General features: G+C 69.2%; 60 protein-coding genes, 1 tRNA gene and 1 pseudogene (2 of these 62 running past the window's edge). 28 read left to right on the forward strand and 34 right to left on the reverse strand.

Annotation, left to right across the window (positions count from 1 at the left end; translation table 11 throughout):
- Window positions 1–121, reverse strand: the beginning of a protein-coding gene (locus tag RAN62_RS30890) for a PQQ-dependent sugar dehydrogenase (RefSeq protein WP_305788338.1). Its footprint begins 1,082 nt before the window's first position; the window shows 121 of its 1,203 coding nt (coding positions 1–121); it begins with the start codon at window positions 119–121; its stop codon lies beyond the left edge, outside the window.
- 367 nt (window positions 122–488) lie between these two features.
- Here RAN62_RS30890 and RAN62_RS30895 point away from each other — a divergent pair, with 367 nt between their 5' ends.
- The 3 genes from RAN62_RS30895 to RAN62_RS30905 all read left to right on the forward strand — a co-directional run bounded on the left by RAN62_RS30895 (window position 489) and on the right by RAN62_RS30905 (window position 2,847).
- Entirely contained in the window at window positions 489–986 is a 498-nt protein-coding gene (locus tag RAN62_RS30895; RefSeq protein ID WP_305788339.1) for a hypothetical protein, read from the forward strand.
- Window positions 987–1,082: 96 nt separating this feature from the next.
- Entirely contained in the window at window positions 1,083–1,619 is a 537-nt protein-coding gene (locus RAN62_RS30900) for a hypothetical protein (protein WP_305788340.1), read from the forward strand.
- 70 nt (window positions 1,620–1,689) lie between these two features.
- Window positions 1,690–2,847 (forward strand): hypothetical protein, encoded by a 1,158-nt coding sequence (locus tag RAN62_RS30905; protein ID WP_305788341.1) that lies wholly within the window; start codon window positions 1,690–1,692, stop codon window positions 2,845–2,847.
- A gap of 90 nt (window positions 2,848–2,937) precedes the next feature.
- Here RAN62_RS30905 and RAN62_RS30910 read toward each other — a convergent pair whose 3' ends face one another.
- From RAN62_RS30910 to RAN62_RS30955, 10 genes are all read right to left on the reverse strand, one after another.
- The gene (locus RAN62_RS30910) at window positions 2,938–4,494 is read right to left on the reverse strand and encodes an acyl-CoA dehydrogenase family protein (protein ID WP_305788342.1); all 1,557 of its coding nucleotides are present in this window, start codon (window positions 4,492–4,494) and stop codon (window positions 2,938–2,940) included.
- A 237-nt stretch (window positions 4,495–4,731) separates the two neighbouring features.
- Entirely contained in the window at window positions 4,732–5,301 is a 570-nt protein-coding gene (locus RAN62_RS30915; protein WP_305788343.1) for a GAF domain-containing protein, read from the reverse strand.
- Window positions 5,298–5,873, reverse strand: coding sequence for a GTP-binding protein (locus RAN62_RS30920; protein WP_305788344.1), 576 nt, complete (start codon window positions 5,871–5,873; stop codon window positions 5,298–5,300). The genes RAN62_RS30915 and RAN62_RS30920 overlap by 4 nt, the downstream gene beginning before the upstream one ends.
- Window positions 5,851–6,228 carry a DUF742 domain-containing protein gene (locus RAN62_RS30925; protein ID WP_305788345.1) on the reverse strand — a complete coding sequence of 126 codons (378 nt, stop codon included), beginning with the start codon at window positions 6,226–6,228 and terminating at the stop codon, window positions 5,851–5,853. Before RAN62_RS30925 ends, RAN62_RS30920 begins: the two co-directional genes overlap by 23 nt.
- Complete coding sequence (locus tag RAN62_RS30930) at window positions 6,225–6,659, reverse strand: roadblock/LC7 domain-containing protein (protein WP_305788346.1); 435 nt, start codon at window positions 6,657–6,659, stop codon at window positions 6,225–6,227. The genes RAN62_RS30925 and RAN62_RS30930 overlap by 4 nt, the downstream gene beginning before the upstream one ends.
- A 39-nt stretch (window positions 6,660–6,698) precedes the next feature.
- On the reverse strand, window positions 6,699–8,033 hold the full coding sequence (locus RAN62_RS30935) for an ATP-binding protein (RefSeq protein ID WP_305788347.1): 1,335 nt from the start codon (window positions 8,031–8,033) through the stop codon (window positions 6,699–6,701).
- Window positions 8,034–8,376: 343 nt separating this feature from the next.
- Window positions 8,377–9,336, reverse strand: coding sequence for an FAD-dependent monooxygenase (locus RAN62_RS30940; protein WP_305788348.1), 960 nt, complete (start codon window positions 9,334–9,336; stop codon window positions 8,377–8,379).
- Window positions 9,336–10,130 (reverse strand): MFS transporter, encoded by a 795-nt coding sequence (locus RAN62_RS30945; RefSeq protein WP_305788349.1) that lies wholly within the window; start codon window positions 10,128–10,130, stop codon window positions 9,336–9,338. The genes RAN62_RS30940 and RAN62_RS30945 overlap by 1 nt, the downstream gene beginning before the upstream one ends.
- Before the next feature lie 204 nt (window positions 10,131–10,334).
- Complete coding sequence (locus tag RAN62_RS30950) at window positions 10,335–11,537, reverse strand: mannosyltransferase family protein (protein WP_305788350.1); 1,203 nt, start codon at window positions 11,535–11,537, stop codon at window positions 10,335–10,337.
- The gene (locus RAN62_RS30955) at window positions 11,534–12,511 is read right to left on the reverse strand and encodes a glycosyltransferase family 2 protein (RefSeq protein ID WP_305788351.1); all 978 of its coding nucleotides are present in this window, start codon (window positions 12,509–12,511) and stop codon (window positions 11,534–11,536) included. The genes RAN62_RS30950 and RAN62_RS30955 overlap by 4 nt, the downstream gene beginning before the upstream one ends.
- Window positions 12,512–12,570: 59 nt before the next feature.
- Between RAN62_RS30955 and RAN62_RS30960 the strand changes: the two genes are divergently transcribed.
- On the forward strand, window positions 12,571–12,786 hold the full coding sequence (locus tag RAN62_RS30960) for a hypothetical protein (protein ID WP_305788352.1): 216 nt from the start codon (window positions 12,571–12,573) through the stop codon (window positions 12,784–12,786).
- Window positions 12,787–12,799: 13 nt separating this feature from the next.
- A pseudogene (locus RAN62_RS41270) lies at window positions 12,800–13,075 on the forward strand (deferrochelatase/peroxidase EfeB); the annotation flags it as partial.
- A 51-nt stretch (window positions 13,076–13,126) separates the two neighbouring features.
- Here the strand turns inward: RAN62_RS41270 and RAN62_RS30965 are convergent.
- From RAN62_RS30965 to RAN62_RS30975, 3 genes are all read right to left on the reverse strand, one after another.
- A complete protein-coding gene (locus RAN62_RS30965; RefSeq protein WP_305788353.1) occupies window positions 13,127–13,354 on the reverse strand; it encodes an IS3 family transposase in 228 nt (75 codons plus the stop codon).
- A 373-nt stretch (window positions 13,355–13,727) separates the two neighbouring features.
- Complete coding sequence (locus RAN62_RS30970) at window positions 13,728–14,024, reverse strand: hypothetical protein (RefSeq protein ID WP_305788354.1); 297 nt, start codon at window positions 14,022–14,024, stop codon at window positions 13,728–13,730.
- Between the two features lie 27 nt (window positions 14,025–14,051).
- Window positions 14,052–14,969, reverse strand: coding sequence for an AraC family transcriptional regulator (locus RAN62_RS30975; protein WP_305788355.1), 918 nt, complete (start codon window positions 14,967–14,969; stop codon window positions 14,052–14,054).
- A gap of 85 nt (window positions 14,970–15,054) precedes the next feature.
- On the opposite strand from RAN62_RS30975, the gene RAN62_RS30980 reads away from it, so the two are divergent.
- On the forward strand, window positions 15,055–15,342 hold the full coding sequence (locus RAN62_RS30980; RefSeq protein ID WP_305788356.1) for a DUF1330 domain-containing protein: 288 nt from the start codon (window positions 15,055–15,057) through the stop codon (window positions 15,340–15,342).
- 230 nt (window positions 15,343–15,572) lie between these two features.
- Here the strand turns inward: RAN62_RS30980 and RAN62_RS30985 are convergent, their stop codons facing one another.
- The 4 genes from RAN62_RS30985 to RAN62_RS31000 form a co-directional block, all read right to left on the reverse strand.
- A complete protein-coding gene (locus RAN62_RS30985; protein WP_305788357.1) occupies window positions 15,573–15,965 on the reverse strand; it encodes an integrase in 393 nt (130 codons plus the stop codon).
- Window positions 15,958–16,440, reverse strand: a complete 483-nt coding sequence (locus RAN62_RS30990; RefSeq protein WP_305788358.1) for a hypothetical protein — start codon at window positions 16,438–16,440, stop codon at window positions 15,958–15,960. The genes RAN62_RS30985 and RAN62_RS30990 overlap by 8 nt, the downstream gene beginning before the upstream one ends.
- 302 nt (window positions 16,441–16,742) lie before the next feature.
- Complete coding sequence (locus RAN62_RS30995) at window positions 16,743–17,375, reverse strand: hypothetical protein (RefSeq protein ID WP_305788359.1); 633 nt, start codon at window positions 17,373–17,375, stop codon at window positions 16,743–16,745.
- A gap of 68 nt (window positions 17,376–17,443) precedes the next feature.
- A complete protein-coding gene (locus RAN62_RS31000) occupies window positions 17,444–19,225 on the reverse strand; it encodes a DUF262 domain-containing protein (protein WP_305788360.1) in 1,782 nt (593 codons plus the stop codon).
- A gap of 507 nt (window positions 19,226–19,732) precedes the next feature.
- On the opposite strand from RAN62_RS31000, the gene RAN62_RS31005 reads away from it, so the two are divergent.
- Window positions 19,733–19,912, forward strand: a complete 180-nt coding sequence (locus tag RAN62_RS31005) for a DNA-binding protein (protein ID WP_305788361.1) — start codon at window positions 19,733–19,735, stop codon at window positions 19,910–19,912.
- Between the two features lie 217 nt (window positions 19,913–20,129).
- Here RAN62_RS31005 and RAN62_RS31010 read toward each other — a convergent pair whose 3' ends face one another.
- Entirely contained in the window at window positions 20,130–20,897 is a 768-nt protein-coding gene (locus RAN62_RS31010; RefSeq protein ID WP_305788362.1) for a phospholipase D-like domain-containing protein, read from the reverse strand.
- A 363-nt stretch (window positions 20,898–21,260) separates the two neighbouring features.
- Between RAN62_RS31010 and RAN62_RS31015 the strand changes: the two genes are divergently transcribed.
- The gene (locus RAN62_RS31015) at window positions 21,261–21,809 is read left to right on the forward strand and encodes an HD domain-containing protein (protein WP_305788363.1); all 549 of its coding nucleotides are present in this window, start codon (window positions 21,261–21,263) and stop codon (window positions 21,807–21,809) included.
- A 1-nt stretch (window position 21,810) separates the two neighbouring features.
- Here the strand turns inward: RAN62_RS31015 and RAN62_RS31020 are convergent, their stop codons facing one another.
- From RAN62_RS31020 to RAN62_RS31030, 3 genes are read right to left on the reverse strand one after another with little or no spacing between them, the layout of a single operon-like run.
- Complete coding sequence (locus RAN62_RS31020; RefSeq protein ID WP_305788364.1) at window positions 21,811–22,239, reverse strand: hypothetical protein; 429 nt, start codon at window positions 22,237–22,239, stop codon at window positions 21,811–21,813.
- 16 nt (window positions 22,240–22,255) lie between these two features.
- A complete protein-coding gene (locus tag RAN62_RS31025) occupies window positions 22,256–22,732 on the reverse strand; it encodes an NUDIX hydrolase (RefSeq protein ID WP_305788365.1) in 477 nt (158 codons plus the stop codon).
- 7 nt (window positions 22,733–22,739) lie between these two features.
- Window positions 22,740–23,543 carry a helix-turn-helix domain-containing protein gene (locus RAN62_RS31030; protein WP_305788366.1) on the reverse strand — a complete coding sequence of 268 codons (804 nt, stop codon included), beginning with the start codon at window positions 23,541–23,543 and terminating at the stop codon, window positions 22,740–22,742.
- 286 nt (window positions 23,544–23,829) lie between these two features.
- On the opposite strand from RAN62_RS31030, the gene RAN62_RS31035 reads away from it, so the two are divergent.
- The 4 genes from RAN62_RS31035 (at window position 23,830) to RAN62_RS31050 (ending at window position 28,142) form a co-directional block, all read left to right on the forward strand.
- Window positions 23,830–24,024, forward strand: coding sequence for a hypothetical protein (locus tag RAN62_RS31035; protein ID WP_305788367.1), 195 nt, complete (start codon window positions 23,830–23,832; stop codon window positions 24,022–24,024).
- A gap of 38 nt (window positions 24,025–24,062) precedes the next feature.
- Complete coding sequence (locus RAN62_RS31040; RefSeq protein ID WP_305788368.1) at window positions 24,063–24,380, forward strand: hypothetical protein; 318 nt, start codon at window positions 24,063–24,065, stop codon at window positions 24,378–24,380.
- Between the two features lie 59 nt (window positions 24,381–24,439).
- Entirely contained in the window at window positions 24,440–26,116 is a 1,677-nt protein-coding gene (locus tag RAN62_RS31045) for an FtsK/SpoIIIE domain-containing protein (RefSeq protein WP_305788369.1), read from the forward strand.
- A 289-nt stretch (window positions 26,117–26,405) separates the two neighbouring features.
- A complete protein-coding gene (locus RAN62_RS31050; protein ID WP_305788370.1) occupies window positions 26,406–28,142 on the forward strand; it encodes a recombinase family protein in 1,737 nt (578 codons plus the stop codon).
- Here the strand turns inward: RAN62_RS31050 and RAN62_RS31055 are convergent.
- The 4 genes from RAN62_RS31055 to RAN62_RS31070 all read right to left on the reverse strand — a co-directional run bounded on the left by RAN62_RS31055 (window position 28,104) and on the right by RAN62_RS31070 (window position 31,193).
- Window positions 28,104–28,191, reverse strand: a tRNA-Leu gene (locus RAN62_RS31055). The genes RAN62_RS31050 and RAN62_RS31055 overlap by 39 nt on opposite strands.
- Window positions 28,192–28,331: 140 nt before the next feature.
- A complete protein-coding gene (locus tag RAN62_RS31060; RefSeq protein WP_305788371.1) occupies window positions 28,332–28,889 on the reverse strand; it encodes a PepSY domain-containing protein in 558 nt (185 codons plus the stop codon).
- 68 nt (window positions 28,890–28,957) lie between these two features.
- The gene (locus RAN62_RS31065; protein WP_305788372.1) at window positions 28,958–29,755 is read right to left on the reverse strand and encodes an IclR family transcriptional regulator domain-containing protein; all 798 of its coding nucleotides are present in this window, start codon (window positions 29,753–29,755) and stop codon (window positions 28,958–28,960) included.
- A gap of 13 nt (window positions 29,756–29,768) precedes the next feature.
- A complete protein-coding gene (locus RAN62_RS31070) occupies window positions 29,769–31,193 on the reverse strand; it encodes an amidohydrolase family protein (RefSeq protein WP_305788373.1) in 1,425 nt (474 codons plus the stop codon).
- A 151-nt stretch (window positions 31,194–31,344) separates the two neighbouring features.
- Between RAN62_RS31070 and RAN62_RS31075 the strand changes: the two genes are divergently transcribed.
- From RAN62_RS31075 to RAN62_RS31095, 5 genes are read left to right on the forward strand one after another with little or no spacing between them, the layout of a single operon-like run.
- On the forward strand, window positions 31,345–32,481 hold the full coding sequence (locus RAN62_RS31075) for a CaiB/BaiF CoA transferase family protein (protein WP_305788374.1): 1,137 nt from the start codon (window positions 31,345–31,347) through the stop codon (window positions 32,479–32,481).
- Window positions 32,466–33,233: a citryl-CoA lyase gene (locus RAN62_RS31080; protein WP_305788375.1), complete on the forward strand. Its 768-nt coding sequence runs from the start codon at window positions 32,466–32,468 to the stop codon at window positions 33,231–33,233. Before RAN62_RS31075 ends, RAN62_RS31080 begins: the two co-directional genes overlap by 16 nt.
- A gap of 18 nt (window positions 33,234–33,251) precedes the next feature.
- Window positions 33,252–34,115, forward strand: coding sequence for a DODA-type extradiol aromatic ring-opening family dioxygenase (locus tag RAN62_RS31085; protein ID WP_305788376.1), 864 nt, complete (start codon window positions 33,252–33,254; stop codon window positions 34,113–34,115).
- Entirely contained in the window at window positions 34,112–34,474 is a 363-nt protein-coding gene (locus tag RAN62_RS31090; RefSeq protein WP_305788377.1) for a hypothetical protein, read from the forward strand. The genes RAN62_RS31085 and RAN62_RS31090 overlap by 4 nt, the downstream gene beginning before the upstream one ends.
- On the forward strand, window positions 34,471–35,373 hold the full coding sequence (locus tag RAN62_RS31095) for a quinone oxidoreductase family protein (RefSeq protein WP_305788378.1): 903 nt from the start codon (window positions 34,471–34,473) through the stop codon (window positions 35,371–35,373). The genes RAN62_RS31090 and RAN62_RS31095 overlap by 4 nt, the downstream gene beginning before the upstream one ends.
- A gap of 12 nt (window positions 35,374–35,385) precedes the next feature.
- Here the strand turns inward: RAN62_RS31095 and RAN62_RS31100 are convergent, their stop codons facing one another.
- Complete coding sequence (locus RAN62_RS31100; protein ID WP_305788379.1) at window positions 35,386–36,810, reverse strand: glycoside hydrolase family 43 protein; 1,425 nt, start codon at window positions 36,808–36,810, stop codon at window positions 35,386–35,388.
- A 128-nt stretch (window positions 36,811–36,938) separates the two neighbouring features.
- On the opposite strand from RAN62_RS31100, the gene RAN62_RS31105 reads away from it, so the two are divergent.
- The 3 genes from RAN62_RS31105 to RAN62_RS31115 all read left to right on the forward strand — a co-directional run bounded on the left by RAN62_RS31105 (window position 36,939) and on the right by RAN62_RS31115 (window position 43,171).
- The gene (locus tag RAN62_RS31105; RefSeq protein WP_305788380.1) at window positions 36,939–38,630 is read left to right on the forward strand and encodes an acyl-CoA dehydrogenase; all 1,692 of its coding nucleotides are present in this window, start codon (window positions 36,939–36,941) and stop codon (window positions 38,628–38,630) included.
- Window positions 38,631–38,850: 220 nt separating this feature from the next.
- The gene (locus RAN62_RS31110) at window positions 38,851–39,183 is read left to right on the forward strand and encodes a CU044_2847 family protein (RefSeq protein ID WP_305788381.1); all 333 of its coding nucleotides are present in this window, start codon (window positions 38,851–38,853) and stop codon (window positions 39,181–39,183) included.
- Entirely contained in the window at window positions 39,176–43,171 is a 3,996-nt protein-coding gene (locus RAN62_RS31115) for an nSTAND1 domain-containing NTPase (protein ID WP_305788382.1), read from the forward strand. The genes RAN62_RS31110 and RAN62_RS31115 overlap by 8 nt, the downstream gene beginning before the upstream one ends.
- A 46-nt stretch (window positions 43,172–43,217) precedes the next feature.
- Here the strand turns inward: RAN62_RS31115 and RAN62_RS31120 are convergent, their stop codons facing one another.
- Together RAN62_RS31120 and RAN62_RS31125 are read right to left on the reverse strand one after the other, a co-directional pair.
- Complete coding sequence (locus RAN62_RS31120; RefSeq protein WP_305788383.1) at window positions 43,218–44,216, reverse strand: hypothetical protein; 999 nt, start codon at window positions 44,214–44,216, stop codon at window positions 43,218–43,220.
- Window positions 44,213–44,752 carry a SigE family RNA polymerase sigma factor gene (locus RAN62_RS31125; RefSeq protein WP_305788384.1) on the reverse strand — a complete coding sequence of 180 codons (540 nt, stop codon included), beginning with the start codon at window positions 44,750–44,752 and terminating at the stop codon, window positions 44,213–44,215. Before RAN62_RS31125 ends, RAN62_RS31120 begins: the two co-directional genes overlap by 4 nt.
- A gap of 131 nt (window positions 44,753–44,883) precedes the next feature.
- On the opposite strand from RAN62_RS31125, the gene RAN62_RS31130 reads away from it, so the two are divergent.
- Together RAN62_RS31130 and RAN62_RS31135 are read left to right on the forward strand one after the other, a co-directional pair.
- Window positions 44,884–45,081 carry a hypothetical protein gene (locus tag RAN62_RS31130; protein ID WP_305788385.1) on the forward strand — a complete coding sequence of 66 codons (198 nt, stop codon included), beginning with the start codon at window positions 44,884–44,886 and terminating at the stop codon, window positions 45,079–45,081.
- 187 nt (window positions 45,082–45,268) lie between these two features.
- Window positions 45,269–45,511 carry a hypothetical protein gene (locus RAN62_RS31135; protein ID WP_305788386.1) on the forward strand — a complete coding sequence of 81 codons (243 nt, stop codon included), beginning with the start codon at window positions 45,269–45,271 and terminating at the stop codon, window positions 45,509–45,511.
- Window positions 45,512–45,588: 77 nt separating this feature from the next.
- Here RAN62_RS31135 and RAN62_RS31140 read toward each other — a convergent pair whose 3' ends face one another.
- The 3 genes from RAN62_RS31140 to RAN62_RS31150 all read right to left on the reverse strand — a co-directional run bounded on the left by RAN62_RS31140 (window position 45,589) and on the right by RAN62_RS31150 (window position 47,568).
- A complete protein-coding gene (locus RAN62_RS31140; RefSeq protein ID WP_305788387.1) occupies window positions 45,589–46,233 on the reverse strand; it encodes a fasciclin domain-containing protein in 645 nt (214 codons plus the stop codon).
- Window positions 46,234–46,316: 83 nt separating this feature from the next.
- The gene (locus RAN62_RS31145) at window positions 46,317–47,036 is read right to left on the reverse strand and encodes an anti-sigma factor (RefSeq protein WP_305788388.1); all 720 of its coding nucleotides are present in this window, start codon (window positions 47,034–47,036) and stop codon (window positions 46,317–46,319) included.
- Window positions 46,990–47,568: an RNA polymerase sigma factor gene (locus RAN62_RS31150; RefSeq protein WP_305788389.1), complete on the reverse strand. Its 579-nt coding sequence runs from the start codon at window positions 47,566–47,568 to the stop codon at window positions 46,990–46,992. Before RAN62_RS31150 ends, RAN62_RS31145 begins: the two co-directional genes overlap by 47 nt.
- A gap of 155 nt (window positions 47,569–47,723) precedes the next feature.
- Here RAN62_RS31150 and RAN62_RS31155 point away from each other — a divergent pair, with 155 nt between their 5' ends.
- The 5 genes from RAN62_RS31155 to RAN62_RS31175 all read left to right on the forward strand — a co-directional run bounded on the left by RAN62_RS31155 (window position 47,724) and on the right by RAN62_RS31175 (window position 51,545).
- Window positions 47,724–48,560, forward strand: a complete 837-nt coding sequence (locus tag RAN62_RS31155) for a DUF4397 domain-containing protein (protein ID WP_305788390.1) — start codon at window positions 47,724–47,726, stop codon at window positions 48,558–48,560.
- Between the two features lie 68 nt (window positions 48,561–48,628).
- The gene (locus RAN62_RS31160) at window positions 48,629–49,222 is read left to right on the forward strand and encodes a class F sortase (RefSeq protein ID WP_305788412.1); all 594 of its coding nucleotides are present in this window, start codon (window positions 48,629–48,631) and stop codon (window positions 49,220–49,222) included.
- Between the two features lie 80 nt (window positions 49,223–49,302).
- Window positions 49,303–49,683 (forward strand): hypothetical protein, encoded by a 381-nt coding sequence (locus tag RAN62_RS31165; RefSeq protein WP_305788391.1) that lies wholly within the window; start codon window positions 49,303–49,305, stop codon window positions 49,681–49,683.
- A gap of 57 nt (window positions 49,684–49,740) precedes the next feature.
- Window positions 49,741–50,952 carry a CapA family protein gene (locus RAN62_RS31170; protein ID WP_305788392.1) on the forward strand — a complete coding sequence of 404 codons (1,212 nt, stop codon included), beginning with the start codon at window positions 49,741–49,743 and terminating at the stop codon, window positions 50,950–50,952.
- Window positions 50,953–51,110: 158 nt separating this feature from the next.
- Entirely contained in the window at window positions 51,111–51,545 is a 435-nt protein-coding gene (locus RAN62_RS31175; protein ID WP_305788393.1) for an OsmC family protein, read from the forward strand.
- A gap of 44 nt (window positions 51,546–51,589) precedes the next feature.
- Here the strand turns inward: RAN62_RS31175 and RAN62_RS31180 are convergent, their stop codons facing one another.
- Window positions 51,590–52,360 (reverse strand): SDR family NAD(P)-dependent oxidoreductase, encoded by a 771-nt coding sequence (locus RAN62_RS31180; RefSeq protein WP_305788394.1) that lies wholly within the window; start codon window positions 52,358–52,360, stop codon window positions 51,590–51,592.
- A gap of 115 nt (window positions 52,361–52,475) precedes the next feature.
- On the opposite strand from RAN62_RS31180, the gene RAN62_RS31185 reads away from it, so the two are divergent.
- A complete protein-coding gene (locus RAN62_RS31185; RefSeq protein ID WP_305788395.1) occupies window positions 52,476–53,096 on the forward strand; it encodes a TetR/AcrR family transcriptional regulator in 621 nt (206 codons plus the stop codon).
- Window positions 53,097–53,264: 168 nt separating this feature from the next.
- Here the strand turns inward: RAN62_RS31185 and RAN62_RS31190 are convergent, their stop codons facing one another.
- On the reverse strand, window positions 53,265–53,708 hold the 3' end of the coding sequence (locus RAN62_RS31190; protein WP_305788396.1) for an alpha/beta hydrolase. It continues 474 nt past the right edge of the window; the window shows 444 of its 918 coding nt (coding positions 475–918); the start codon falls outside the window, past its right edge; its stop codon occupies window positions 53,265–53,267.

Consider the following 53,708-nt stretch of genomic DNA (forward strand, 5'->3'; position numbering starts at 1 on the left):
GCTCGGTGAGCGGCACCGCGCGGCTGCCGGCCGCGTCGGCCGCCGCCGGCGATGTCGACAGCGCCGTGGAGAGAATCAGGGGGAGCAGGCCGGCGAGCGCGGTGACCGTACGACGACGCATGTTCGGCTCCTCGGGCAGAGTAAGGGACGCAGGCTGGGAGCGCTCCCACCATACATCGACGCTTGCCGATATGAAAGCCCAGCCGTTCAGTCGTGTCAGCAACGGCGGGGCGGAGTCCAAGCGTGTCCATGATTACTTTCCGTGTTCACTTTGCCACGCTGCTGACTTTTTCCGGAAGCGTTGTGCCCTCGAGGTGAGGGCCACGAGGCGACGAGCGGATCGGAACGTCAAGTGCGTGACCAGCGATCTTGACCGAGCCCTGGAGCTGCCGCGGGCGTGGTCGGCGCGGGCAATGTTCAGGCGCTCCGGGATGGCTGCCGGGTGACGCTCTGTTCATTGGTTTCACGGCGCAATCTTCAGCGACTACGTGCCCACCCTCGAACTGCACACCGGCGCCGGCAGTGACCACGCCGCCGAAGCACGACACGTCTCCGATGCGCTCCTTCACCCACAACGCACCTTTCCCAGCTTCGCCAACAAGAAGGTGCCGGGCCTGGCTGGCGCGCCCTTGCACCGCATGATGAGCGAGACGCTCAAGACCAAGAACACCGACGGCGCGATCGCTATCTGCAAGGACGTGTGGGGCGAAGAGTACCCAGCCGGTAACCAGCAATGCGACGAGTACCCCTTCAAGACCACGTACGAGGGTGCGGCGACCTCGACCGGAGCCACTGAGCAGAACCCCAATGCGGGCAAGTACCTCCAGTGGTCAGGGTCGGCGCGCCCCATCGACGGCAAGCAGAACGAGAACGGCGGCAACCATCTCGGCTTGTTCTACGGCCAGAACCGCATTCTCGACGAGAACTCAGGTACGGCCAGACACGGCCAGCCCAGCGAGCCGTTCTTCGTCGCTGTCGTTCCGTAGACTGAGCACCGGCGGCAGCCGCCTGGAGGCCCGCCCGCGCCCAGCCGTCAGCGGCTGGGCGCGGCGGAGTCAGCTGCACATGGAGGGGTATGCCGCATGCCAGAACCACTCAGCCGGCACCGAACCGCCTTCACCCCGGACTTCCGTGTCATCGTCCTTCGCGACATCGACACCGACGCTGACCCCGGTGCCAGTACCGCCATCAACCAGCTCGAGGACAACATCGCGGTCAGCAGCGGTTACGGCGTCTATGTGCACGCGGTCCAGAATCACACGCCGGTCGGAGTCGATGTGGAGGTATGGGAGTCAGCACCGCCCACGGCGCCGGTCGCCTCTGGTTGGGAGCGTGCAGCAGCGCTCGAGTTCGACGCACCGAGCGGGTACTTGCTCGTCGGGGACAACATGGGCGCCGGCACTGACGGTATCGACCCGCCCGCGGGCGCGGGCCGCTACGCCGTGGAGGTCTGGTGTCAGGGGCGCGCCGACATCCAACGGGTCATCGAGCAATGGCTGTCCACCGACCTGCACGACCCCACGACGCGGGCTCTGCTCGATGACAACAAGGAGAAGGAGCAGTATTTGCTTCGCTTGTGGTGGAATGCCGAGCTTGATGACGACGATGACGACATCTGAGGGCGTGGCCCACGTTGTACCCCTTGATCGACGCATCTCATGCGGCAGGGCGACGCGACTAGGTCTGGCCTTGGTTGTCGCGCTGCTGGCCTCCTGCGCTCCGGAGCATGAGCCCGCGCCGCTCGACGAGACATCACCGTGGCCCGTGGCGCCGGCAGGAGGTCCTTTCCTGCCCTGGCCGCCTGCGGGTAACGCCGCCACCGACACAGATCTGGTCGCCCGGGCCCGGCGAACCTGGGACCAGCATCTCGACCCGGCCACTGGTGCGGCCGGCTCACATCAACAGGTCACACCGCTGCTGGTACACACCGGCAGCCCCGTCGGCCCGCTTGTCATCCTGCAAGGACTCGACCGTCGCCAGCGACCTCGGCTGGCGATCATCACCGGCACAAGCGGATCAGCATCCACGGACGGCACCCTCGTCCTGCGGGCCGATCGGCCTTCCCCCGAACCCGGCTCCACCCACCACATCAGCCTGGTCAGCTCCCGCCTCGCGGCTACACCCGGTGCCGGCAACTCCGGCCGCACGGTTCTCGCCGTCGCGGTCGGCGAACCCGGGAGCAGCAACATAGCTGTGCGAGAAACCGCGGCCGCGGCGCCTCAACCCAGCACCTTCGTCGACGGCCGGCTCACCGTCGCGCGGCTCAGTCCTCTGGCCTCGGCGTTCAGCACCCTCATCACCGGCTCGTCGGCCGGGCGAGGGTGGACGTCGTATGCCCAGGACACGATATTCGGTGAAGCGCACGCAGAACCGGTCGAACTCGTGCGGACATCCGGCGGCGATCACTTGTCATTCCGTGTCCCCGACAATGCGAGAACATCGATCAAGGTGGGTCAGCTTGTCGCTGCCCGGCAAGGAGTGGTGGGCCGCATCAGCCGTCTGAGCGGCGATGCCGCCGACGTCCAACCCGTCATCGCCGCCGGTTTCGAAAGCGCCGTGGCAGACGCCGAGGGCGCGATGCATCTCGCGAGAACTGACGTGCATGGCCGTCTCACCGTCGATGCGGCAGATATGGCGGAAGGGCAGGAATTCTTCGCCGCGCAGACTTATGGAACAGATGTCGGCGACATCATCTACCTGTCGCTGGGGCGTGTCCTGCCGCCACAGCCGCCGGCCCGGGATGACGAAGCGCTGGGCCGATGGCAAGTGTCCATGACCCAGCTGAGCCCGGCGGCCGACGGCGATCCGGCTTCGGAACACTTCGTTCTCATCGATAATGGTGACTGATCACAAAGCCCTCGGGAGCCGCTGAGACGGTCTTGGGCGCGGTTACGGCCGGCTGTGGTTCACCGTGCGCAGGTGTCGGCGTCCTGTGTCTCACCTCAGAAGCGGGTCCGATCGCCACTCCTCACCGGGCCAGCGGCGCTGATCGACATCGCCGATGACCGTGGCGTAGCCGGCGACGTGCTCGTCGAACTCGGCCCGCGAGGGCAGCTCGCGGTGCGGGCCCTGCGCGCGGCGCAGCCGGTGCCGCAGCTGGTGCTCGGTCCAGGCGGCGCTGTAGCCGTGCATCGCCGAGCGGTGCGCGACCTCGCTGGTCACGATCGTCAGCAGGGTCCAGCACACCAGCTCGCCGACCACGGCCGCGTGCACGTGCTGGGCGGCGGCGTCGCCGGGGCGGGTCGCGCCGATGTGGGCGACCTCGTCGATCAGGCCGAGCACCGGCGCGGCCGGGCGGGTCTGGCGCACGAGCCGGGTGAACCGGTCGGGGTGCCGGGTCAGCGTGGTGCCCAGGTAGACCGTGATCGCCTCGGTCGAGCCCTCGAAGATGCGGAACAGCCGGTAGTCGCGGAAGTGCTGGCCCACGGTGTTGGTGTCGAGGAAGCCGCGGGCGCCCAGCACCTGCAGGGCCGTGTCGATGGCCTTCCAGCCCAGCTCGCAGCCGAGGATCTTGGCGCAGAAGTACCAGGCGTCGGGCACTTCCTGGCCGGTGTCCTGCCAGGTCGCGATCCGGGCGGTCAGCGTCTCCACCGCTTGCACGGCGGCCCCGGCCTCGGCCAGGACCTCGCGGATGCGGCCGTTCTCGGCCAGCGACCCGGTGGCGATCGCACGGCCTTTCGCGAAGCGCTGGGCCAGTTCTAGCGAGCGCATGGCCGCGCCGGTGGCCATGGCGGCGAGCACCACCCGGCCGCCGGTGAATGCGGCTTTCGCGGTGTCCAGGCCGTTGCCCTCCGCGCCCAGCAGGGCGTCCGGCGGCACCCGAAGATTGTTGAAGGTGAGATCGTACTGGGGGACCGCGCGCAGGCCCAGGGTCAGCATCTCCGGCCCGATGCCGAAACCGGGAGTGCGGCTGTCCACAAGAAAGCCGGTGATGCCTTGCGGATGGCCGTGTTCGTCGCGCAGCCCGGCGAAAATGTTCACATAGCGCGCGTCGCCGCCCAGTGAGATCCATTTCTTGGCGCCGTTGATCGTGTACGAGCCGTCCGGGTGCCGGGTCGCGCCGGTGGTCATGCCGCGCACGTGCGAGCCGATGCCCGGTTCGCTGATCGCGCTGGTGGTCAGGGCTTGCCCGGTGGCCAGGCGCGGCAGGATGCGGTCCTTGACCTCGCCGGTCGCGGCGCGCAGGATCGGCGCCACCCCGAGCGTGTTGTGCACGGCGCAGAAGACGGCGAGGTTGGCGTCGATGGCGCCGAGCTGGGTGAAGATCCGGTTCATGTCGGTGTGCGAGATGTCCTGCCCGCCGAATTCGCGGGGTATCTGCAGTCCGAGCAGCCCCGCCTCGCCGAAATCGGCGATCATCGCGGGCGGCAGGGAACGGCGTTCGTCCATCAGCCGGGAATTGAGGAAATTCTGGGCGTACGAGCGCAGGAATTGCAGCATCTGCGTTGTCGCGCGGTATCCAGTGTCCTGACCGAGGGCTCTGGTTGCCGTCATTCGCTCCTCCGGGGATGGCGACATCCGCCGGCGGCGCGGTGCGGGTCGGGGCCGGGCGGAAATGTCGCGTGCAGGCGCTGCCCCGGAACGAATGAGGCGCCGGAGGCGGGGGAGGCGCGCGGCAATTCCGAGGGCTCGGGCGTGGGGTCGTCGTCGACCCGACCGAACTCTACAGCGGGGCCTGCGGTTCCTCAACGGGGTCAAGCACTCACTCTCGGTAAGGATCTCCTGGCGGGGTCAGTCCTGGCCCTCCCGGGCATGGATCTGGGCGACCAGCTCCGCCGCGAGCGCCTTGATCGTCTCCAGCCCGGGGCGGCCCCACGGGCGCGGCTCGACGTCGACCACGCAGACCGTGCCCAGCGCGACGCCCGTACGGTCGATCAAGGGCGCACCCAGGTAGGACCGGATGCCGATCTCGTCCACCACCGGGTTGCCGGCGAAGCGCGGATAGTCGCAGACGTCGTCGAGCACCAAGGCCTTGCGCCGGACCACGACGTGCGGGCAGTAGCCGTGCTCGCGGGAGAACGTACGCCCCGCCAGCCCGGCGCGCAGGGCGGGCGGAATCGTGGCCCCAGTGAACAGGCCGCCCAGGTACTGCCGGTCGTCGCGGATGAAGTTGACCATCGCCAGCGGCGCCCGGGTGATGTCGCCGGCCCGGCGCGCGAACTCGTCGAGCTGCTCGTCGGCGTCGTGGCCCAGGCCGAGCTCGCTCAGGCGGCGCAGGCGGGCCGGGACCTCCGGGTCCGCCGGGGTGAGGGGATGGTGGCCGGACAGGTCATAGATCATGCCGGGGCTCCGATCGGTCATCGGCGGGCTTGCTGGGTCAGCAGATGCTGCATCAGGTTGATCAGGACGCCGGTGGCGGACCGCTCCTCACGCGCGTCGCACAGCACGACGGGCGTGTCCGGCTTCAGGTCGAGAGCGCTGCGTACGTCCTCCGGCTCGTACCGGCACGCCCGGTCGAACTCGTTGACCGCGACCAGGAAGCCGATGCCCCGCGACTCGAAGAAGTCGACAGCCGGGAAGCAGTCCTCCAGCCGGCGGGTATCGGCCAGCACGACCGCCCCCATGGCACCGTGCGACAACTCGTCCCACATGAACCAGAAGCGCTCCTGCCCGGGCGTGCCGAACAGATAGAGCACGTGCTTGCCGCTGATGGTGATCCGGCCGAAGTCCATCGCGACGGTGGTCGTCACCTTGCCCTCGACCCCGGTCAGCCGGTCCGTGCCCACGCTCGCCGTGGTCAGCAGCTCCTCGGTGTGCAGCGGCTCGATCTCGCTGACCGCGCCGACGAAGGTCGTCTTGCCCACGCCGAAGCCGCCCGCGATCAGCAGCTTGAGCGCGGACGGGAACCCGTCAGATCCGTCGTTCGAGAGCATTGAGGATGGTCTCCAGTACCGTCAGGTTGGTGCAATCAGCCATCGGGTCGGGAGCGCGGGTGTCCACCGCGCCCCAGTCCACCAGATCGGAAAGCAGAATCTTGGCGACGACCGCGGGGAGCCGCAGCCGCGCCGCGACCTCGGCGACCGTGGTGACGCTGCCGCACAGCCCGAGCACCTGGGCGTGCTCGGTGCCGAGCTGACCGGGCGGCCGGCGACCGGTGGCGATCACCATAGACAGCAGCTCCATCCGGGTGGTCGGCTCGGTCCGGCCGTCGCTGACCGTGTAGGGCCGGATGAGCCGCCCGGCGTCGTCGTCGAACCAGTGCTCGTCGTCGGTGTCCAGGACGCTCACCGGCCACGGACGCTCAGGAACTCGGGCTCGTTGCGCGCCGGTGTCGACAGGTACGGCCGTACGCTCTTGACCAGCTGCGCCATCTCGTAGCCGAGCACGCCCGGGTCGGCCGCCTTGCCCGCCACCACCGCCAGCACCGCGCCGGACCCGGCCGCCGAGACGAACAGCAGCGACTCGTCCAGCTCCGCCACCACCTGCCGGACGCCGTCACTGCCGCCGAACCGCGTGCCGGCGCTGCGGGCCAGCGAGAACAGCCCCGAGGCGACCGCGGCCAGGTGATCCGCGCCGTCGTCGTCGAGCCCGTGGGCGGCCTTGCACAGCCCGTCGGAGGACAGCAGCAATGCGCTTCTCGTGTCCGGGACACGGTCGATCAGGCCGGACAACAACCAGACCAGGTCCTGAGACGTACGTACGGGTTCGGTGCGCGACATGGGGGTCGGCCTTTCTGGTTCTGGTGTCGGGGCCGGTGCTCAGCGGTGACTGTCGGGTCCGGGCGTCTCGGCCTCGCCCTGCGAGACGCCGCTCATGAACGACGCCATCAGCCCCGGCCGGTGCTCGCCGTCCGGTTCCGTCGCCGGACGCGCCGGGCCGAGCTGCAGTTGCGGGGCCATGTGCGTCTGCCGGTGCCGGCGTGGCAGCGGTGGGCGCGCGGGCGGGAGCACCGTCACCTGCGTGATGTCGGCCGCGGGAATGCGCTTCTCGAGCGGGGGCCGGGGCGTCACCTGCAGCTGCTGCGTCGGCTCGGTCAGGCTCCGCCGGTGCGACTCCTCCGGCCTGGCCGCCACCGGTGCCTCCGCCGCGGACTCGACCGTGGCCTCGGCTGCCGGGCCGATCAGCTGCGGCGGCAGGATGACCACGGCCTGCGTGCCGCCGTAGATGTTGGTCTGCAGCTGCACCACGATGCCGTGCTGCCGGGCGATCATCGAGACCACGTAGAGCCCGATCCGCCCGTCGCGCAGCAGGTTGTCCAGGTCGGTGTCGTCGGGGTTGACCAGCAGCTGGTTGACCCGGTCCAGATCGGCGCGCTGCAGGCCCAGCCCGCGGTCCTCGACCTCGACGGCCACTCCGGAGGTGACCCGCTGGGCGCGCAGCAGCACCTGGGTGTGCGGCGGGGCGAACATCGTCGCGTTCTCGATCAGCTCGGCGATCAGGTGGATGACGCTGGCCACCGCGTGCCCGGGCAGCGTGCCGTCGATCGGCGGCACCAGCTTGACCCGCGAGTAGTGCTCGACCTCGGCGACTGCGGACCGCAGCACCTCGGTCAGCGCGATCGGCCGGCTCCACTGCCGCCGCGACACCGACCCGCCGAGTACGGCCAGATTCTCGGCGTGGCGGCGGATGCGAGTCGCCAGATGGTCGACCTGGAAGAGCCCCTTGAGCAGGTCGGGGTCCTCGACCTCGTTCTCCAGCGCGTCGAGCAGGTTGATCTCCCGGTGCACCAGGGACTGCAGCCGCCGGGACAGGTTGACGAAGACCTCGACGTGCCGCCCCTCGACGTGCCCGACCGGGGCCGGCGCTGCTGCCTGCGCCTGCCGCAGCCGCTCGGTGAGCTCGCCGATCTCGGCGCGGGCGTCGGCCAGCTCGGCCCGTGTCTCGGCCAGCGCGACCGCCGACTCGGCGATCGGCCTTTCCGTGCCCGGCTTCTCGTCGCGCGGCCGTATCGGCTCGCCGCCCGGCCGTGGCGGCTCGGCGGCCGGGCCCGGCGACGCGCCCGTCCGGGAGCGAGCGCGCCGGCCCGCCCAGACGGCGAACAGGACCGCGCCCAGCACCGCCACCACGGCGATGAGGGAGGAAATGGAGATCATGAGCACCCTTGTTCTCGGCGATGCGGCAATGATCGGCCGGTGCAGAAGGCAATCACTGTAATGCGCGCCGCAGATACCACCAAGACCGGAATTGCCGACGCCATCGAAATGGTGAATAGGTTGGCCTCGATACTCGTGCGCATCATCAGAACGAGTGAATTGATCGTGGCGAAAACCCCGCCCCGGAGTTAGGGTCCCGGCGGCTGTCATCTGCCTTGGGGGCCACTCGGGGGCAAGGCGGCCGACGCAGCCACAATCGCACACCGTGTGCGACAGGCCTGGCCGGTTTCGTGTCTTTGTCAGGCCGCGCATCATGCGAGGGAGCCGCGCCTTTCCGGCCGCCCTATTCCCGTGAGGAAAGTGCGGGCGGGCGCCAGTCGGCAAAGCGGGCCATCGACCGCAGTGCCAGCCGGGGCGGAGTGAGTCGCATGAGGACATCGCGTGCCGCGACGGCGACAGGATTGTCGAGTTGCTGGCCGAGGCGCCCGATCAGCCGCGAGGCCCGGCCGACCTGCTGGCTGCGGGGGCGGCGGCTCACGTCGTAGTCGGCGAGACCTTGCGCATCGCCGGCGACGGCGCTCAGCACGACGGCGTCCTCCAAGGCCTGGTTGGCGCCCTGACCGAGGTTCGGGGTCATGGCGTGGGCGGCGTCGCCGAGCAGGGCCACCCGGCCGCGGACATAGGTCGGCAGGGGCTCGTCGAGGCAGGCCAGGTCGTCGCACAGGACGGTGCCGGTGGCGGCGATGAGGGCGGGGATCGGGTCGTGCCACCGGTGGAACCACTGCGGCACGGGGGTCTTGCGATCGCTGGGCGGAGCGTTGACCGCCGCGAACCACGAGACACGGCCGTCGACAAGGGGCACGATGCCGAACTCCGCGCCCCGGCCCCAGCTGATCGCGACGGCGAGGTCACCCTCCCAGACCGGCGTCACACCCCGCCAGGCCCGGACGCCGACGTGGATCGGCGCGGCGATCCGGGGCCACAGCGCCCGCCGGACCGGGCTGTGGATGCCGTCCGCCGCCACCACGAGGTCGGCGTGCAGATGCACAGGCCCGTCCGGCCCGTCGTGGGTGACGTCGCCGTCGGCGGTGACGGCGGTGACGCGCGAGCCGGTCCGCACGGTGCCCCCGGGCAGGGCGCCGAGCAGGATGTCGTGCAGCGCGGCCCGATGGATGAGGCCTGCCCCGACGGGCCGGAAGACCGGGGCCCGCTCGAGCACCGTCACCTCCCAGCCGGTCCGGATCAATCCGACGGCCGCGCTCAGCCCGCCGATGCCACCGCCCACCACCACTGCCGTCCGCATCACACCCCCGCTGATCCTTCTGTGGAGAGGCCGAGTTCGGACCGGGCATACACGATGATGGCCAGCACCACTCCCGCCCCGTGCGCACTGAGCACGATCAGCGCCACTTGGATGGCTCGCTGGGTCGGATCCCGTACGAGCTCGCGCAGCGGACGGCCCATCCGGCGCAACCGCCCCGTGGGGCTCGGCGACGCGCCTGGATCGCGCTGCCGGGCCGGGCGGCCGGCCGGCAGTCGCAACCAGATCAGCAGGATGCCGGACACCAGGAAGGAGAGCGCGTCGGCGGCCAGCGCGAGGGTCGTACCGAGCCGGGCGATCACCGCACCGGCGAGCGCCGGCCCGGTCACCGTGCTGACCGCGTCCCCCGCCTCGACCAGCGCATTGGCGCGGACCAGCCGGTCGCCACGGACGATCTCGGGCAGCAAGGCGGACCCGGCGAGTCCGAAGACGACATTGCCGCAACCCACGACGAACCCGAGGACCAGGTACGGGACCAAACTCCCCACGTGGGCTGCGGCCAGCCACGCGAAGAGACCGAAGCAGGCCGCGCGCAGGACATCGGCGCCGACCATGAGGACCCGGCGGGACCGGCGGTCCGTCTGCTCGCCCAGCCAGAGCGACAGGACAAAATACGGCACCTGCATGCTCGCGCCCACCGCACCAGCTGCGAGCGGATCCCCCGTGGCAGCGAGCAACACCAGTGGCAACGCCAGCTCGCCGAAGCGGTCACCTAGGATCGAGACCGTGTACGCCGTGACGTAGCCGGTAAGTGCACGTCTCTCCCTGCTCGCCATCGTGTCACCCCCGCTCGGCCATCGACGGTTACGGCGAGTCCTGCCCCCTGACGCTTCCCGCATTCTCCCGCGTAGGGCCTCTGCCGGGTCCGGATGGAGGGTGACAACTTCTCGTTCTTGCCCGGCCCACGGGACGCGCTACGCTCAGGGTGCCGTCGACCTCGGTCTCGGCCCCGACGGCGGCCCGCACGATGAGGTCGCGGGTCAGGCCACCAGGAAGGTGCCGGCCATGAAGACCACCAGCAGCAGGGTGTGCAGGCCCGCGCCGATCACCAGCACCGCACGGTCGACCGTCTGGTGGGCGCCCAGCCGGGCCAGCATCAGGAAGATCGCCACCGCCTCCATGGCGTAGCGCGCGGCCGACTGCATCGAGCGGCCACCGACCTCGGTCGACATCAGCATGACGAGGGTGATCGCGCCTTGTACGACCAGGTAGCGCTGGTCTGGCCGGAACTTGAAACGGCCCTTGACGCACATGACGAGCAGCACCACCGCGATCAGTATCGTGCCGGCGTCCAGGAGTGCCCCGAGAGTGGACTTGTGCAGCGGCCCGTGCCCGAAGATCTGCGTGATCGAGGTCAGCCAGGCCCCGCCGGGGAACGTGTACTGCCGGCCCCACTGATCCTGGGCGATGCTGAACTGCAGCGGATTGCCCAGCTCGATGAGGCAGTAGGCGCTGTACGCCGTCACTCCCAGGGGCACCAGGGCCAGGGACAGCACGTCGCGGCGCGGTTTCCAGCCGACCTGGCGTACGTACTCGACCGCCAGTGGGAGAATCAGCAGCAGGCCGAACAGGCGGGTCGCGGAGGAGAACGCGCCCAGGGTGCCGGCCAGCCACCAGTGCCCACGGCGCGCGGCGTACAGGGAGCCCACCATCAGCAGCAGGAACAGGGACTCGTTGTAGCCGATGAACAGGAAGAATCCCATCGGGAAGACGGCCAGGTACCAGGCGGCGCGCCGGGCCACGCGCGGCCCGAACTCGTGGTCGGCGAGCCGGTAGAGCACAGCCAGGGCGCCGAACGCGGCCACGTTGGCCACCACGAGGGCGCTGACCATCCCGTCGCCCGGCAGCATCGGGTCGAACACGTGGATCAGCAGCGGATACAGCGGGAAGAAGGCTGGGTAGCCGGCGGTGAGGCCCTGGTAGCCGCTCTCGGCGATCGTTACGTAGTGCCGGGCGTCCCAGTTGTTCCAGCCGAGGAACGCCGACCACAGGCCGGGGGCCGGGCCGGTGCCCTGGTAGGTCAGCCACGCGAACGCGCCGACCAGCAGGTGGACGACGGCGGTGGCGGACCATACCGCCAGGGCCGCGAGCCTGGCCGATCGCCACGGATTGCGGACTTCGGGTTCTGCCTCGGCCGCGACCAGGAGATCCAGGTCGGGCTCGGTGACGACTGCCGCGGTCACGACGGCACCCCGGCCGGGCGGCGGGTTCCGGTCGCCGCGGAGTCGTACGTGACGATGTACGGCGGGCGGCCCTGGACCGAGGTGAAGACGCGGGCCACGTACTCGCCGAGCAGGCCCAGGCAGAGCAGCTGCAAGGCACCGAGGAAGACCAGCGCCACGAACATCGACGTCCAGCCGGGCACCACGCTGCCCCAGAGGTAGGCCCCGAGCACGGCCGCGGCCATCGCGAGACACAGGGCGATGCCGGCGCAGCCGAGCCAGGTCGCGACCCGCAGCGGGGCGGCCGAGAAGCCGGTGACGCTGTCGAGGGCCAGCCGGATCATCTTGGCCAGCGGGTATTGGGAGCGGCCGGCCGCGCGCTTCTCCCGGGCGTACGGGACCTCGCCGCTGGGCAGACCCAGCCAGGGCACCAGCAGCCGGTAGACCGGCTCCGGTTCCGGCAGTGCGGTCAGGGCGTCGACCGCGGTGCGGCTGAGCAGGCGGAAGTCCCCGGCGTTGTGCGGCACCTCGGCGCCGACCACGCGGCGGATCAGCCGGTAGTAGATGCCTGCCGTCTCGCGCTTGAACAGGCTGTCGGTACTGCGGTCGGTCCGCACGCCGTACACGATGTCGAGGCGTTCGCTCTCGGCCAGCCGCAGCATGTCGGCGATGACCTCGGGCGGGTCCTGCAGGTCGACGTCGATGCTGACCACGTGACGGCCGCGGGCGCGGTGCAGGCCGGCGGTGAGCGCGTTCTGGTGCCCGGCGTTGCGACGCAGCCGGACCACCCGCAGCTGCGGCCAGTCGAGACGCATCCGCGCCAGCACGGCCGGGGTGGCGTCCGCGCTGCCGTCGTCGACCGCCAGCACCTCGTACGACACGCCGAGGCCGTCGAGCACGGGCCGCAGCCGCCGGGCGAACAGCGGCAGCACGTCCTGCTCGTTGAAGACCGGCACGACTACCGACAGTCCCGGAACCGTGATCTCTGCATCCATGACGACCATGGTGTCCATGAGCGGATAAGGGCTGGATAAGGCGGGTCAGGCTGGTGCAAGTGCGGGGATTGACCCGCCGGGTCCGGCGGCTGCCGGCTCCGGAGAGTGACCTCAGCCGCCGTCACCGCCGCGAGCCGAAGGGCAAGCGCGAGCCGGCGCTCTTCAAGGCCCCGAACCCCTTGCCGCCGCGACTCGGCATCGAGGGCCAGTACAAGAACCAGCTGATCAGGAGAGTCTTCGCGCAGTGCTCCGCGACCGTATCGTTCAGCGCATGAACCCGGATCATGTCTGGGAGTTGCAGCTGGGAGGGCCGGCGGGTCATACCAGGTGGTGCGGATCATCAGATTCGCCACGACCGTGTGGGACGCCGAGCCGATCGCCCGGCAGGAGGCGGTGTTCGGCCGGCGCCGCAGCGACGGCGCGGCGCTGGGGCAGACAGGTGAGGACGCCGCGTTCGACTACGGCGCCGACCCGACCGGGCAGGTGATCGCGATGGATGCGCACATCCGCCGGGCCAATCCGCGTACACCGGCGACCGGCCGCGGCCGGATCCTGCGCCGCGGCTACTCGTACCGCGGCGGCGCTGAGTTTCCCCCCGTTTCGACGGACCGGTGGTTACCTGCTTCCGGTCGGGGCAGGGGTGAGGTTATCTGGCTCGGTCTGGGCGTGCCAGGCGGTCTCGTATTCGCCGGGGCTGAGGTAGCCGAGTTCGCGTTGGATGCGGCGGGTGTCGTACCAGCCGTCGATGTATTCGAAGATCGCGTTCTCGGCCTCGTCGCGGGTCCGCCAGGACGTCCGGTAGACCAGTTCGATCTTCAAGGTCGACCAGACCAGGAGAAACACACAGGGTCCTGACGCGGCGCACGCCGCCGATCTGAACACCGCTCGCCACCTCGGCCAGCGCGTTGCCGTCGTGACCCGCATCTTCAACGCTGGAGCTTCCGCAGCACCCAACGAACCGATTGCGATCAACTCGTAACGGCACCACCGCTCGACCGGATATTGGAGGCATCCTCCGCCGCCCTGAAAGGGCCCGGCCCGGGCGGAAGCCGTACGCCGCGGTGACCGTCCCGCTACAGCGGCGCCTGGTCCTTCATCCGTCAGACGGTGTGCCACGGGGCTCTGACGGCCGTGATCGAGCCGATGGGCGGGATCGACGTGACGATCGACGACCTGGAGCGGGACTTCGGCGATCGTCTTGTCCGCCGCGGTGTTCTCAGGGCCGTCGGGGAAGAGGTTGATTACGGGGGGAGCGGACCCCGTTTCGCGTCCTCCACGCGATGGCTTCGGCGCCGTCCATCACCAGCGCGGCATGCGCCTTGCCCGGCTCGAAGCAGGCCTTCTTCAGCGCCCGGTTGGCCTCCGCGCCCTGGCCGCGCTCGGGCCCGTCAGGGTGGAAGCAGATGCACCGGCAGCCACCGAAGATGCCACTGTGCCACTGCACCAGCGCATCGAAGGCGGACCACGTCCGGATGCTCAGCGGCGCGATGGTGTACGACGACCCGGCTGCCATGCCGCTCACTTCCTCGCTGAGATCGCCTCAGTGGTCGCGTTGGGCGAGGGGCTCACGATCGGCAGTGCTCGGGGTGCGGCGGAAACGACCCGCAGACATGCCGAACTCACGCTTGAACGCATGGGCGAACGCGAACTCCGATGCGTAGCCGACCTCACCGGCGATGGCCGCGAGCGGTGCGTCGGTCCGGCGCAGCCGCCGGGCGGCGAGGGTGAGCCGCCACCACGCGACGTAGCGCAGCGGCGGCAGGCCCAGAGCGGCGGTGAAACGCCGGTTGAAGGTGCTGCGGGACAGGCCGGCCAGCGCGGCCATCCGCTGCACGGTCCACGCTTCGGCCGGCGCCTCGTGTACACGCTGGAGGACCTTCACCAGGCCGGGATCGCCCGCCGACGCCTCCAGCGAGTGCCGGTCGATCCATCGTCGCAGGATGCGTACCAGCAGCAGGTCGAGCACGGCGGCCCGGGTGGCCTGGTCGCCGGCCCGGTCGGGGGGACGATCCCAGTCGACCAGGTCGGTCGCGCTGCGCCATGCGTCACCGTCGCCCGGCAGCAGCACGTGGTCGGGCATGGCGTCGAGCAGCGGCTGGACCGAGTGCCGGCGCAGCTCGTACGCCCCGCACAGCATCTCGACGGCCGGCCCGCCGCTCATGCCGTCGCCAAGGTCGGATCCGTCGGCGTGCTCGTCCGGCAGCGCCCGGAAGTCCGGGAACGGCCGGTCCCCCAGCGCGTGGACCGTTCCCCGCGGCAGGAAGAGTACATCACCGGTGGCGAGCAGCACGGGTGGCCCGGCGGCCGGCGAGAACCAGCACTCACCCGCGACAACCAGATGGAATCCCGCGCCGTGGTACGGCCCGAACCGATTGCCCCAGTACCCGGTGCGACGGGTCCGGCGGAAGAACGCATCCCCTTCCCGCAGCGTCATGATGACCTGACTCAGCACGTCCACCCGGCCACGATAGTGACCCGGGCGCGCATCAAGTCCGGCCAAGCGCGCATGGCCCGGTGGATCTGCCCTCACTAGCGTCGATCCCATGCCTGCATACGTCGTCATCGACCTGAAAGTCACCGACCCGCAACAGTTCGGCCAGTACGCGAAGGAGGCGGCCGAGGTCCTCGCCCAATTCGGCGGCCGGAACGTGCTGGTCGACCTGAAGCCCACCGTGCTCGAGGGCCCTTGGCAGCCGAACGGCCTGGTGATCCAGGAATTCCCCGACGCCGCGACTGTCGACCGGTGGTACCGCTCCCCTGGGTACCAGCGCCTGACCGAACTGCGCCGACAGACCTCCGAGGCGACCATGGTGGTCGGCGCCTCCGAGTAGTGCGGGCGAGCCGACGCACTTGACCTTGCCGGCTACCGGGGTCACCGTCGCGTGACGAGCTGTGCGTCTCCTCCGAGACCGGCAGATGCACCTTCACGCAGACCCTCGGTTACCGGCCCGGCGGCACGATCGAGAAGGTCAGTATCCCGGCCGTCGCGGGACGGGCGGCCGGGACGCTGCATCGTGAGCTAGCAGCACTACCTCGGCGACCAGACCGGCAACCCGTCGCCCTACGCCGCACCCCGCATGAGCCCGTCCGCCGTCGCCCTCCGATACAAGCACCGCAGCGCGGCGATCGCGTTCTCCTGCGTGCCCCGGCCACCCCGCGCGTTGCGACGCACCTGCATCGCCGCCACCAGATCCGCCAAGAAAGTGCGGATCTCCGACGGGCTCACCGAGCCGACCGGCCGTGACCCCCACCGCTCGGCCGCCCGGTGCAGGTAGGTCCCGTACGACTTGCGCGTCCCAGCCGTCAACGACGCCATCACCCCCGGCACATAGTCATCGAACGTCGGCGCCGCTGACCTTCCCTGTACGTCTTCGAGCAGATCCAGCGGGGAGACGCCCATCCGCTCGAGCAACGGCCGGGCCGCGTCCAGCTCCGCCTGGCCGGCCTCACCCATCCCCATCACCGGCCAGCGCCTGGGCGTGGATACGGCCGATCGCCTTGTCGAGCACCACCGGTGGATGGACCACGAGCAGCCCACCTTTCGGATAGGCAGCCAGCAGGACACGACATCCGGCCGTCAGCTCACACCAGCGGCGTGCCGCCGCCGGTAGGTGAAGCGCCAGGTTCTGACGCACTTCGAAGATTCCCGTGTCGTCACTCTCGAGAACGACAAGCTTGCCGTGTACGTGCAACGAGAACCGGCTCGCAGCCTGCCAGCCGAGAGCAGTCACGATGGCCCGGTCGGTGATGCGGCCGCCGCAGTCCATCGTGCTCAGGCCGTACACGGCGTCGCCGGTCCGCTTCTCGGTCAGCGTGAGCAGCGGCAAAGGCCGGCGGGCCAGCGGTGTGGTCGGACGCCAGCGGGCGGCCTGCTCACGATCGGGCAGGGAGACAGCCGGGATGAGGTCCGGTGGGTTGTGGTCAGTCATCGGGACCAGCCCCAGTATTGGGGAGTGACCGATTCTGATTGTGTCGGAGAAATAGTGATCGGGCGGTCAGAGGCACATGACCACCCGTACGTCGAATAAGCAGTTGGTCATCCCGGGAATGCGGGAGCCCTGAAATGCATTCAACCCCCACGTTGATCGCTCACTCAGGGTAAGAAACCAGCGTGGGGGTTAACGTGTCCGAGGCCCAACACGGCTGCTAAACACACGTCGGTAGCGTCCACACGAATTGTTTTACTCCGCGATGACCGGCCCTTCGCGCCAGAACCATAAGACCCCCCACGCTAGCGCCGGTCATCAATGCGCGTCCTTGGGGATGGTCGAACTGCGGTGCTTTCAACATGCCTTGCGGTATCATTAAGCTGCACCTTACGTATGCGATACGCAGAAGAAACGATGATCACTGATATTGCGACAGCTGCCGCGCCGAGGGATAAGCCAGCATAATCGACGGCCGAAAAACGGTGGCCAACCGCCGCAAACGCTAGAGCTAGAACCTCAGGTACGACAATAAGTATGTAGCCGGACGACAAAATCCTGCGAAGATGACTTTGTTTCAAGCCGAGTAAGGCTTCGGAATTGTCCCACTGAGGGGGGATTTCCGATCCTGAGCCGTTTTCTTTCAACCAGCGGTCGAGTTCCGCGCCAACGTACTTTCCTAAAGCGCCAATTATGATCGTATGGTGACAGTACAGCTGGCTGACGCCTAGCCCTAATAGGGGCACCGCGTATAGAACTTGGCTAATCTTTGAGCTGAGTGCAACGCTGAAAAGTGTTGCTGACGCCGCCATGAAGAGAAATTGAGTTGAATCTCGACCGCTGACGCGCTGCAGTAGCTCATTACGCGCAGACGTATAGAATTGCCATGCCGCATCGATCGTTGGTGGCGGTTCAACAGGCAATCTTCTTAATTTCATTGCGCCTCGCTGACTGTAACCATCAAGCTATCTTGGATCAAATGCTGGTAAGCAAGTCGTCGACTACGTCATCGCGAGCGCTCTTGTTGTCGGAACCTTGAGAAAACGTTAATGTATTCCTCTTGCGGCACCTCCCGATTACTCGATCCAAGCCGCTCCCACAGTTTACCGTCGAAAAAAACGGGCTCAGTAACGGCTTCAACTTTAAGTAAGCCGATTTCCAATCCCTTGTAGGGTATCAGCCTGGCATCCCGCGTTAACTTGCGAGCGAAATGAGGTGTAATCTTCCTGTGGGAGCTTAACTTCTGCATTAGCCAGGTCCAATAGGAGTTTAAATCCTCTCCTCTTAGTGTCGCCTCCCTTCTTATGCCCACAACATGAAATCCGCGATGCTCAACGGGGGCAACGGCATCAATTTCAGCGATCTTCTGCGAGATCTCAACATCGTTTGCAATGCCGAGCGCAACATAACCAGTATGACCATGTCCCATGTTCGCCATTGCCGTGAGCGTTTCAATTATCTTCGACAGCGCATTCTCATCGAAGACTCTGCGATGAGGCGCTAGTGTCAAAAGCCCTTGCTTGTGATCGAAAAGCTGTTGCTCCACGATTGCGTTCCCGAGAAGAATTTCTATGTGGCTAGTCCATCCGAATCGGGCGTAGTCCTGCTCGCCGCGACTTGACTCTTCCATTCCTGACGATATAACGCCCTTAAAGGCATTGACGGTTGTCCTTTTGGCATCTGCAGTCCACTCTCCGCCGCTGGTGATGACTGCGATATTCCCGATCCCTGCGAACTTATCTGCGAGGGCATGGGCGTCATGCATAGTCCGACGAACTGAGTCTTTGAACATCAATTCGAACATGGCAAGGAATAATCCATGGAAGTAGCGAGGCCCTCGACCCGTTAGAGAAATGCCGAGCAAGGGGCCGAAGCGCTTGCCCGAGGCGTCAATAACAGCGCGAATTGTATCGTAGACGGCCATGAAGTCGTCTTCCAGCTTTGTCGTACCGTATATATTTATGTGGCTCGCAATGCGTGTCGCCTCAATTGACTCGCTATCCGCAGAGTCAGCCGAGAAGCTGTAGTAGTTGTCGCGCGTTCGAGCGCCGGAAGTGACGAGTGGTTCTATCAGGCAATCGATCAGAATGTCAAGGATCACTTGCTCGTCGGCTGATTCTCTGACATCGTCTCTACGAAGGATGCCCTGCTTAGTCCAAAAGATTTCATCAGCAGGAATTCCATAAGGTAGGTTTTTGTTACTAATGCTGAGATGCGGCATAATCCTTAGAGGAACAATGTCGCCAGGCGAAGTATCAGTCCGAATACGTGATGCCAGTCGTCTGACGAGGTCGGCGAGCGGTGACACGGTGCCTGCTTGCCGCAGCTCTTGCTTGGAAAGACGGCGCCCTCCGGAATTGATTCTTCGAAAAACCTCATCGATGGAGCTTTGCTCATCAGCCCGAAAGACAGATAGCGCAAGAGAGTAATTAGCGAAAGCTACCGACAGTCCCCTATCCAAAACCGGCTTCTTCTGCGTAATTGTGCCGGCGTCTTTCAGCGCCTTGGTGTCCGCCAGAGTGTCTAGGTCAAAATGTGAACCTTGATGGTCGAACTCCTGTTCGATGAATGCAAAAATGGCGTTGAGTCGCTGCATTCCGTCGATAAGTTCTAAAGGCGCATCTGCCGCACCAGAGGTTTCCGCGACCAAGAAAAGCGGAAGGGGAAGGGCTAAGATGATAGAGTCGATTAAGCGCTGTTTCTCCTCAACGCTCCATACTAGCTTTCTTTGATATCGCCTGTTAACGCGAAATCTGTCGCTTCTGAACGAAGAGTACGCCTGCTGCACCGATTCACTTCGAACTGTCAGTGCAACGTTGATCGGTGTAGTCAGCCTGATCACCTTTTCTGGATCATTCTTACTGCCTCAGCTTGGCCCTAAGGCATGTATCTAACCATGAAGTGGGGGGACGCCGACGTACTCCATGTCGGTCGACGAAAAACGATCACCGTCTGATCTCAACGGGTTCAACGTAAGACTCGAAAGGTGCAAATTTCGCTAATGCTTCTTAGTGGTACATGACTCGGTCGTGCAGCATGCGAGCTTCGCGTTACCTGGACGCCTTGCGACATCCATGAATCCTCGGACGTCCACGGAGTCGTGGTCCGCTTGAGTCGCCGCTGTCGTCAAGCTCGTCACGTGCCGGTCTTCAGAGTACTGAAGCCTTGGAACACCGGCGACGTGGAACCCCGGCCGTCCGTGACTCGCTCCGGGCGGCTGGGTGGTCATCGACCCTGAGGACAGATGATGCGTGTTCGATTGCCGCAGCCTTCCATCCGTCGACCGTTGGCCATCGTGAGTGGCTCCGAGATTCAGAAAATCTTGGGGTTGAGCAGGCAGCGCGTCTACCAGCTCAGCTATCAGGATGATTTTCCTGCGCCGGCGGCTGTGCTGGCTTGCGGGAGGATCTGGTGGACCAGCGACATCGAGGAGTACAAGAAGACCTATCGTCCTGAGGACGATGATGAGCTGTGAGCGAGAGCTTCTACCTCGCTCAGGCTGCTCGCAGGCGGTTGGAGCTGGCGCAAGTGCAGCTGTACGAACATCTGACGGGTACGCCGGGTGGGTTGTGCGCCGTTTGCTTGGAGCCGGAGCCATGTCGTGCGCGCTACGCGGCGCTCCGCATCTTTGATGAGTACGGCGTACTGCCGCGTCGGTGGCCTGGTGTCGTGGGCGCCTCGGCGGACGGCACTCAGACGTTCAACGGCTTTGCGGAACCCCATAGGCGCTCGAATGATGCCAGGTGAGTCGGGACCATGCCGTCGTCGCTTACGCGCTTGAGGTGGATTACCGGGGCGTGGGCGGCAGGGCGGCCGTAGACGTGGGAGTTGACGAGCATCTCGTCGTCGGCGCGGCAGATTGAGTTGTAGAGGACCGTGTCGTGCAGGCGGAGGGTGATGCCGGGCTCGTCCGCGAGCGGTCGGAGGCTGACCAGGGCAGTTCGGATGCGGACGCTCATCCCTGTGCCTATGCGCTCTTCGGCTCCGCGGTTGGTGATGTGCGTGCCATCGGGGTCGCCGAGTGCGATGCGGACGCGGACGCCGTCGCGTGCCTTGTCCCGGAGCAGGCCGGGGACCGTGGCGTCTTCGGCGAGGAACAGGGCGCTGTACGCCAAGATGTCGATCTCGCGCTCAGCCTGGCTCAGCAGGCGTGACCACGCGTCGGATGGCACGGCCGAGCGGTGCGGGTAGACGATGCGGACCTCGTCGGCTGTCGCGGCGGGCTCGGCCGGGCGCGGGAGGTCCGGCCACAGGTCGTGGGCAGGCCAGCCGGTGAGGCGTACCAGGGCATCGCGGTGGCGAGGGTAGGGCATGCGGCCGGTCGTCCAGCGGTCGACGGTCTTCGGGTCGACGTTGAGGCGGGCGGCGACGTCGATGGTCGTGATGCCGGCGCTGCGGAGCGCTCGGGCGAGGGGGTGACGGTTCACGCAACGACTCCCATCGCTGGGCGAGGTCGTCATCGTAGCCAAGAAGTCCCTAGACGTCCTAACGCTGTGGTTCACGCTCGGTCACTCGATCGGAAGACTTGGCCATCAGGGACGCTGCGAGCGAGTGGACGGGCCGCGATGCCAAGTAACGATCAAGCGGAGCAGGACGCAGCGCGTGAGGCCACGGACCGGCTGGCGGTAGCGCTGGAAGAGGCTGGTTTCGACGTTGGCCAGGACTTCCCGGGACTCCACGACGCCCTCGGCCGTGGAGGTGCCGCAGTTGTTCGGCTGGGCGACGTGTCGCCAGAAGTTGGGGAGCGCCTCGCTACGGCGCTCGGGATGACTGGCAGGTAAGCGGGGGCCGCGCTGACGAGGGACGTTCGTTAACCTGCCCGTGTGGAGCAGATCGAACGTGCCCGTGACCTCGCGCGTCTTGTGTTGGCCGAGTCGGTCCCCCGCCGTTGGGCGCACAGTCAAGGTGTAGGCCGCAAGGCTGAGTCGGTCGCTCACCTCCTCGGTGACGACGCGTCCGCGCTCGTCTCCGCCGCCTGGCTGCACGACGTCGGGTACGCACCCGATCTGGTCGCCACGGGCATGCACCAGCTCGACGGTGCCCGCTACCTACGCGATGTCGCCGGCGCGGACGCTTTGGTCTGCCGGCTGGTCGCCAACCACTCGTGCGCGCACATCGAGGGCCGGAACCGTGGCCTGTCCGAGGTGCTCGCGAGCGAGTTTCCACCGGTCGAGGGGCTAGCGACGGACGCCATCACGTACGCGGACATGACGACCACGCCGGATGGCGAACCGGTCGAGGTGGAGAGACGGCTGGCCGAGATTCTCTCGCGGTACGGCGACGGGGACCTTGTCGCCGAGTCGATCCGAGAGGCGAGCCCGTTGATCATCAACTCGGTCCGGGTGATCGAGGCGGCGTTGGCCGAGCGCTGAGTCACTCGACGCGGGACAGCGTGCCTTGTTCGTCGCGGCTCCAGCGGCGGCCGGCGCTGTCGAGGAACTCGATCTGTACGGGCTCGGGCTCGACGTACGAGCGCAGCCAGTCCGCCGGTCCGGGGCGTTGGATGGTCTGACCGGGCGGGACCAGTCCGACGAACTCGATGCGCGGCTCCTCGTCGCCGCGAGCCGGGAGCGGCAGCTCTACCTCGTAGATCGGCATCGCGCTCGCGTTGTGGATGTGGAACGTCAGATTCTGCTTGCCGTCGAGCTGGCGCGTCAGCTCTACCCACGCGCTGATCTGCTCGGCTTGGGCGCGCCGATCGTCTTCGGCTCGGCCGGCCTCGCGGTGATGTTCACGACGCAGGAGCAGGAAGCCGACAAGGAATGCACCAACGGTGCCGACCGCCGAGAACGAGTCCGCCACGGCACCAAGCATGTCGCTATCCAAGATGCACCTCCTGCGGGGCGTCCAGGAAGTGCTTGATCCGCATACGCATCGAGCGGTCCATGGAAAGCGAGTCGATCTCGGCCTCAGGAAACCATCGGACCTCGGTTGTCTCCGCGCTGGTCGTCGGTGTCCCGCCGACCGGGCGGGCCGAGAAGACGACGGAGAACTCCTGCCGCGCCTCGCCGTTGCTGGTGTAGAGGATGACGTGGCGGGGATCGGTGAAGATGCCGACCAGGCCGGTGATGACCACGTCAATGCCCGTTTCCTCGGACGTCTCCCGGACGGCGCACTCAGGAAGCGATTCTCCGAGGTCCATGGCACCGCCGGGTAGCGCCCAGTTGCCGTTGTCCGAGCGGCGGATCAGCAGGAGCTCGCGCTGGTCGTTGACGACGATCGCGTTCGCTGCGGGTACGAGGGAGGTGGCGGCGGGCGCAGTGGGGTCGTCGTAGAAGTCGATCCGTTCGCCCATGACGGCCTCACTCCAACGGTGTCGCGCTGTCCCAGACGTGCTCGAAGCTTTCCAGGTACGTCGTCACCATGCCGCCGCCGGCCGCCCGGCGCAGATGCAGGACCGGAGCCTGAGCTGCGGTGAAACTGTAGATGTGCGTGTTGACGAGGAGCTGGTCATCAGCGCGGTAGATCGAGTTGTAGAGCACCGTTCGGTGCAACCGAAACTCAATGCCTTCGACGTCGCGCAGCGGCCGATACATGACGAGCGCGTTGCGGATTTTGGCAGCTTGGACGTCGTCCACGCCCTCATCGGCTCCGCGCTGCGCCACGACCTCGCTGTCCGGATCGCCGAGCAAGATTCGGACCCGTACGCCCGCATCTGCCTTCTGGCTGAGGATCTTGCGAATGCCAGCGTCCTCGGAGAGGAATAGGCCGCTGTAGACCAGGATGCCGATCTCTTCCTCTGCTCTGGTGAACATGTTGCGCCACAGCTCGGACGGCACCGTCCAGCGGTGCGGGTAGATGGTGATGATCTCGCTCTCGCTGGCGCTCGCGACCTGGTCGGGGCTCAGCGCGTCCGGCCAGAGGAAGACCTCATCGACCCCGAGGCGGGACGCGACCGCGTACCGGTGGCGGCGGTATGGGGTACGGCCGCTGATCCATCGTTCGACGCTTTTCGGGTCGACGTTCGCGGCCTCGGCGAGTTCGGCCGTGGTCAATCCACGTTCCAACATCGCGGTGCGTAGGCGCTCGTTCGGCATCGACTTCCCATCAAGACGTCCCGGCAGCCCGACCAGGCTAGTGGAGACGTCTTCGATACGTCCAGCCATGACCTGATCACGTCCCGTCGATTGATCGCACTCTGTGTGGCATGCCGATGCGGCCATCGCATCGCCGGCCTGAGAGGAGATCAACGATGAGGAACCTGTTGCCGTACAACGAGATTCCGTCCTGTCCCTGCGGTGCGCGGCTCGGGAGCGGGCATCCCGCGCTCTGCCGCAAGTGCGCCGCCCGGCTGCGCTGGACTCGACGGCACCAGCCGCGTGGGAGCCACGGTGGCGCCGACCGGGCGATCCGTAGCCGGCGGGCGCGGCGACGCCAGGATGACGGTGCCGCGTGACGATCGCCGTCTCCGCCGTCGTCCTGCTCGGCTTCTTCGTGTTCCTGCTGTGGCGCTATGCCCGCCTGCCGCTCTGGCAAGCCGCCATCTGCGCGACGTTCGGCTACTTCCTTGCCTCGTCCTCCATCGGTCCGGACATCGGTGACGGGCTGCGCGCCCTGGCCCGCTTCGTCGCCGGGCTGGACCTCTGAACCCCCGCCCGCCAAAGGAAAGGAGGCACCACTCACCAATGACAAGTGAGACTCACATCCCGCGCCCCACCCTCGACCAGGAGGCCATCACCACCCACCTCAACGCCGCCTACCATCAACTTACTCCGACTGCCGTCTGGACCGCCGTCGCCGACGTCCCCGTCATGCTCGCGGAGATCGAGTGGCTCTCGCTTCTGCTGACCCGCACCCGCTGGGACTTCGCCGACCTGCTCGCCGCCAGTCGCGCCACCCTCACCGCCAACCACGACGGCGACAACGAGCCCCTCGCCTACCTCCGCGACGCCGTGGCGGAGCACCGGACGTGGGCACCGCCAGAAGACACAGCAAACCGATGAGGGCGTCCGGGCGTCCGCATCGCCGATGGAGCCGGCGTCATCCTCAACCCCTCCTGCTCGTGCCCGACGAACCGATCCTCATCACCGCCCTAGCGGTGACCGGGCGGACGCTGTTCCGCTACCGGTCCGAACTCGCACCGTTCACGGTCGCGAGTGTTCTCACCGTCGCCGCGCTCGTCCTGCACCGGACCCACCCCGAGACGTGGCCGGTGGTTGCGCTTCTGACGGTGGCAGCAACGCTCGGCGCGTGGCTGCAAGGGTGGCCGTACGGGATCAGCCGGACTAAGGAAAAGGCATACGCGGCAACGGTTTCCGGCGTAGCCGGTGCCTGGATGAGCGTCGCCACCGCGCTCGGTCCGGGACAGGCGCCGTTGCCTTCGCTCCTCGTGCTCGCGGTGATCGTGTTCGCTGTCCCCTGGTGGATGCACCGCCGACGCCGGGCGCGGGTCAGGGTCGACAGGGTCATCAATGCCTGGCCCGACCTTGCCGAAGCGATCGGACTCACCGGCTCGCGCATCATGTCGGCCGTGGTGGACACGTGGGGCTGGCGCGCCCTCGTGAAACTGCGGCCCGGACAGAGCGTCACGGACGTCGTGGCCCGGGTGCCGGCCATTGAATCGGCGTTGGGCACGCGGCCTGGCGCCGTACGGGTCGAGCACGATCCCGCCCATGCGGGCCGGTACACGGTCCGAGTCCTCGCGGTTGACCCGCATGCCGGCGCCATCCCATGGCCGGGGCCGACCGCTCGGTCCCTCAACGATCCGATCGACCTCGGCGTCTTCGAGGACGCGACGACCGTACGGGTGCCGCTGTTGCGACGTCACGCCCTGATCGGCGGCACGACCGACTCGGGCAAGAGCGGCGTTCTGAATGTCATGCTCGGCAATCTGGCGGCTTGCGAGGACGTCGTGCTGTGGGGCATCGACCTCAAGGGCGGCATGGAGTTGCGACCGTGGGCGCCGTGCCTGGCCCGGCTCGCGACCACGCCCGCCGAGGCCACCCGCCTTCTTGCCGACGCCGTTGCGGTGCTCGACGCCCGCGCGCACGCCGCCGGCAACGACAACACCCGCGTTTGGATACCCACGCCGACGAGTCCAGCGCTTGTCATCGTCATCGACGAGTACGCCGAACTCGCCGACACCGCACCCGCCGCGCTCACGCACGCCGAGTCGGTGGCCCGTCGCGGACGAGCGGTCGCTGTTGACCTACTCGCCGCCACGCAACGGCCAACGCAGAAAGCCATGGGCGGCGGGGCGCTGCGCTCGCAGATGAGCGTTCGGGTCTGCCTCCGCGTTCGGGAACGCCGCGACGTCGACCTCATCCTCGACAAGGGCATGCTCTCCACCGGCTGGCACGCCCATACCCTCGACGCACCCGGCAAGTTCTATGTCCTGGCCGATGGCCACAACCAACCGCGCCGCGCTCGCGGCTACCTCGTCACGGACCAGGACGTCCGGAAAACCGTCGCCCGGTACGCGAACGAGCGGCCGGAGTTGGACTCCCTGTCTCAGGACGCGATGGGTACCGGCGAGCACCGGCCAGCCGCGATACCGGCCACGCCCGATCCCGAACAAGCGTTGACAGTCGCTCTGGCAGACGCACCCGCGACCGGGTTGACCGTCCTGGAACTGATGCGCCGCACGGGAATGGGCCGCACATGGGTCTACGAGCGGCTGCAAGCACTCGCCAGCACCGACAACGCCCGCCAGATCGCCCGAGGGCGCTGGCGAGCCTGATCCGATCGTCCGCGCGGACGTCCGTCCGCTCGCGCGCGTCTGCGCCCATCAATGCGCGGACGGACAACGGACGGACGACCGCGCGGACACCCCTCACCGAGCAGAGAGGAGGCCCGACGATCACTACCGACGAGCCGCAGGACGAGAGGAGAAATCGCAGCATACGAACGACGAAAGTCCTGGTCACCGAGAATGGCCAGCTCAGAACGTCACTAGACGTCCCGCTCACCGATGCCGCCGCTGACGTGCTCTGGTGCATCATCGAGCGCGCCCATAAGAATCGATCGACATGACGAGGTTCGCCTTCTACGGACGCGTGTCGACCGAGGACCAGCAAGACCCGCAGGCATCGAAAGCCTGGCAGCTCTCCCGCGCTCGGAGCCTGATCGAGCCCGCCGGCGGTGAGATCGTCGCCGAGTTCTTCGACATCGGGCTCTCGCGCTCGCTGCCGTGGAAACGACGACCGGAGGCATCGCGTTTGCTCGACACGATCAAGAGCGCCGGACGCGACTTCGACGCGGTGGTTATGGGGGAACCGCAGCGCGCCTTCTACGGCAGTCAGTTCGGCATAACCTTTCCGGTGTTCGTGCACTACGGCGTCAGCCTGTGGGTGCCGGAGATCGGCGGTGCGATCGATCCGGGCTCGGACGCACATGATCTCGTCATGGCGCTCTACGGCGGCATGAGCAAGGGCGAGCGGAACCGGATCAAGGTACGCGTCCGCTCGGCGATGAAGGCGCAGACGGAGCTTGAAGGCCGCTACCTCGGCGGGCGCCCGCCCTACGGCTACCGGCTCGCGGACGCTGGCTCGCATCCGAACCCCGGCAAGGCTGCCGAGGGCAAGCGGCTGCACCAACTCGACCCCGACCCGGTCACCGCACCCGTCGTGGAACGCATCTTTTCCGAATACGTCGGCGGGCGCGGCATGACCTCGATCGCGCGTGGTCTGACGCAGGACGGCATCCCATGCCCCTCTGCCTACGACCGGGCGCGCAACCCGCATCGCCACACAGAAGTGTGGGAGACCACCGCCGTCCGGGCCATCCTGCGCAATCCGCGCTACACCGGCCGCCAGGTCTGGAATCGTGCTCGCACCGACGAGGTGCTGATCGACGTTGACGATGTCGCTCTCGGGCACGAGAGCCGGCACCGCTGGAACCACCCGGACGAATGGGTCTGGTCGCGAACCGCGTCGCACTCACCGATCGTCAGCACCGACCTCTACGAGCGCGCCCAGCAGACGGTCAAGGCGCGGGGAACCGTCGGCGAGGCCGGGAAGGCGCGGCGCCGGAGCCGGCACCCCTACCTGTTCCGCGGACTGCTCCGGTGCGGGCTGTGCGGGCGGGTCATGGACGGCAGCGTCAACCACGGGCGGATCTACTACCGGTGCAAGGCTTCCCGCGACTACGTCCGTCAGCACGAGATCGCACACCCGCCCGTGCTCTACCTCCGCCAAGACTCGATCACCGACCCGGTGGACCAATTCCTCGCCGAGGAACTCGGCCACAACCGGCTCTCCGAGACCCTGCGGGGCATCGCCGAGGCCAGCCACCGCGCCGCGCTCACCGAGCACCAGAAGCACGACGAGGCGCCGAGGCTGCGCCAGACGATCGCCGAGTGCGACGCGAAGATCGAGCGGTACCGGGCGACGCTCGACGCTGGCGGCGACCCGGCACTCGTCGCCGGCTGGATCAGCGAGACCACGACGATCAAGAAGACGGCTCAGGCGCGACTCGGACTCACCGAGGTGCCGCCACAGCGGATGAGCGAGGAGCAGATCGCCGCCCTGGTCGACGCCTTCGGCGGACTGTTGGGGCTGCTGAGGCAGGCTGACCAGCACGACCGCGCGGAGATCTACGCTCGGATCGGGCTACAGATGATCTACCGGCCTGGTACGGGAACAGTGCTGGCGGAAGTTCGGTCGGACAAGATCGACCCCGGAAACAAAAACACGGCGACCGTCGAAGACGATCACCGTGTACCTGCGTGGTGTCCGAGGGGGGACTTGAACCCCCACGTCCGATAAAGGACACTAGCACCTCAAGCTAGCGCGTCTGCCATTCCGCCACCCGGACAAGGTGTTGTTTGTCCTGCTCAGGCCCCGATCGCGGTGGTTTCCGCGTCCGGCTCCCTTGCGGGCCGCACAGGTAAGAACTTTACACGGCCTCCGCCGCGGCTCGAAGGGGGGTCCCCTTCGAGCCGGCGGGTGGGTGGGTCAGCTGTCGGCGGTCTTGGTGAGGACCTTGTAGCCGGCGTCGAGGGTGATGTCCCAGTCGGCGCCGTCGGGGGTTCGGACTTCGGCTTCGTAGGCGGCGGGGGCTGCGGCGGCCTCGAGGTCGGTGATGGTGCCGCCGGGGACTGCGGCGAGGATGGCCTTTTCGGCTGCGGCTCGCTCGGCGTCGGTCAGGGCGCGGTCGTCAGCGTCGGAGGCGGCTCCGGAGGGGGCTGCGGCGGCGCCGGAGGGGGTGTCCGTTTCCTGGGCGATGACCTTGAGGTCCTTGTCGAGGGTCACGTCGACCTCGGTGCCGTCGGGCTTGCGGACCTCGACCTCGTACGCCTCACCTTGATCGTCGCTCGTCTCGACGTCCGTGGCGGTGCCGCCGCCGACCGCCTGGACCGCGGCGGCGGCCACGCGGGTGCGGTCGTCGCCGGTGACGCCGTCGGAGTCGGCGCTGGCCGCGGTGGCCCACACTCCGCCGCCGACGGCGAGGGCGGCGACGGTCGCGGTGGTGGCGATGATGACTCGCTTGCTGCGGAGGTTGGGCTTGTTCATGGCCACAGCGTGCAGGAGCCTGCCTGAAGCCACGCTGAACGCGAGAGGCGAGGTGTGAAGAGGGCTGCTCAGGCGGTCACCGAGGGGATGGCCGCGGTCAGGCTCCAGTCGTGGCTGATGTCGGCGGCGGTGCGGAGGAGTTCGGGGAGGTAGTCGTCGGTCAGGGTTTCGACGGAGGTTTCGGCGGCGTGGACGGTGACGTTGACGGCGGCGATCACGGTGCCGGTGCCGTCGCGGACGCCGGTGGCGATCGAGCGGATGCCGGGGGCGAGGTCCTGGTCGGCCAGGGCCCAGCCTTTGGCGCGGACCTCGCGCAGGGCGGCTTCCAGGTCGGCGGGGGAGCGGCGCGGGGTGATGCCGGAGCGTGACGGTTCGGCCAGCACGGCGGCCACGGCGGCCGGGGGCAGGGCGGCGAGCAGGACCTTGCCCATGGAGGTGGCCGGGGCGGGGAAGCGGGTGCCGATGGTCACGGCCAGGGTCACGATCTTGGGGACGGCCACCCGGGCGACGTAGATGATGTCGCTGCCGTCGAGCTGGGCCAGCGACGTCGACTCGCCGGTGCGCTCGACCAGCTTCTCCATGTGCGGGCGGGCGACCTCCCACATGCTCAGCGAGTCGACGTACGCCATGCCCAGGTCGAGGACCCGGGGGGTGAGCGCGTAGTCCCGGCCGGCGCTCCGCACGTACCCCAGGGTCTCGAGGGTTATCAAGATCCTCCGGACGGTGGGCCGGGCCAGACCGGTGAGGGTGGCGACCTCGCTGAGGGTCATCGACGGGGTGCCGGACCGGAAGGCGCGCAGGACGTCGAGGCCGCGGGCCAGCGCCTCGATGAAGTCGGGACTCGTGCCCCTTCCGGTGTCGCTCATCGGCTCAATGCTTTCACTGCGCCCGGCCGGCGTCGTAGTCGGTGTACTGGTACGGGTTGTCGAACAGCTCGGCCTGCGGCAGGTCGGGGTTCTGACCGGCCTGCCAGGCTTCCTCGCCGAGGCGCTCGCGCAGGTGGTCGACGGTCGCCTGCACCGCCGTGCGGGCGGCGGCGAGATCGGTGCCGACGAGCCGGCCGTCGCGTTTGACGACCTTGCCGCCGACCAGCACGGTGTGCACGTCGCCGCGCTGGGCCTGGAAGGCGACGTGGCCGTAGGGGTGCAGGATCGGGAACATCGCCGGCGAGGCGTCGTTCTCGATCAGCACGATGTCGGCCTGCCGGCCGGGGGTGAGGGCACCGAGCTGCGAGTCGAGGCCCAGCGCCTTGGCGCCGCCGCGGGTGGCCCAGTCGACGACGTGCTCGGCGCGCAGGTGGTGATGGGTGACGGTCTCCGGCTTGGCGTGCGCCTCGAGGTGTTCGCGGGCCCGGTCGGCGCTGAGCGTGGTGCGCATGGCCGAGAAGAGGTCGCCGCTCCACCACACGCTGGTGTCCATGGAGAGGGAGACGGGCACGCCGTGGCGGCGCAACTGCCAGGTGGGCGGGTAGCCCTGACCCGCGTTCTGCTCACTCTCGGTGGAGACCGAGACCGATCCACCGGTGGCGGCGATCCGATGGTACGAGTCGGAGCTGAGCGTGGCGGCGTGCACGTACACGGTGCCGGGGGTCATGAAGCCGTTCTCGTACATCAGGCGAATGCCCTCGTCGTTGGTGGCGCCCCACACCCCGGCGTGCGTGGTGACGGGCACGCCGAGCTCGCGCGCCACCTCGAAGGCCGCCTTCTCGGGGAACGCGGGGTCGCCGGTGACGTCGAAGGCCAGCTGGAAGCCGGCGAGCTTGCCCCCGTCGATGCGGCGGCGGTAGAAGTCGCGGAATTCGTCGGAGGTGCTCCACTCCCACGGCCCGGCCTGGATGTTGCCGTAGCCCAGGACGAACCGGCCGGGCACCGCCTCGAGCGCGTCGACCGCGGCGTCGGCGTGCTGCGGGGTCTGCAGGCCGTGCGACCAGTCGACGGTGGTGGTGACGCCGGCGTCGAGGGCCTCGATCGCGCCGAGCAGGTTGCCGGCATAGATGTCCTCGGGCCGGAAGTGCTTGCCCGACTCGAGGTAGTACCAGACGAAGTACTGGGTGAGGGTCCAGTCGGCGCCGTAGCCGCGCATCGCGGTCTGCCACATGTGCCGGTGGGTGTCGATCATGCCGGGCATGACGATGCCGCCGGTCGCGTCGATCACCTCGGCGTCGTCGGGGGCGGCCAGACCGGTCCCGATCTCGGCGATGCGGCCGTCGGCGACGAGCACGTCAGCGCCGCTGAGCACGGTGTGGGCGTCGTCCATGGTGAGGACGAGTCCGTTACGGATTATCACGGGTCGGTCGACGGCCATCGGCACCTCTTTCGGACGGCTGTCCGCTCAGCGGCCAGCGCTGTCCCGACAGAGTCTGCCTCACGCAGAAACATGTCAAGGGCTTGTTTCCAGTCGATGACAGGGGCAGTCTGCTCGTGCGGACAAGCGTCCGTAGAACGGACGGTCATTGATGGACGAGCCATCCCCGGGGCCACTGAGCGGCCTGCTGGTCGCCGACTTCTCCCGGATCCTCGCGGGCCCGTACGCGACGATGCTCCTCGCCGACCTCGGCGCGCAAGTGATCAAGGTCGAAGGCCCGGCCGGCGACGACACCCGCACCTGGATGCCGCCGGAGCGGGACGGCGTATCCACGTACTACCTGGGGATCAACCGCAACAAGCGGTCCATCGCGCTGAACCTCAAGGACCCCGACGACCAGGCCGCCGCCCAGGAACTGGCCCGGCGCGCCGACGTGCTGATCGAGAACATGCGCCCCGGCGGGCTGGCCCGCTTCGGGCTGGGCTACGACCAGGTCGCGGCGGGCAACCCGGGCGTCGTCTACGCGAGCATCAGCGGCTTCGGCTCGGGCGCGGGGGCGGCGCTGCCCGGCTACGACCTGATGGTCCAGGCGATCTCCGGGCTGATGAGCCTCACCGGGGACCCGGACGGCTCGCCCTACCGCGCCGGGATCTCGGTCTTCGACGTCATGGCCGGCATGCACGCGAACATCGGCATCCTGGCCGCCCTGCACCGGCGCGCCGCCACCGGACGCGGGCAGCATGTCGAGGTCAACCTGCTCAGCTCGGCGCTGTCGGGGCTGGTAAACCATTCCAGCGGGTACGTGGCGGGCGGCACCGTCCCGTACCGGATGGGGAATGCGCACCCGAGTCTCTTTCCGTACGAACCGCTGCCGGTCGCCGACGGTGAGCTGATCGTCATCGCCGGCAACGACGGGCAGTTCCGCAAGCTGTGCCAGGTGCTCGGGCTCGACGAGCTGCCCGCCGACCCCCGCTTCGGCCGCAACCAGGACCGGACGGCGAACCGCGAGCAGCTGCGCCCGATCCTCGTCGAGCGGCTCGCCACCCGCACCCGCGACGAGTGGTTCCACCTGCTCATCGCGGCCGGGGTGCCGTGCGCGCCGATCAACACCATCGACGGCGGCGTGGCCCTGGCCGACGAGCTTGGCCTGGATCCGGTCGTGACCAGCGGCGGCGTGCCCGGCGTGCGCAACCCCATCACGTTCTCGGAGACGCCCCCGCGCTACGAGCTGCCGCCGCCCGGACTGGACGAACACGGTGAGGAGATCCGCGCATGGCTGAGGAACTGAGCTTCCCGACCGGTCTGGGCACGTCGACCGAGGACAGCATCTCGCTGCTCGGCCAGGATCTGGCGGCCGGCCTCATGGGGAAGGTCGGCTTCGGGGAGCTGGCGTTCTGGCTGGTCGCGGGGCGACGGCCCAGCTCCGGTGAGGTACGCCTGTTCGAGGCGGTGCTGGTGGCGCTGGCCGACCACGGATTCACGCCGACGGCGATCGCGGCCCGGCTGACGTACCTGTCCGCCCCTGATTCGCTGCAGGGTGCCCTCGCGGCCGGGCTGCTCGGCGGCGGATCACGTTTTCTCGGGGTGACCGAGGACTGCGCTCGCTTCTTGGCGGACACCCTCGCCGCGGCCGAGGGCGACGATTACGACGCGATCGCGCTCGACGCTGTGACGGCGGCCAGGGCGGAGAAACGCATCATTCCCGGTCTCGGGCATCCGGTGCACAAAGTTCAAGATCCCAGGACCCCCGTTCTGGTACGCATCGCCACCGAGGAAGGCGTCTACGGGCCGCATCTTCGTCTCTTCGAGGCCATTGGCCGCGTACACCCGCAGGTGTTGAATCGGAAGTTGCCGTTGAACGGGGCCGGAGTGTGCGGCGCGGCGCTCGCCGATCTGGGGTTGCCGGTGGATCTGCTGCGCGGTTTCGCCCTGCTGGCCCGGGCCGCCGGGCTGCTCGGGCAGATCGCCGAGGAGCGGCGCCGGCCCGTCGCGAACCAGATTTATCTGGCCGTCGATCGCAACGCCGTCTACGAGCCCTGAGTTCCCGAAAGGACAGTCATGGCCAGCATTGTCGCGGTCATCGCTTCGACGCATCATCCCTTCTACTACCGGGCCAGCACGGCGACGGGCGCGGACCGGCCGCCGTTCGCCGACGAGTGGACCGCCAAGATCCTCGCCTTCCGGGAGACACTGACCCGCGCCCGGCCGGACGTTCTCGTGATGGTGGGCTCCGACCATTTCCACCAGCTGTGGCTGGACAACATGCCGCAGTTCCTGGTCGGCAAGGCACCGATGTACGACGCGAACTGGTACAACGAGGAACGCGAGTTCGGGCTGCCGAGAATGCTGCTGCAAGGACAGGAAGACCTGTCCGCGCACATTCTGCGCAACGGCCTCGACGAGGGCTTCGACCTGGCGTTCAGCAACGAGCTGCGCATCGACCACAGCATCACCTGCCCGATCATCACGCTGCGGCCCGAGGCGGACCTGCCGATCGTGCCGATCTACACCAACATCTTCGCGCCGCCGCTGCCGCAGCCGAAACGGTTCGTCGCGCTCGGCGAGGCGATTCGCCGGATCATCGAGCAGTGGCCCTCGCACCTGCGGGTCGCGGTCATCGGCACCGGTCATCTGTCACTCGAGCTCGGCGGGCCCCGGCAATTCGGGCCGCACGGACCCGATCCGGCCTTCGACGAGAAGGCGGTCGGATGGATCGCGAACGGTGACCTGGACGGCTGCCTGCGCGAGGTGACATTGGACAGTCTGCACACCCCGGGCAACGCCACCCACGGATTCATGGACTTCATGCTGATGATGGGTGTCGCCGGCGCCGGGGTGAAGGCCGACTATGTCGACACGCTCGACCTGTTCCACACGATGGAGGCGTACTTCACCTGGTACCCGGAAGGGAGGCCGGCATGAGCAAGTATCTGCTGAACAAATTCCTCTTCACCGTCGATCGCGACCCGGCGCTCGTCGAGCGTTATCGCACCGAGCCGCGCGAGCTGGTCACGTGGTGGGAGGAGACGACGGCCAACAGCCTGCTCAACTGTCACAGCGGCGAGGCGAGCACATGGCTGGCCTTCTCCGAGGCCGAGCGGGACGCTCTGATCGCCCACGATCACGTCCGGCTGTTCGAGATGGGCGCGCATCCCTTCCTGACGCTCACGCTGTTCATCGCCATGTTCGAGCAGGACAACACCGAGCCGTTGGAGTTCCAGAAGGCGTACGGGGCGGCGCTGGCGGCATTCTCGCTGCCCTACCCGGACATCGCGACATGATCACGGCGGCGGTGCTGCGCGAGTGCGGCCGGTCGCCCGTGGTCGAGCAGCATCCGGAGCCCCGTCCCGGCGACGGTCAGGTGCTGATCCGGGTGGCGGCCGCGCCGATCACCCCGCTCGACGTGCTGTGCGCCACGGGCACCAGCTATTTCGGGGCGCCGCCGACGCCGTACGTGCCGGGGGTGCAGGGGGTGGGGCACCTGCCCGATGGTACGGCGGTGTGGTTCGCGACGTCGGCCGGAATGCGACCGGGCTCGGGCAGCATGGCCGCGGCCGTCGCGGTCCCGGAGGCCGATGTGGTCCCGTTGCCGCCCGGCGCACCCTTGGAGCTGACCGCCGCGCTCGGGTTGTCGGCCGTCGCCGCCCACGAGGCGCTGCACACGGCCGGTGACCCGGCGGGCAAGCGGATCGTGGTGCTCGGCGCGGGCGGCGTTGTCGGGCAGTCGGCCGTCCAGCTGGCCCGGCTCGCCGGGGCGAGTCACGTGATCGCCGTCGCCCGCTCCGCCGACGCGCTGGCGCGAGCCACCGAGCTCGGTGCCACCGCCACGGTGCCGCTCGGTGCAGCCCTCGACGGACCGGTCGACCTGGTGATCGACCCCGTCTTCGGGGCGCCGGCCGCGGCGGCACTGCGGGCGCTGCGCCCGGGCGGGATATTGGTCAACCTCGGGTCCGCGGCCGGGGCGACCGCGCCGATCGATTCGGCGGTGCTGCGCGGCGGGTCACTGCGGATCGTCGGCTACACCAACAACTCGCTGACCGTCGAGCGGCGGGCGTCCGTACTCACGAAAATCGCCGGGCTCGCGGCGGCGGGCCGGCTGACCGTGACCCACCGCCGCGTTCCCGTGTCCTCGGTCAGCAATGCCTGGACCGCGCCGGGACGCACCATGCTGACCTTCTGACCGTGTCTCGTCTCACGGCCAGATCTCCGCGCGGTCGATGCTGATCACCGTGCCGGTGGAGGCCGAGGCGCGTTCACCGGTCACGCGGACGCGGACGGTGTGGGTGCCGTACGCGAGCTTGGGGGAGAGCCAGTTCAGGGATTCGCCGACCCGGATGGCGTTGGAGAAGTCGACGCGCTGTTCGGCGCCACCGTCGACGCTGATGGCGGCGATGCCGTTGCCCACGTCGCGTACGGACAGCAGGCCCAGCTGCGTACCCGTGAAGGTGAACGTGGCCGTCGCGTTGGTGGCGCCGCTCCAATGGTCGTCGCCCCAGAAACACTGCGCGGCGCAGCCGGTGCCCGAGCTCCACGCGCCGCCGTACGCGAGGGAGCCGTTCCCGCTCGTACGCCCGTCGTCGTTGATCCAGGCCGTCGAGGGTCCCGGGTCGCCGGACGGCAGGTCCTGCGTGGCGCCGATGGCCAGGGGTATGCCGAGATTCGGGCTGCCGTCGGCGTTCCAGGTGATGCGCTGCACCCGCGTCGTCCGGTTGGTGTAGGTGAACACGCTGGTCGTCTTGGCGTGATAGACGATCCAGTCCTGTGTGCCGTCCGGGCTGGTGAAGAACGCGTGGTGCCCGGGCCCGAACACGCCGTTGCCGTCCGCGCGGGCGAAGACGGCGCCGTTGCGCTGCTGCCAGTTGGCCGGGTTCAGCGGGTCGGCCGTGCTCGCGATGCTCAGCTGCCAGACCTGATAGTCGGGCTTGCCGGTGTCACAGGCGGAGTAGGTCATCCACGTGCGGCCGTTGCGGTAGAGGAACTCCGGGCCCTCCCGCACCTCGGGGCAGCCGCCGGCGGCGTTGAGGGCGACCGCGTTGCCTGACACCGTCCACGGGTTCGACAGCGGCGCCACGTTGATGCCGTTGTGCTGGTAGGCGTTGGTGCCGGCCCACGCCAGATAGAGCCGGCCGTTGTGCTGCATGATGCCGGGGTCGATGGCGAACACGTCACGGTTCGGGGGCACCAGCCGGGCCTTGAAATGGTACGGGCCGAGCGGGTTGTCGCCGCTGGACTCGAGCACGTAGAGCCGGTGGTTCTCGTCCACCCCGTCGTCGGCGGTGTAGTACATGTACCAGAGCCCGTTGAGCCGATAGAACTCCGGCGCCCACACCTCCTTGTTGCGCGCGGCGTTGCTGTCGCGCCACACCTCGGTGGCGGGCGCGTTGAGCAGCCCGGCGACGCTGGGCGCGCGGCGCATCTTGATCGAGTCGCCCTCGGTCATCGTCAGGTAGTAGCTGCCGTTGAAGAAGGTCATGAACGGGTCGGGCTTCACCCCGATCGGGTTGCGGAACGTGCCGGCGGCCAAGGCGTGAGCCGGGCCGGGCGCGGCGAGCGTGAGCAGCAGTCCGGTGAGCGCGACAAGCGCAAGCCACCACCGGCGGGGAACGGTTCGGGGCATGACGTACCTCCATCGACGAGCCCCTGTGGGGGACGGGCTCGTGAGGGGATCGTAAGCCGCCCCGAAGCGATCGGACGGCTCGTATGTCCAGACGGGCCGGGCCGGCCGGAGAGGCATACGGTGGGGGGATGCCGATGATCCTGAACCGTCGCGATCTGGATTTCCTGCTGTACGAGTGGCTCGACGTCGAGGCCCTGACCGCGCAGCCACGGTTCGCGGAGCACGGCCGGGAGACCTTCGACGCGGTGCTCGATCTGTCGGAGCGGATCGCCGAGCGGGAGTTCTCGCCGCACAACCGGCGTGGTGACCTGGAGGAACCGACGTTCGACGGCTCGTCGGCCACCGTGATTCCCGAGGTGGGCAAGGCATTGCGGGCCTTCGCCGACGCCGGGCTGCTGGCGGCGACCTTCCCCGCCTCGGCCGGGGGCATGGAGCTGCCCCAGGTGGTGGGGCGAGCGTGTTTCGCCTGGTTCCAGGCCGCGAACATCGCCACGTCGGCCTACTCGATGCTGACCATGGGCAACGCGGCCCTGCTGCTGGAGTACGGCACCCCGGAGCAGATCGACACGTACGTACGCCCGATGCTCGAGGGTCGTTACACCGGGACGATGTGCCTGTCCGAGCCCCAGGCGGGCTCCTCGCTCAGCGACGTGGCGACGCGTGCGGTCCGGCAGGACGACGGCACGTACGCGATCACCGGCTCGAAGATGTGGATCTCGGCCGGCGATCACGAGCTCAGCGAGACGATCGTGCACCTGGTGCTGGCGCGTGTCGTGGGGGCGCCGCCCGGCGTGAAGGGGTTGTCGCTGTTCATCGTGCCGAAGCATCTGACCTCCGGCGCCCGCAACAACGTCACCCTGGCAGGGCTCAACCACAAGATGGGCTTCCGGGGTACGACCAATGCGGTGCTCGCGTTCGAGGGCGCGACCGGTCACCTCGTCCAGTCGGAGGGTCAGGGACTGGCCCAGATGTTCCACATGATGAACGAGGCGCGGATCGGGGTCGGGGCGGGCGCGGTGGCGCTCGGCTACACCGGGTACCTGCACGCTCTCGCTTACGCCCGGGAGCGGCAGCAGGGCCGGCCGCCCGCGGGGAAGGATCCTGCGGCGCCGCCCGTACCCATCGTGCGTCACCCCGATGTGCGCCGCATGCTGCTGGCGTCCAAGAGCTATGTCGAAGGCGGCATGGCTTTGATCCTCTACGCCGCCAAACTCGTCGACGTCGGTGAGAACGTGCTGCTCGACGTGCTGACCCCGATCGTCAAGGCGTGGCCGTCGCAGTGGTGCCTGCGCGCCAACGACCTCGCCATCCAGGTGCACGGCGGGTACGGCTACACCCGCGAGTACCCGGTCGAGCAGTTCTACCGCGACAACCGGCTCAACCCCATCCACGAGGGCACGGACGGGATCCAGGCGCTCGACCTGCTCGGCCGCAAGGTGCTGATGAACGACGGTCTGCGGGTTTTGACGCAAGCGATCTCCGCCACGGCCACGTCCTCGTCCTCCCCGTACGCGCCGCGGTTGCTCGCCGCCGCGGAAAGGCTGGCCTCGGTCACCGCGCGGTTGTGGGCCTCCGGCGACGCGGACAAGGCGCTGGCCAACGCGTCGACCTATCTGGACGCGGCCGGGCACATCGTGATCGCCTGGATGTGGCTGTCCCAGCTCGACGCGGCCGGCGACAAGGAGGGCGCGTTCTATGCCGGCAAGCGCCTGGCCGCCCGGTACTTCTTCGACCACGAGCTGCCCCGGGTCGGGCCGTGGCTGGACCTGTTGGAGTCCGGCGACACCCTCCTGCTCGACCTGGACGACACCGTGCTGTGAAGCGCTTTCCCCGGTGCGACCCGCCCGGTCGTACCCGGGGAAAGCGCTCGCCACCATGCCGCCGGATTCGCGGGCCGATCGTGAATCGGGCGAGTCGCTGCCCGGACGGGCTGAACGGATTCCCCGGGCGGGATGACTTCGTTGCCCGGGGGTCCGCGGCTCGGTCACGATGCGTTGCGGGCACGACGCGGTGCCCGGCGGATGGTGAGAGGGGCGCTCGGTGCCGGAGCTGGCTCGGATCGAACTGGAGCACGGCGGGTGGCTGTACCTGGAGGCGGCCGGCGGCGAGTTCGACGGCCCGGTCAAGGCGGGGCTCGCGGATGCCGTCTCGCAGGTGCCGGGCACGTTGCGGTCGGCGCTGGGAACGATCGGCCAGGCGTCACGGGAGATTCTCGGCAGCCTCCAGCCGGCGAGACCCGACGAGGTGAAGGTCGAGTTCGGGGTCAACATCTCGGTGGCGGCCGGCGCGCTGATCACGAAGGGCACCACCGGCGGGCATCTCAAGGTCACCTTGACCTGGTCGGCACCCGGCGACCAGCCGGCCCATGGTTGATCAGGCGCCGATTCTGACCGCGACCGTCGCGGTGCTCGGCCCCGACGGACGGATCCGCGGGACCGGCTTCGTGGCCGGAGGTGTGGTGGTCACTTGCGCCCACGTGGTGACCGGGACCCGCGTGCGGCTGCGGTTCGTCAATCTTCCGGACCGGCCGGAGGTGACTGCCGGCGTCGACCCCGGCGGCTGGCGAGCGCCCGCGGAGGAGGACATCGCCATTCTCCGGCCGGACCACCTGCCCGACGGGGTGAACGGCCTGCGCCTCGGGTCGTCCGCCGGTATTCGGGGGCACAGGGTGTCGGCGTGGGGATACCCCGCCCCGGCGGCGGACGGGAGGTTCGGGTACGCCGAAGCCGGTGACGCCCACGCCGGACTGCTGCACCTGACGGAGGCGGAAGACCTGACCGTCGGTTTCAGCGGCGCCCCCGTGATCGACGAGACCACGGGGCTGGTGGCCGGCATGTTCACGGCGATCGACCCGGGGGATCGGCACGGGCGCGGCCGGGGCGTCGGATACGCGACGACGGCCGAGACGCTGGCCAGGGTTCATCCGGCTCTCGCCGCGTCGGAGAGGTGCCCGTACCGCGGCCTGGAGCCCTTCGGCGCCGAACACGCCGCCTGGTTCCACGGCCGGGACACCGTGGTGACCGCTGTCCGCAAGGCTCTCGACCGGCGCGCCGTCATGTTGCTCGGTCCGTCGGGTTCGGGCAAGTCGTCGCTGGTCCACGCCGGCTTGCTGCCCGGCCTGCGGGCCGGCTCCCGCTGGCACGTGCTCGTCGCCCGGTCCGCCGCCGACCTGGGGGCCGACTTCGCACGCGACGGCCTCGCCGTTGCCGCCGGACACGCATGGGAACAGGCGATCCGCGACCGGCTCGCCGGGCAGCCCGCCGGAGTCCGGCTGCTGCTGGTGATCGACCAGTTCGAGGAGCTGCTCACCACCGACGGCCACGACGCCACGCTGGCCGCTCTGACCGCCCTGGTCACCCGGACGGCGCCGCTGACCGTCCTGCTGGTGATGCGGGACGACTTCTACCCGCGGCTGGCCGAACGGGCGCCCGCGCTGCTCGACGCCCTGCTGCCGGGCATGGTCAACGTTCCGGCCGTGATCGGCGAGGCCGACCTGCACGCCATGGTCGTCGCACCGGCGGCGAAGGAAGGGCTGTCCCTGGAACCCGGCCTGGCGGACCAGATCGTGCAGGACGTCACCGGCCTTCGCGACGCCGCCCCGGTCACCGTTCTGCCGCTGCTCGAGCTGGCGTTGCACCAGCTCTGGCAGGAGCGGCGCGACGGGCGGCTCACCTACGCCGCGTACAAGGAAATGGGCGGAGCCGCCGGCAGCCTGGCCAGGCGCTGCGACGAGGCTTTCCAGACGCTGCCGGTGAACCGGCACGAGGTGGCCTGGCGGGTGCTGACCGCACTGGTGCGTCCGGCCGAGAACGGTGTGCCGCACACCCGCAGGCCGCGCACCCCGGACGAGCTGCGCGAGCTGGCCGCCGACTTCGAGAGCCGCGACCCGGGACCGGTCGACGAGGTCCTGCATCGGCTCACCACCGGAACGCCACTGATCGTCACCCGCTCGGCGGCCGCCGGCCCCGGCGGACCTCCGGTCGTCGAACTGATTCACGAAGCGCTGCTGCGGGACTGGCCCGAGCTGCGCCACCGGGTCGACAAACATCGCGGTTTCAACGCCTGGCTGGGGCGGGCCGAGGAGCAGCGTACGGTCTGGTCGGTGAGGCGCAGGAGCAGCGACCTGCTGCACGGCAGCGACCTGAACGAGGGTGTGCAGTGGGCCGCCGAGCGCGGGCTCACCGCCGATGTCGCCGCGTTCCTCGCCGCCAGCCGCCGTGCGGAACGGACCCGTACCCGGCTGCGGCAAGCCGCAGTCGCGGCGCTGGTCACTCTGACGATCCTCGCGGTGACCGGGGCCGGAGTGGCCTTCGTCCAGCGCAAGACCGCCGTCGCCGCGCAACACGAGTCGCTCTCCCGCCAGCTGGCCGCCCAGTCACAGAGCCTCGCCGCCACGAACCCCGACCTCGCCGCGCTGCTCGCCGTGCACGCCTACCGGGCCGCGCCCACCGAGCAGGCGGTCACCAGCATGTACGCCGCCGAGTCCCGGGCGCGGCCGCTGCTGCGCACGCTCAGCACGGGAACCGGGGCCGTGAACGGCGTGGCGTTCAGCCCCGATGCCCGGCTGCTGGCGACTGCGGTCGCCGACGGGACGGTGCGGCTCTGGGACACCGCCGACGGCACCTTGAGGACCACGCTGACCGGGCACTCCGGGCCGGTCGAGGCGGTCGCCTTCAACCGCGACGGCTCGCTGCTGGCGAGCGCGTCCGACGACGGCACCGTGCGGGTCTGGGACCCGGCGTCCGGCAGGACGCGGGCCGTACTCCAGGGACACCGGGATCGGGTGTACGCCGTCGCGTTCTCGCCGGACGCGACGCTGCTTGCCAGCGCGGGCCGCGACTCGACCGTCCGTGTCTGGACGACCGGCGGCGCGTCCAGGGAGGTCTTCACCGGCCACACCAACGCCGTGCAGTCGGTGGCGTTCAGCCCCAACGGCCGGGTGCTGATCACCACGAGTCAGGACCGGACCGCCCGCCTGTGGAATCTGGGTTCCGGCGACGAAGGCGGCCGGATCACTCAAGGGGACATGCTGAACGCGGCGTCGTTCAGCCCGGACTCCCGGACCATCGTCACCGCCGGCGGGAACAACTTGGTCAAGCTATGGGACATGGCCAAGCGCAAGGTCCGGGCGACGCTCACCGGTCCCGGAGGCTCCGTGCTGTCCCTGGCCTACAGCCCCGACGGCGCCACGCTGGCAGCATCGGGCATCGAGAGCAAGGTGCTGGTCTGGGACGCGGCCACCGGCACGCTGCGCGCCGAGCTCATCGGGCACAGCGCCGCGGTGCAGCAGGTGACGTTCAGCTCCGACGGCAGGACCATGGCCACCGCCGGGGCGGACGGCACGGCACGGCTCTGGGACGTCACCGGTGGCATGCCGAAAGTCGTGCGCACCGGCAAGGCGATCATCACCATGGCGCACAGCCGCGACGAGCGCTACCTGGCCTACGCCGAGCACGCCGGCCGACGGAGCCTGCTCGACCTCGTCACGCGCACCAGCACCAGCGTGACGACCGGCCTCGCCACGAACCAGGACAGCGTCGCGATGGCCTTCAGCCCGGACAGCCGGGTCCTCGCGGTCGGGGGCCTCAACCGCGAGGTACGCCTTTACGCCACGACCACCGGCCGGCAGGTGCGCGTTTTGAAGGGGCACCGCCTGGGCGTCTACGGGCTGGCGTACCGTCCCGACGGCCGGCTGCTCGCCAGTGCCAGCAACGACGGGACGATCCGGTTGTGGGACACCGCCGGTGGGACGGCCCGTGTCCTCAAGGGGCACACTGCCGGTGTCGTTTCGGTGGCGTTCAGCCCGGACGGGCGCCGGCTCGTCAGCGGTGCGGCCGACAACACCGTACGCATCTGGGACGTCGGATCCGGGCGGCTGGAGACCAGCTTGTCCGGGCACACCGATATCGTCAACGCGGTGGGCTTCAGCCCCGACGGGCACACGATCGCGAGCGCCGGCGGCGACGGCACCGTACGCCTGTGGTCCGCCCGGGACGGCGCGGCCGGAGCCGTCCTGGCCGGTCACACCGCGGGCGTGAACAGCGTGGCGTTCTCACCCGACGGGACCACTGTCGCCAGCGCGAGCGACGACCGGACCATCCGTCTCTGGGACGTCGGGGCCGGCATCACCCGCGCGGTGCTCACCGGACATGCCGGCGGGGTGCACGCGCTGGCGTACGGCCTGAACGGCACCATCATCTACAGCGGTGGCGAGAACGTGCGGCTCTGGCCGGTCGGCCTGCCCGCGCCGCGCGTGGCGCTGAACCATCTTTGCGGAGCGATCGGCCGCGACCTCGCCGCAGCCGAGTTCCGCCGCTATCTGCCGGCCCAGCCCGCCGAGCCGGCCTGCGCGAAGCCTTGAAACAAGCGTCCTCGGCGGGCGGGCGGCGGGGTAGGGGTACGGGCGGTCAGTCGTTGTCCCGGGCCAGCAGGTCGTACGTCACGTCGGTGATGGGCTCGGCGTCCTGCGGGGCCTCGGGCGGCTCGATGCCGTCGTACCGGGTGATGGTGATGACCAGGGGCGCTTCGGGCTGCTGGTCCGGCGCCTGGGACGCGAGGGTGCCCGGCAGGTCGAGCGTGAAGCCGGTCAGCCGGCCCTGCCCGTCGAGCGTGGCCCGGTACCTCATCGACGTGGCCGGGGCGCCGTAGTAGCTTGCCGGTTCGTCGATGAGCAGGCGGAGCTTGCTGTCGACCTTGGTGGCGTCCAGGGTGCCGGTGATGGTGTCGCCGGTTCGTTCCGCGGTCGTCACCGCGGCGATCAACGCGTCGGCGCCGGTGATGTCCGGCTTCTCGGCGGCGGGGGTGGGCGCGAGGTAGTCCAGCGAGCTCTGTTCGTCAACCTGTGCTGCCTTGATGAGGCGCTGCGGGTCGACCCGCAGCCAGTGGGTACCGTCCAGCTGGGCGATGCCGGTCGCGTAGCGGTCGATCTCGGCCTGCGGGAGTCCGGCGCTCTTCAACTGTTCCAGGACCCCGGGGCCGCTGTACGTGCCGGCGCCGGAGGGCTTCAGGTAGGTCGTGGTGCCGGCGCGCCGGAGGGACATCGCGCTGCTGTACTCGATGTCGTAACCGCCGGCCGCCTCGACCCGGGCGCGGACGATGTCGGTGATGAGGTAGGCGCCGCTGAGACTGAACTCGTAGGTGCCCGCGTCCAGCCCGTGCAAGGAGTTGTCGAGATCCTGGATCGCCTTGCCGTCGCTGACGACGACCGGGGTGTCACCCCCGGGCCGCAGCGCCGCGATGCCACCGGTCACCGCGGCGATCGCGGCTGCGGCCCCGGCTGCCGCGGCGAGGTGCCGCCGGGTGCGGCGGCGCTTGCCGGACCGCAGGATCGGGCCGGGATCCAACGGGCCGGTGGTGCGGGCCAGGTCGTTCATGGCGGTGCGCAGGTCGTCCGGGGCGAGGGTCATGACTGCTCCTGGGGGCCGTGGAGGGAGTGCGGGCTGGGCGCCTCGTCGTCGAGCGCGATGCGCATCTTGCGCAGTGCCGTGTGGCAGGTCGACTTGACCGTGCCGACGCTGATGCCGAGCATCGAGGCGACGTCGCGTTCGGTGTGGTCGTCGAAATAGCGCAGCACGACGACGGCGCGTTCCCGATGGGTGAGCAGATCGAGAGCGCCGAGCAGAGCCCGGCGGTCGTCGATCGTGTCGTCCGGGCGCCCGGGGACGTCGGGCACGACGTCGACCGGTCGTTCGTGGCGCTGGTGCGCGGTGCGCCACCAGTCGGTGACCGCGTTCGTGACCGAGCGCTGGACATACCCGTACGGATCGTCGTGTTCGATGCGTGACCATCGCTGGTACGCCCGGACGAGCACGGTCTGCACAATGTCCCGGGCCTGCTCCCGATGTCCGCAGAGCAGCTCGGCGTGCGCGATCAGCCGATGGGAACGAGTCGCCACGAAGGCGGTGAAGGACTCGTCTCGGTCCCGGGCTCGTCTGAACTTCATGATCTCTCAGACGGAGCGGCCCCCGGAAAGGTTGGGCTCCCGCCTCCGGATGTTTCCCCGCGGGTGCCCGTGGGTCGTGTGCGCCCCGTGCCGAGGGGCAGGGCGAGGGCGGCGGTGGGTTCGTCGAGGAGGTGGACCTCGGCCTCCTGCGGGAATGCCCGGCGAGCGGGGTGCGCCGGCGCCGGCCGCCGGAGCTCGCGCAGGCGACGCCGGGCCAGGTGGGAGATGTCCAGCGCGTCCATGATATCGGCGGCACGGGGAAGATCACCACGTGGTGGCCGGTCGTCGCCGCCTGGCCGGATCCCCCGGAGCCGGGCCGGCGGACGTGATCCACGCCTGCGTGAATCGCTCGACCAGCATCGTGCGGGTGATCGCCGGCACCGGGGGAGCCCGCTGTGCGAACGGCGCGCTGCTCCGCCGGGCTCCCGGGTTCGCAGGGGCTGCCGGGGGTGCGGGGCGCGACCGGCGCGCAAGGGCCGGCCGGTGCGACCGGTCCGAGTACGGCGTGCCGTACAGGTGAGCACCGATGATGTCGACGTTCGCGAGCGCCGCGGCGTCGTTGAGGACGGCGTCGGACATGGACTTCACGTACTGGAACGATTCGGGCGCGATGATCCTGGTGCGCTGGGCGGCGGCGCGGAGATGCTGCTGTGGCTCAAGACGCCGGGGGAGTCCGACGGCAACTGCGGGGTCAGGGCCGGGTCCAGTGCCGGGCAGTTCCTGCCCGAGGTGGCGTACAAGATGATCCATGGATATTGATCTTGATCGAAGGAGACCGCCGGGCCCGGGCGCGACGGGGGCGCGAACCGCGACGGTCCGCGCCCCCGGCCGCGTGATCAGGGCAGGTCGATCGGGCGCAGCACCCGGTCGATGCCGTGCGCGATCTGCTTGTTGCCCTTGTTGATGTCGAAGCGGTTCACCCGCGGGTTGCGGTCGCTGCGGTCGGCGTCGATCAGGGCGACGCGCTTGCGCCAGTGCCCGTACACGTCGACCTTGATCGTGGCGCCCGCGGCGGTCGTCAGCTTGGCGCCGTCGGCCTTGAGCGCCGCCTTGCGGTCGATCGTGGCGCCCGGGACGACGTGGTAGAGCAGGACCGTCTCGACGGTGTCGATGCCCAGGCCGGCGACCGCGGTGAACGCCGCCTTCTCGGCCGGCAGCTTGCGGGTGTGCTGGAGGTCGGCGACCAGCCGGCGGAAGGCCAGGTCGTCGGGGAGGAAGGCGGTGACGGCGGTCGTGCCGTCGGCGAGCACGGCGACCGGGCTGGACGGCTTGGCCGTCAGCACGGCCCGCACCGCCGCGGTCAGGATGTCGTAGTCGTTGCCCTTGCGGTCGAAGCCGCTCTTGTCCGCGGTCAGCACCGCGGCCAGCGACCTGGTGCCCAGCGGCTTGGTCTTACCGTGCGCGGCGGCCGGTGCGGCCGAGAGGGCGGAGGCGACGATGGCGGCGGCGGTCGCGACGGCGGCGGCCCGGGTGATCCTCATCTACGTTCGTCCTTCCGGGTACGGGATGGTGGCCTCGGTGCCACCACCCCGTCCTTCGCGGCGGCCGCGCCGGTTGGATGCACCTAACTCGTCAGAGTTCCCCGCAGCAGACTTTGGCCGGAGTGGGTGGCATCGCCGTCGTGCGGTTCGTCGCTGATGTCGACGAGCCGGTAGCGCTTGAGATCGGTGCCCGGCGGGACCGGCAGCACGGCCTCCGGTGCGTCGGGCAGGTTGCCGATCGCCACCATCCTGGTCGGATCGTCGGGATCGAGCAGCCACACCTCGTGGAATCCCGTGGTCAGCGGGAGGTTGCGCACGTCGATGCGCAGTTGCCCGTCGGCCAGCACCTGCACGTCGCCGCCCGCGTTGGGCGGCACGGCCTTCAACGGCGACAGGGTCGCTTGGGCCGTCACTTCCTCGGCCGGGGTGCGGTCGGCGAACCGGTCGACGGCCACGGTGCCGGCGACTGCGAGGACGGCTGCGGCGGCTGCGGCGACCAGCGGCGTCAGCCATCGCGATCGCGTACGGCGGGGCAGCGCGCGTCGCTCGGCGATGTGGGCCACCGGTGCCGCGGGTCGCCTCGTTGCCGCGATGCCGCTTTCGATGGCTTCCCAGACGCGCTCGGGCGGGGGCGGCAAAGCCTGCAGATCCTGCGTCTCGGAGCCGACGCCGGCGACGTGGCGCAGGGCCTGCATCTCGTGCCGGCAGTCCGCGCACTGCGCGAGGTGGTCGGAATCGGTCAGCTCCTCGGCTGCTTCAGAGAGCGCGAGTAGGACCAGTCGATCGGGATCCAAGTGTTGCACCGTCCACCTCCCAACGGCGTCGCAAGTTGTGCATTCCGCGCCGGATATGACTCTTGACCGTGCCGAGCGGCAGCCCGGTGACGGTCGCTATCTGTGGATGCGTGAGATCGTCGAAGAACGCCAGTTCCAGTGTGCGCCGCTGCTCGGCGGGCAACCGGCCCAGCTCGTCGGCGACCACGAGCCGGTCGACGATCCGCTCCGGCGTCTCGTCGGCCTCGGGCGTCACCGGCTGGGCCTGCACGGTCTGCGCCGCGCGTTGTTCCCGGGTCGCCGCCCGCAACCGGTCGACGGCCTTGCGGCGCGCGATCCCGAGCAGCCAGCTCAGCATCGTGCCGCGGTCCGGATCGAAGCCGTCCCGGCCGGTCCACGCGGCCACGAAGGTCACCTGGGTGACGTCCTCGGCGTCGGCCCGGTTGTTCAGCAACCGCTGGGCCAGGTACAGCACGGCAGCGCCGTGCCGGTCGTACGCGATACGTAAGGCGGCCTCGTCGCCCGCGCGTAACCGTTCGGCGAGCTCGTCGTCGGAACTCATCGACCTCCCTCCTCCGATGTGGGTCCACTGATGATTCGCTCCCGGACGGCCCGGCGGTTGCACCTGATCTTTTCTTTTTCGCGTGCATCCAAGCGCCGCCGGCCCGGCGAAGGACCGGGCGTACGGCATCGACGACGAACACTCGAGGAGCTCCGATGCGCATCCTGTCCCTTCGCCGCGCGGCCTCGCTCGGCGTGGCCACTCTGCTCGGCCTCGGCGTCGCCGGGGCCCTGGGGTCATCGCCGGCCCACGCCAAGGCGAACTCGCAGGTCTCGGTGGTGCACGGCATCCCCGGCCAGCCGGTGGACGTGTACGTCAACGGCAAGAAGACCATCCCGGACTTCCAGCCCGGCAAGGTGGCCGGCCCGCTGAGCCTGCCGGCCGGACAGTACGACATCGCCCTCACCAAGCCCGGCGACGCCGTCGCTGACGCGCTGCTGACCGTCGACGACGCCGAGGTGCCCGGCGACGCGAACATCAGCCTGGTCGCCCACCTGAACGCGAGCGGCGAGCCGGCCCTGACCCCGTTCGTCAACGACACGGGCAAGCTGGCGGCCGGCCAGGCCCGGCTGATCGTGCGGCACACCGCCGCCGCACCCGCCGTCGACATCCGGGCCGGTGGCGAGCCGGTCTTCGAGGGCGTGACGAACGGCAAGGAGGGCCAGGCCGACCTGGACGCCGGGAGCGTCTCCGCCGACGTCGTGCTGGCGGGCGGCGACACCCGGGTGCTCGGCCCGGCCGACCTCGACCTGAAGGAGGGTACGGCGACCATCGTCTACGCGGTCGGCTCGGCCGAGGCCAAGAGCCTCGACATCGTGACGCAGAGCATCGACGGCCTGCACTCCGCGCCCGGGGGAGTGCCCAGCGGCGACGGCGGCCGCGCCGACGGCAACGGCTCCCTTCCCTGGTACGGCGTCGGGGCGATCGGCATCCTGCTGGCCGCATTGGGTCTGTCCCGGCCGGCCCACGCCCGCCTTCTTTCCCGCCGGTGACATCGCCCAGCGGCACGCCCCGGATCCGTCCGGGGCGTGCTCTGCTCCTGGTGCTGCTCGGCGTGACGATGACCGTCGTGGCCGGTGTCGGCGCCTGCCGGTCACAGCCGGCGGACGACTTCGGCGCCCCGCTCACCTCCCCTTCAGCAGCGCCGTCCGCCCCGGCCCGGGTGCCCGTTCGAGACGGCGCACCGCAGCCGGCGGCAGCTGTCGATGTGCCGTCGCGGCTGCGGATACCCGCCCTGGGCCTCGACGCGGCCGTCGACGCGGTCGGCATCGACGCCTCGACCGGGGACTTCGCCGTCCCGCCCCGCGTCGACCGGGTCGGCTGGTACCGGTACGGCCCCGGGGTCTCGGCGGCCGCCGGTTCCATCGTCATCGCCGGCCACGTCGACAGCGCCGCCGAGGGCAAGGGCGCCTTCTTCCGGCTCGGCTCGCTGAAGGCGGGGGACCGGGCCGTGCTCACCGGCCCGGACGGCCGGCATCGGGCCTTCGACGTGGTCGCCCGCGAGCGCTACCGCAAGGCCGCCATCCCGCTGGACAAGTACTTCGCCCGGGACGGCGCGCCACGGCTCACGCTCATCACCTGCGGGGGACCGTTCGACGCGCGGACCCGGCACTACCGCGACAACGTGGTCGTCACCGCGACCGCCCGCGCCTGAAGGGGTTTGGTGGCGATCTGTTCGGGCACCGCAAGTCGGAACGGCCGGGCGCGCCGGCCTGCGAGACGCCGAGGTAACCGATGAAGATCATGAAGCTGGCCACCGGGCTCGCCGTGGGTTATGTGCTGGGCGCACGGGCCGGGCGGGACAAGTACGAGCGAATCGTCGCCGTCGCTCAGCAGGCGACCGGCCGTTCCGCTCCGGCTCAGCCTTCGGCCCCAGTCGTCGTTCCGTCGGTTCCGGTGGCCGTCGATGAGCGCCCCCGCCCACCGCGCAAGCGGCGCGCCAAGCCCGCGACGCCGAGTGCCGCCGCTGCGACGCAGGCGTCCTTGGGGGCGGCGGAGGCGGACATCGCGGAGCAGAAGGCGCTGGTGGTCGACACCCGCGACGAGCCGGGCCGGTCGTCGGAGGCCCTCGAGGGCGACACCGCCGACGTGCTGGAGCAGCGCCGCTCGATGTAAGCGAATCTTTTTCGGCAACGGCGGACGGCGGTAGCGACCGGCTTCTATCCTCGCACCGTGTCCCTGGATGGTAAGCCTCGTCTCATTCTCCGTCGCGGCGCCGTGCTGGCCGTTGTGGCGCTGGCCGCCGGCATCGCGTTGCACGCCGCCGGCGTCGACCTGTTGCCGTCCTCCGCCGCGCGTGCCCGTTGGGTCGAGGCGACACCGGTGGCGAGCGCTCCCGCCCCCGGTGCGAGGCCGGCCTCGAAGCGGACGCTCACCGTGCTCGGCGCCGGTGATGTGCTCATCCATCCCGAGGTGTGGCAGCAGGCCCAGCGCGACGCCGGCGCCGGCGGGTTCGACTTCTTCCCGATGTTCCGCCCGGTGAGCAAGACCGTCGCCGGCGCCGACCTGGCGCTCTGCCACATGGAGACGCCGCTCGCCGCGCCGGGCGGGCCGTTCGCGGGATACCCCGCCTTCAGCGCGCCGCCGCAGGTGCTGCAAGGGGTGAAGCGGGCCGGGTTCGACGGCTGCTCCACGGCCTCGAACCACTCGATCGACAAGGGCGAGGCGGGCGTGGTCCGCACCATCGAGGCGTTCGACGCGGCGGGGCTGGGCCACACCGGCACCTTCCGCAGCGCGGCGGAGGCGTCCACGCCGAAGATCTATCCGGTCCGGGGCGTCAAGGTCGCGCACCTGTCGTACGCCCTGGGCTTCAACGGGCTGAACCGGCCGGCGGGCAAGGAATGGCTGGCCAATCGGATCGAACCCGCCAAGATTCTCGCCATGGCGAAGCGGGCCCGCCAGGCCGGCGCGGAGATTGTCGTGCTGAGCATGCACTGGGGCACCGAGTACCAGCACGAGCCGAACGCCGACCAGCGCGACGTGGCCAAGGTCCTGCTCGCCTCCCCGGACATCGACGCGATCCTCGGCCATCACGCGCACGTCGTGCAACCGATCGAGAAGATCGGCGGCAAGTGGGTGGTCTACGGAATGGGCAACCAGCTCGCCCGCCACTCGCAGCCGATCGACGAGAACCGCGAGGGCATCATGGCCCGGCTCACCTTCACCGAGGAAGCGCCGAAGCGCTGGAAGGTGACCACGATCGAGGCGATCCCCACGTGGGTCGAGCTGGCCCCGGACGTGCGCCTGGTCGAGCCTGTCCGGGTGCTCGCCGACCCCACGACCACGGCGGCCCGGCGCAGCACCTGCGAGGCGGTGCTGGACCGGATCCGCGAGCACCTCTTCACCCGCGGCGCCCGCAAGGCCGGCCTCGTCGTCGCCGGCTGACCCGGGGAACTCGGCGTCTCCGGATGGGCGGTGCCGGCCCGGCGCGTCCGGGCCTTCGTCGGGGCCGGTGGCGGTGCCGTCGCCGGGATCGGGTTCGTCCACCGTCTGGTCCGGCTCGCCGGGCCGGGCCGGCGATCGGGCGGCTAACGTGGCTGACCATGACGGATGGAACTCTGCGCTCGGTGGAGCTCGAGCGGACCGCCACCGGCGGGTACGAGGTGCGCAACGTGCGGGGCGGCACGATATCGCTGGGCACCGGGGACGACGAGCGGTTCACGCCGGTCGAGCTGCTGCTCGCGGCGCTGGGCGGATGCACGGCGATCGACGTGGATCTGGTCGCGAGCCGCCGGGCCGAGCCGGCCCGGTTCGTGGTGCGGGTGCGGGGTGACAAGATCCGGGACGAGCACGGGATCAACCGCATGACCGGCCTCGAGGTCGAGTTCGATGTCGCCTTCCCGGAGGGCGAGGCCGGGGACCGGGCGCGCGAGGCCGTGCCCCGCCTGCTGCGGCAGTCGCACGACCGCCTCTGCACGGTCACCCGCACGGTGGAGCACGGAACGCCGGTCACCACCTTCGAGGCCGGAGCCTCCTGACGAGCCCGGCCCGGGCCGAGTGCCGCCCGAGCCGGTCGCCGCGGTCAGGACTGCTGGATCCAGTTCTCCGTCCGCGCCGGCGGCTTCGGGGGCTCGACCGCGGTGAGACCGCCGTCCACGGGGATGACTGCCGCATTGACGTACGAGCCGCCGGGGCCGGCCAGGAACGCGATCACCTCGGCGACGTCCTCGGGGCGGCCGACGCGGCGCAGCGGGATGAGGTCGATGTAGCGGTCGAGCCAGATCGCGGGCGCGCTGGTGTAGGTCGGGCCGGGGGACACCGCGTTGACCCGGACGCCGGAGGGCCCGTACTCGGCGGCGAAGGCCCGGGTGATGGCGTTGACCGCGCCCTTGGTCGCGACATAGATCGCGTTGTTCTCGTCGCCGAGCACGGCGGATCCGCTGCTGACGTTGATGACGCTGCCGCCGCCGCGACCGGCCATCTTCGGCGCCAGGGCGGCGGTCAGCAGGAAGATCGCGCGCACGTTGCTGTCGAACAGCGTGTTGTACTGCTCGGTGGTGAAGCCGGCGCTCGGGCCGAAGGCGCCCGCCCCGGCGCTGTTCACCAGGATGTCCACCGCGCCGACTTGCTCGGCCAGCCGGCGTACGTCGTCCTCGACGGCCAGATCGGCGGCGACGAAGCGGGCCGTGCCGCCGTCGGCCTCGATCTTCTCGACCACCTCGGCTCCGCGCCCGGCGTTGCGCCCGGAGATCACCACGTCGGCGCCGCGGGCGGCCAGGGCGATCGCCGTCGCCCGGCCGATGCCGCTCGTGGCGCCGGTGACGAGGGCGATCTTCCCGGTCAAGTCACTCATGACCAACTTCCTCTCTTGGCTGTTTGACCAGCGGATAGTTCTGTACCAACTGATCGGTCCAGAACTACCGTAGCACTTCTGGATCGATCGGTCCGCAATTGGTAAGCTGGGCCACATGGCTACTCAGAAGAGCGCACCCGTCGGCCGGCCCCGGGGCTTCGACGCCGACGAGGCTCTCGAGAAGGCGATGCGGGTGTTCTGGCAGAACGGTTACGAGGGCGCGAGCCTGCCCGACCTGCTCACCGCCATGGGCATCAGCCGCACGAGCATGTACGCGACGTTCGGCAACAAGGAGGAGCTGTTCCGCAAGGCGCTGGCCCGCTACGCCGACGGCCCGGCGTCATACGGGGCCGAGGCGGTCGTCGAGCCAACCGCGCGCGAGGTGGCCACGGTCTTCCTGCACGGCGCGGTCCGCAGTGCCACCCTGCCGGGCTACCCGACGGGGTGTCTCAGCTTGCGCGCCTCACTGATCGGCGGCGAGGACGGGCAGATCATCCGGGGCCTGCTGGCCGACTGGCGCGACGAGACCAGCACGATGCTGCGCAAGCGTTTCCAGCGGGCCGTCGACGAGGGCGACCTGCCCGCCGAGACCGATCCGGCGCTGCTGGCGAGATACGTCATGACGGTCGGCAACGGGATCGCCGTGCAAGCCGCCGGCGGCGCTCCGCGCGACGACCTCCAGCTGATCACCGACGCTGTCCTGCAGAGCTGGCCACCGGCGCTCGCCCGGCCCTGAAAAGCTGTCGTCGGCCGTGTAGAGCCGGCGTGGGCCGTGTGGGAGCCGGGTGTCGGTGGTGCGGGGCCGGCGTGGGTCGTGTGGAGCCGGGTGTCGGCCGTGTCGTGAAGTCGGCGTGGGCGGTGTGGAGCCGGTGTCGGCCGTGCGGAGGCGGCGTCGAACGGCTCGTCAGAGGTGGTCGTGGTAGAAGGCGGCGAGCCGCTCGACGGCCGGGTCGACGTACTCCGGCACGTCGTACATCTCGTAGTGGCGAGCGTTCTTGATCACCATGCGGTCGACCGGGCGGGGTGCCATGTCCCAGAGCCGGGTGGCCGCGGTGTCGAAGCCGGTGCCGTCGAGGTGCTCGGCCAGGATCAGCTGCAGCGGCTGGGTCATGAGCTGGTCGACGAGGTGGAAGGCGTCGAAGCCGATCAGCAGGGTGTCGCCGCGGGAGAGCCGGCGATTGGTCGAGTGCTCGTGGTGACCGCGCTCGGTGCGGTAGTACTCGATCGCCTGCAGCAGGTCGACGTCGGTGATCCCGGCCTGCTTCGCGTCGGCCATGGTGTCGGGCAGCCACTGCTGGCGGGTCAGCTCGCCGGTGCGCGTCTCCTCGATGCGGGCCCGGGCCATGGC

It is taken from the genome of Symbioplanes lichenis, from assembly GCF_030709675.1.
Taxonomy (GTDB): domain Bacteria; phylum Actinomycetota; class Actinomycetes; order Mycobacteriales; family Micromonosporaceae; genus Actinoplanes; species Actinoplanes lichenis.

Excerpts from the sequence above, each read along its gene's own strand:
- RAN62_RS30900 (WP_305788340.1), top strand. The coding sequence starts at position 1,083 with ATGCCAGAACCACTCAGCCGGCACCGAACCGCCTTCACCCCGGACTTC.
- RAN62_RS30910 (WP_305788342.1), bottom strand. The coding sequence starts at position 4,494 with ATGACGGCAACCAGAGCCCTCGGTCAGGACACTGGATACCGCGCGACA.
- RAN62_RS30915 (WP_305788343.1), bottom strand. The coding sequence starts at position 5,301 with ATGACCGATCGGAGCCCCGGCATGATCTATGACCTGTCCGGCCACCAT.
- RAN62_RS30920 (WP_305788344.1), bottom strand. The coding sequence starts at position 5,873 with ATGCTCTCGAACGACGGATCTGACGGGTTCCCGTCCGCGCTCAAGCTG.
- RAN62_RS30930 (WP_305788346.1), bottom strand. The coding sequence starts at position 6,659 with ATGTCGCGCACCGAACCCGTACGTACGTCTCAGGACCTGGTCTGGTTG.
- RAN62_RS30935 (WP_305788347.1), bottom strand. The coding sequence starts at position 8,033 with ATGATCTCCATTTCCTCCCTCATCGCCGTGGTGGCGGTGCTGGGCGCG.
- RAN62_RS30940 (WP_305788348.1), bottom strand. The coding sequence starts at position 9,336 with ATGCGGACGGCAGTGGTGGTGGGCGGTGGCATCGGCGGGCTGAGCGCG.
- RAN62_RS30945 (WP_305788349.1), bottom strand. The coding sequence starts at position 10,130 with ATGGCGAGCAGGGAGAGACGTGCACTTACCGGCTACGTCACGGCGTAC.
- RAN62_RS30955 (WP_305788351.1), bottom strand. The coding sequence starts at position 12,511 with ATGGATGCAGAGATCACGGTTCCGGGACTGTCGGTAGTCGTGCCGGTC.
- RAN62_RS30970 (WP_305788354.1), bottom strand. The coding sequence starts at position 14,024 with ATGGCAGCCGGGTCGTCGTACACCATCGCGCCGCTGAGCATCCGGACG.
- RAN62_RS30980 (WP_305788356.1), top strand. The coding sequence starts at position 15,055 with ATGCCTGCATACGTCGTCATCGACCTGAAAGTCACCGACCCGCAACAG.
- RAN62_RS30985 (WP_305788357.1), bottom strand. The coding sequence starts at position 15,965 with ATGGGTGAGGCCGGCCAGGCGGAGCTGGACGCGGCCCGGCCGTTGCTC.
- RAN62_RS30990 (WP_305788358.1), bottom strand. The coding sequence starts at position 16,440 with ATGACTGACCACAACCCACCGGACCTCATCCCGGCTGTCTCCCTGCCC.
- RAN62_RS30995 (WP_305788359.1), bottom strand. The coding sequence starts at position 17,375 with ATGAAATTAAGAAGATTGCCTGTTGAACCGCCACCAACGATCGATGCG.
- RAN62_RS31010 (WP_305788362.1), bottom strand. The coding sequence starts at position 20,897 with ATGACGACCTCGCCCAGCGATGGGAGTCGTTGCGTGAACCGTCACCCC.
- RAN62_RS31025 (WP_305788365.1), bottom strand. The coding sequence starts at position 22,732 with ATGGGCGAACGGATCGACTTCTACGACGACCCCACTGCGCCCGCCGCC.
- RAN62_RS31030 (WP_305788366.1), bottom strand. The coding sequence starts at position 23,543 with ATGGCTGGACGTATCGAAGACGTCTCCACTAGCCTGGTCGGGCTGCCG.
- RAN62_RS31040 (WP_305788368.1), top strand. The coding sequence starts at position 24,063 with ATGACAAGTGAGACTCACATCCCGCGCCCCACCCTCGACCAGGAGGCC.
- RAN62_RS31050 (WP_305788370.1), top strand. The coding sequence starts at position 26,406 with ATGACGAGGTTCGCCTTCTACGGACGCGTGTCGACCGAGGACCAGCAA.
- RAN62_RS31060 (WP_305788371.1), bottom strand. The coding sequence starts at position 28,889 with ATGAACAAGCCCAACCTCCGCAGCAAGCGAGTCATCATCGCCACCACC.
- RAN62_RS31065 (WP_305788372.1), bottom strand. The coding sequence starts at position 29,755 with ATGAGCGACACCGGAAGGGGCACGAGTCCCGACTTCATCGAGGCGCTG.
- RAN62_RS31070 (WP_305788373.1), bottom strand. The coding sequence starts at position 31,193 with ATGGCCGTCGACCGACCCGTGATAATCCGTAACGGACTCGTCCTCACC.
- RAN62_RS31075 (WP_305788374.1), top strand. The coding sequence starts at position 31,345 with ATGGACGAGCCATCCCCGGGGCCACTGAGCGGCCTGCTGGTCGCCGAC.
- RAN62_RS31080 (WP_305788375.1), top strand. The coding sequence starts at position 32,466 with ATGGCTGAGGAACTGAGCTTCCCGACCGGTCTGGGCACGTCGACCGAG.
- RAN62_RS31085 (WP_305788376.1), top strand. The coding sequence starts at position 33,252 with ATGGCCAGCATTGTCGCGGTCATCGCTTCGACGCATCATCCCTTCTAC.
- RAN62_RS31090 (WP_305788377.1), top strand. The coding sequence starts at position 34,112 with ATGAGCAAGTATCTGCTGAACAAATTCCTCTTCACCGTCGATCGCGAC.
- RAN62_RS31095 (WP_305788378.1), top strand. The coding sequence starts at position 34,471 with ATGATCACGGCGGCGGTGCTGCGCGAGTGCGGCCGGTCGCCCGTGGTC.
- RAN62_RS31100 (WP_305788379.1), bottom strand. The coding sequence starts at position 36,810 with ATGCCCCGAACCGTTCCCCGCCGGTGGTGGCTTGCGCTTGTCGCGCTC.
- RAN62_RS31105 (WP_305788380.1), top strand. The coding sequence starts at position 36,939 with ATGCCGATGATCCTGAACCGTCGCGATCTGGATTTCCTGCTGTACGAG.
- RAN62_RS31115 (WP_305788382.1), top strand. The coding sequence starts at position 39,176 with ATGGTTGATCAGGCGCCGATTCTGACCGCGACCGTCGCGGTGCTCGGC.
- RAN62_RS31120 (WP_305788383.1), bottom strand. The coding sequence starts at position 44,216 with ATGACCCTCGCCCCGGACGACCTGCGCACCGCCATGAACGACCTGGCC.
- RAN62_RS31125 (WP_305788384.1), bottom strand. The coding sequence starts at position 44,752 with ATGAAGTTCAGACGAGCCCGGGACCGAGACGAGTCCTTCACCGCCTTC.
- RAN62_RS31140 (WP_305788387.1), bottom strand. The coding sequence starts at position 46,233 with ATGAGGATCACCCGGGCCGCCGCCGTCGCGACCGCCGCCGCCATCGTC.
- RAN62_RS31150 (WP_305788389.1), bottom strand. The coding sequence starts at position 47,568 with ATGAGTTCCGACGACGAGCTCGCCGAACGGTTACGCGCGGGCGACGAG.
- RAN62_RS31155 (WP_305788390.1), top strand. The coding sequence starts at position 47,724 with ATGCGCATCCTGTCCCTTCGCCGCGCGGCCTCGCTCGGCGTGGCCACT.
- RAN62_RS31160 (WP_305788412.1), top strand. The coding sequence starts at position 48,629 with ATGACCGTCGTGGCCGGTGTCGGCGCCTGCCGGTCACAGCCGGCGGAC.
- RAN62_RS31165 (WP_305788391.1), top strand. The coding sequence starts at position 49,303 with ATGAAGATCATGAAGCTGGCCACCGGGCTCGCCGTGGGTTATGTGCTG.
- RAN62_RS31175 (WP_305788393.1), top strand. The coding sequence starts at position 51,111 with ATGACGGATGGAACTCTGCGCTCGGTGGAGCTCGAGCGGACCGCCACC.
- RAN62_RS31180 (WP_305788394.1), bottom strand. The coding sequence starts at position 52,360 with ATGAGTGACTTGACCGGGAAGATCGCCCTCGTCACCGGCGCCACGAGC.
- RAN62_RS31185 (WP_305788395.1), top strand. The coding sequence starts at position 52,476 with ATGGCTACTCAGAAGAGCGCACCCGTCGGCCGGCCCCGGGGCTTCGAC.